44 protein-coding genes and 1 tRNA gene (1 of these 45 running past the window's edge) are annotated in these 57,671 nt (G+C 47.6%); 34 read left to right on the forward strand and 11 right to left on the reverse strand.

Features of this window, described 5'->3' with window-relative positions:
• The 12 genes from PHG53_04005 to PHG53_04060 all read left to right on the forward strand — a co-directional run.
• Positions 1-321: hypothetical protein (locus tag PHG53_04005; GenBank protein ID MDD5380789.1), on the forward strand; the 321-nt coding region annotated here is incomplete at its 5' end.
• On the forward strand, positions 251-1,546 hold the full coding sequence (xseA, locus tag PHG53_04010) for an exodeoxyribonuclease VII large subunit (GenBank protein ID MDD5380790.1): 1,296 nt from the start codon (positions 251-253) through the stop codon (positions 1,544-1,546). The genes PHG53_04005 and xseA, both read left to right, overlap by 71 nt.
• 14 nt (positions 1,547-1,560) lie before the next feature.
• Positions 1,561-1,785 carry an exodeoxyribonuclease VII small subunit gene (xseB, locus tag PHG53_04015; protein ID MDD5380791.1) on the forward strand — a complete coding sequence of 75 codons (225 nt, stop codon included), beginning with the start codon at positions 1,561-1,563 and terminating at the stop codon, positions 1,783-1,785.
• Between the two features lie 4 nt (positions 1,786-1,789).
• A tRNA-Leu gene (locus PHG53_04020) sits at positions 1,790-1,872 on the forward strand.
• Positions 1,873-1,961: 89 nt separating this feature from the next.
• Positions 1,962-3,161: a nucleotide sugar dehydrogenase gene (locus PHG53_04025; GenBank protein ID MDD5380792.1), complete on the forward strand. Its 1,200-nt coding sequence runs from the start codon at positions 1,962-1,964 to the stop codon at positions 3,159-3,161.
• Between the two features lies 1 nt (position 3,162).
• The gene (locus PHG53_04030; GenBank protein ID MDD5380793.1) at positions 3,163-4,182 is read left to right on the forward strand and encodes an NAD(P)-dependent oxidoreductase; all 1,020 of its coding nucleotides are present in this window, start codon (positions 3,163-3,165) and stop codon (positions 4,180-4,182) included.
• A 14-nt stretch (positions 4,183-4,196) separates the two neighbouring features.
• The gene (locus tag PHG53_04035) at positions 4,197-5,387 is read left to right on the forward strand and encodes a hypothetical protein (protein MDD5380794.1); all 1,191 of its coding nucleotides are present in this window, start codon (positions 4,197-4,199) and stop codon (positions 5,385-5,387) included.
• Positions 5,388-5,512: 125 nt separating this feature from the next.
• Positions 5,513-6,226 carry a glycosyltransferase gene (locus PHG53_04040; GenBank protein ID MDD5380795.1) on the forward strand — a complete coding sequence of 238 codons (714 nt, stop codon included), beginning with the start codon at positions 5,513-5,515 and terminating at the stop codon, positions 6,224-6,226.
• Between the two features lie 22 nt (positions 6,227-6,248).
• Positions 6,249-7,559, forward strand: a complete 1,311-nt coding sequence (locus PHG53_04045; GenBank protein MDD5380796.1) for a hypothetical protein — start codon at positions 6,249-6,251, stop codon at positions 7,557-7,559.
• A 13-nt stretch (positions 7,560-7,572) separates the two neighbouring features.
• Positions 7,573-9,549, forward strand: a complete 1,977-nt coding sequence (locus PHG53_04050; protein MDD5380797.1) for a hypothetical protein — start codon at positions 7,573-7,575, stop codon at positions 9,547-9,549.
• Between the two features lie 110 nt (positions 9,550-9,659).
• Entirely contained in the window at positions 9,660-10,988 is a 1,329-nt protein-coding gene (locus tag PHG53_04055) for an NCS2 family permease (protein ID MDD5380798.1), read from the forward strand.
• Between the two features lie 192 nt (positions 10,989-11,180).
• On the forward strand, positions 11,181-12,620 hold the full coding sequence (locus tag PHG53_04060; GenBank protein ID MDD5380799.1) for a YbhB/YbcL family Raf kinase inhibitor-like protein: 1,440 nt from the start codon (positions 11,181-11,183) through the stop codon (positions 12,618-12,620).
• 44 nt (positions 12,621-12,664) lie between these two features.
• On the opposite strand, the gene PHG53_04065 is transcribed toward PHG53_04060, so the two are convergent.
• Positions 12,665-13,624 carry an FHA domain-containing protein gene (locus PHG53_04065; GenBank protein MDD5380800.1) on the reverse strand — a complete coding sequence of 320 codons (960 nt, stop codon included), beginning with the start codon at positions 13,622-13,624 and terminating at the stop codon, positions 12,665-12,667.
• 113 nt (positions 13,625-13,737) lie between these two features.
• Between PHG53_04065 and PHG53_04070 the strand changes: the two genes are divergently transcribed.
• From PHG53_04070 to PHG53_04080, 3 genes are all read left to right on the forward strand, one after another.
• A complete protein-coding gene (locus PHG53_04070) occupies positions 13,738-14,475 on the forward strand; it encodes a cytochrome c biogenesis protein ResB (GenBank protein MDD5380801.1) in 738 nt (245 codons plus the stop codon).
• Positions 14,465-15,253, forward strand: coding sequence for a cytochrome c biogenesis protein CcsA (ccsA, locus tag PHG53_04075; protein ID MDD5380802.1), 789 nt, complete (start codon positions 14,465-14,467; stop codon positions 15,251-15,253). Before PHG53_04070 ends, ccsA begins: the two co-directional genes overlap by 11 nt.
• Positions 15,254-16,204: 951 nt before the next feature.
• Positions 16,205-16,672 (forward strand): DUF5615 family PIN-like protein, encoded by a 468-nt coding sequence (locus tag PHG53_04080; GenBank protein MDD5380803.1) that lies wholly within the window; start codon positions 16,205-16,207, stop codon positions 16,670-16,672.
• 21 nt (positions 16,673-16,693) lie between these two features.
• On the opposite strand, the gene PHG53_04085 is transcribed toward PHG53_04080, so the two are convergent.
• Together PHG53_04085 and PHG53_04090 are read right to left on the reverse strand one after the other, a co-directional pair.
• Complete coding sequence (locus PHG53_04085; GenBank protein ID MDD5380804.1) at positions 16,694-16,975, reverse strand: hypothetical protein; 282 nt, start codon at positions 16,973-16,975, stop codon at positions 16,694-16,696.
• 294 nt (positions 16,976-17,269) lie between these two features.
• Positions 17,270-17,818, reverse strand: coding sequence for a hypothetical protein (locus PHG53_04090; protein ID MDD5380805.1), 549 nt, complete (start codon positions 17,816-17,818; stop codon positions 17,270-17,272).
• Positions 17,819-18,244: 426 nt separating this feature from the next.
• Between PHG53_04090 and PHG53_04095 the strand changes: the two genes are divergently transcribed.
• From PHG53_04095 to PHG53_04145, 11 genes are all read left to right on the forward strand, one after another.
• On the forward strand, positions 18,245-19,594 hold the full coding sequence (locus PHG53_04095) for an NADP-dependent malic enzyme (GenBank protein ID MDD5380806.1): 1,350 nt from the start codon (positions 18,245-18,247) through the stop codon (positions 19,592-19,594).
• Between the two features lie 109 nt (positions 19,595-19,703).
• On the forward strand, positions 19,704-20,009 hold the full coding sequence (locus PHG53_04100) for a hypothetical protein (GenBank protein ID MDD5380807.1): 306 nt from the start codon (positions 19,704-19,706) through the stop codon (positions 20,007-20,009).
• Positions 20,010-20,011: 2 nt separating this feature from the next.
• Positions 20,012-21,997, forward strand: coding sequence for a V-type ATP synthase subunit I (locus PHG53_04105; protein MDD5380808.1), 1,986 nt, complete (start codon positions 20,012-20,014; stop codon positions 21,995-21,997).
• A 34-nt stretch (positions 21,998-22,031) separates the two neighbouring features.
• Positions 22,032-22,541, forward strand: a complete 510-nt coding sequence (locus tag PHG53_04110) for a V-type ATP synthase subunit K (GenBank protein ID MDD5380809.1) — start codon at positions 22,032-22,034, stop codon at positions 22,539-22,541.
• Between the two features lie 27 nt (positions 22,542-22,568).
• Complete coding sequence (locus PHG53_04115) at positions 22,569-23,150, forward strand: V-type ATP synthase subunit E (GenBank protein ID MDD5380810.1); 582 nt, start codon at positions 22,569-22,571, stop codon at positions 23,148-23,150.
• A 6-nt stretch (positions 23,151-23,156) separates the two neighbouring features.
• Positions 23,157-24,191: a V-type ATPase subunit gene (locus PHG53_04120; GenBank protein MDD5380811.1), complete on the forward strand. Its 1,035-nt coding sequence runs from the start codon at positions 23,157-23,159 to the stop codon at positions 24,189-24,191.
• Between the two features lie 16 nt (positions 24,192-24,207).
• A complete protein-coding gene (locus tag PHG53_04125) occupies positions 24,208-24,531 on the forward strand; it encodes a V-type ATP synthase subunit F (GenBank protein MDD5380812.1) in 324 nt (107 codons plus the stop codon).
• Positions 24,532-24,546: 15 nt separating this feature from the next.
• Positions 24,547-26,331 carry a V-type ATP synthase subunit A gene (locus tag PHG53_04130; protein MDD5380813.1) on the forward strand — a complete coding sequence of 595 codons (1,785 nt, stop codon included), beginning with the start codon at positions 24,547-24,549 and terminating at the stop codon, positions 26,329-26,331.
• 1 nt (position 26,332) lies between these two features.
• Positions 26,333-27,730, forward strand: coding sequence for a V-type ATP synthase subunit B (locus PHG53_04135; GenBank protein ID MDD5380814.1), 1,398 nt, complete (start codon positions 26,333-26,335; stop codon positions 27,728-27,730).
• A gap of 37 nt (positions 27,731-27,767) precedes the next feature.
• Positions 27,768-28,130, forward strand: coding sequence for a four helix bundle protein (locus tag PHG53_04140; protein MDD5380815.1), 363 nt, complete (start codon positions 27,768-27,770; stop codon positions 28,128-28,130).
• Positions 28,131-28,187: 57 nt separating this feature from the next.
• Positions 28,188-28,805, forward strand: coding sequence for a V-type ATP synthase subunit D (locus PHG53_04145; GenBank protein MDD5380816.1), 618 nt, complete (start codon positions 28,188-28,190; stop codon positions 28,803-28,805).
• 68 nt (positions 28,806-28,873) lie between these two features.
• Here the strand turns inward: PHG53_04145 and PHG53_04150 are convergent, their stop codons facing one another.
• Both PHG53_04150 and PHG53_04155 read right to left on the reverse strand, forming a co-directional pair.
• Positions 28,874-29,122 (reverse strand): RNA-binding protein, encoded by a 249-nt coding sequence (locus PHG53_04150; protein ID MDD5380817.1) that lies wholly within the window; start codon positions 29,120-29,122, stop codon positions 28,874-28,876.
• 231 nt (positions 29,123-29,353) lie between these two features.
• Positions 29,354-29,650 (reverse strand): hypothetical protein, encoded by a 297-nt coding sequence (locus tag PHG53_04155; GenBank protein MDD5380818.1) that lies wholly within the window; start codon positions 29,648-29,650, stop codon positions 29,354-29,356.
• Between the two features lie 39 nt (positions 29,651-29,689).
• Between PHG53_04155 and PHG53_04160 the strand changes: the two genes are divergently transcribed.
• From PHG53_04160 to PHG53_04170, 3 genes are read left to right on the forward strand one after another with little or no spacing between them, the layout of a single operon-like run.
• Complete coding sequence (locus PHG53_04160; protein ID MDD5380819.1) at positions 29,690-30,601, forward strand: DNA adenine methylase; 912 nt, start codon at positions 29,690-29,692, stop codon at positions 30,599-30,601.
• 12 nt (positions 30,602-30,613) lie between these two features.
• Complete coding sequence (locus PHG53_04165; protein MDD5380820.1) at positions 30,614-31,534, forward strand: type II restriction endonuclease; 921 nt, start codon at positions 30,614-30,616, stop codon at positions 31,532-31,534.
• A complete protein-coding gene (locus PHG53_04170; protein MDD5380821.1) occupies positions 31,531-32,328 on the forward strand; it encodes a DNA methyltransferase in 798 nt (265 codons plus the stop codon). Before PHG53_04165 ends, PHG53_04170 begins: the two co-directional genes overlap by 4 nt.
• A 228-nt stretch (positions 32,329-32,556) precedes the next feature.
• Here PHG53_04170 and tsaB read toward each other — a convergent pair whose 3' ends face one another.
• Positions 32,557-33,285: a tRNA (adenosine(37)-N6)-threonylcarbamoyltransferase complex dimerization subunit type 1 TsaB gene (gene tsaB, locus PHG53_04175; protein MDD5380822.1), complete on the reverse strand. Its 729-nt coding sequence runs from the start codon at positions 33,283-33,285 to the stop codon at positions 32,557-32,559.
• A 338-nt stretch (positions 33,286-33,623) separates the two neighbouring features.
• On the opposite strand from tsaB, the gene PHG53_04180 reads away from it, so the two are divergent.
• Entirely contained in the window at positions 33,624-36,719 is a 3,096-nt protein-coding gene (locus PHG53_04180; protein MDD5380823.1) for a hypothetical protein, read from the forward strand.
• A gap of 318 nt (positions 36,720-37,037) precedes the next feature.
• Complete coding sequence (locus PHG53_04185) at positions 37,038-48,545, forward strand: S8 family serine peptidase (GenBank protein ID MDD5380824.1); 11,508 nt, start codon at positions 37,038-37,040, stop codon at positions 48,543-48,545.
• 25 nt (positions 48,546-48,570) lie between these two features.
• On the opposite strand, the gene PHG53_04190 is transcribed toward PHG53_04185, so the two are convergent.
• The 5 genes from PHG53_04190 to PHG53_04210 all read right to left on the reverse strand — a co-directional run bounded on the left by PHG53_04190 (position 48,571) and on the right by PHG53_04210 (position 55,155).
• Complete coding sequence (locus PHG53_04190; protein MDD5380825.1) at positions 48,571-49,902, reverse strand: chorismate synthase; 1,332 nt, start codon at positions 49,900-49,902, stop codon at positions 48,571-48,573.
• Between the two features lie 89 nt (positions 49,903-49,991).
• On the reverse strand, positions 49,992-51,251 hold the full coding sequence (aroA, locus tag PHG53_04195) for a 3-phosphoshikimate 1-carboxyvinyltransferase (protein MDD5380826.1): 1,260 nt from the start codon (positions 51,249-51,251) through the stop codon (positions 49,992-49,994).
• Positions 51,252-51,364: 113 nt separating this feature from the next.
• On the reverse strand, positions 51,365-51,862 hold the full coding sequence (locus tag PHG53_04200) for a hypothetical protein (GenBank protein ID MDD5380827.1): 498 nt from the start codon (positions 51,860-51,862) through the stop codon (positions 51,365-51,367).
• 36 nt (positions 51,863-51,898) lie between these two features.
• Positions 51,899-53,104: a hypothetical protein gene (locus PHG53_04205; protein ID MDD5380828.1), complete on the reverse strand. Its 1,206-nt coding sequence runs from the start codon at positions 53,102-53,104 to the stop codon at positions 51,899-51,901.
• A gap of 323 nt (positions 53,105-53,427) precedes the next feature.
• Positions 53,428-55,155: a S8 family serine peptidase gene (locus tag PHG53_04210; protein ID MDD5380829.1), complete on the reverse strand. Its 1,728-nt coding sequence runs from the start codon at positions 55,153-55,155 to the stop codon at positions 53,428-53,430.
• Positions 55,156-55,411: 256 nt separating this feature from the next.
• Here PHG53_04210 and pyrR point away from each other — a divergent pair, with 256 nt between their 5' ends.
• The 3 genes in view from pyrR to PHG53_04225 are tightly spaced (at most 15 nt apart) and all read left to right on the forward strand, a layout consistent with a single transcriptional unit that may run on beyond the window.
• Positions 55,412-55,939, forward strand: coding sequence for a bifunctional pyr operon transcriptional regulator/uracil phosphoribosyltransferase PyrR (gene pyrR, locus PHG53_04215; GenBank protein MDD5380830.1), 528 nt, complete (start codon positions 55,412-55,414; stop codon positions 55,937-55,939).
• A gap of 3 nt (positions 55,940-55,942) precedes the next feature.
• The gene (locus PHG53_04220) at positions 55,943-56,902 is read left to right on the forward strand and encodes an aspartate carbamoyltransferase catalytic subunit (protein MDD5380831.1); all 960 of its coding nucleotides are present in this window, start codon (positions 55,943-55,945) and stop codon (positions 56,900-56,902) included.
• A gap of 15 nt (positions 56,903-56,917) precedes the next feature.
• On the forward strand, positions 56,918-57,671 hold the 5' portion of the coding sequence (locus PHG53_04225; protein MDD5380832.1) for a dihydroorotase. Its footprint extends 527 nt past the window's final position; 754 of the gene's 1,281 nt are visible here — the first part of the coding sequence; it begins with the start codon at positions 56,918-56,920; its stop codon lies beyond the right edge, outside the window.

The following is a 57,671-nucleotide window of genomic DNA, read 5'->3' on the forward strand; positions in this document are numbered from 1 at the left end:
AGCCCGTACAATCGCTTCCATAATTCGCCTTCCATAACATCTCCTTTCAAAGGAATTCTATTCAGGAGTATTATGAAGGCGAATTTCTTAGGGCGCAAGGACTTATATCACTTGGCGCAAAAAGTTGGAAACTGGGGGCTAAATATTTTTGAGATTGCCGCGGCCTTCGGCCTCGCAATGACACCCACCAGTTTTGATATTCGGATAGATAAATTGAAGAGCGGGGGTTTTGGGCTTATAATGGGGGCAGATGAAAAACGGGACGAAGATATATACGGTCAGCCAGATAAATACGCTAATCAAGGGGATTCTGGAAAATAATCTGCCCGGAAGGCTGACAATCACAGGCGAGATAACGGACTGGAAGCTGCACCACAGCGGGCATTGCTACTTTTTGCTGAAAGACGAAGAAGCGGTGCTGCCGTGCGTAATGTGGAAGAGCAGTTTCAGCAAGTTAAAATTCAGGCCTGAGAACGGTATGGCGGTTTTCGGCACGGGGTTTATAGATGTCTATGAGCCGCAAGGGAAATTCCAGTTTTATGTCGAAAGGATAGAGCCGGCAGGGGTGGGGGCGCTGCAGTTGGCTTTCGAGCAGATGGTGAGGAAGCTTGCGGCGGAGGGGCTTTTCGAAGAGGAACACAAAAAACCGATTCCGCCTTACCCGGAAAGGATTGGGATATTGACCAGCGAGTCAGGCGCGGCGATAGAGGACATTAAAGACAGTATCTGGAACCGCTGGCCCTGCGTGAAATTGTTTTTATACCCTGTGCAGGTACAGGGTGAAGGGGCGGCGGCGGAGATAGCGGCGGCCATCAGAGATGTAAACAGACGCAATAAAAAACTTAAACTCGATATTCTGATTGTCGGCAGGGGCGGCGGGTCGATGGAGGATTTGTGGGCGTTCAATGAGGAGGTTCTGGCGAGGGCGATTTTCGATTCGAAAATACCTGTTATAAGCGCGGTCGGTCACGAGGTTGACACCACAATCGCGGATTTGGTCGCCGACAGAAGGGCCTCGACGCCGACAAAAGCGGGCGTTGTGGCGGTTCCCGATATGCGGCAGGTGCTGGAGGATTTAGAAAATAAAAAAGAAAGTTTGAACAGAAACATAATTTTGTGCGTGCAGGACAGGGGACAGCTATTGGATGATGCATTCACGGGGTTGGCAGGTGTGCTAAAAGAATTAATGGCGGAGGGGAAGGACAAATTACACAGCTTTTATGAGCAGGTTATTAAGATTGAGCCGCACCGGCTTTTGGGCAGAAAAACAGTTGAGCTGAATGACTGGAAAAACCGGGCAGGTGCATCGGTGAAGGCGATTATGAATAAATGCGGGATGCAATTTGAAACGCAGAAGAGCCGGTTGACAGGTTTAAATCCCAAATCGGTTTTACAGCGAGGATACAGCATTACAACCAATAAAAGGACTGGCCTTTTGGTGAAGAATTTGGCGGATATACAGATTGAAGACTGCATAATTACCGAGCTTGCCGGCGAGAATTTGATTGAAAGTAAAGTGACAAACAAGCAAAATAGAAACAAATAAATCGGGGTCTGATTATGGCAAAAGACGAGAAGAAAAATGATGTCGGGAAAATGAGCTTCGAAGAGGCAATCAAGGAGCTGACCGATATTGTCGGCAAAATAGAGCAGGGCAAAATACCGCTTCAGGATAGTCTCGAACAATATGAAAAGGGGATGGCCCTGATTAAGCACTGCAAGGGCATACTTGAAAAAGCTGAGAAGCGGATTGAGAAGATAAGCAAAGAAGAGAATTCAGAATAGGATCGCGAGCGTGGCGGAACTGGCAGACGCGCAAGGTTTAGGTCCTTGTGTCCTATGGACGTGTAGGTTCGACTCCTATCGCTCGCAGTTGCAGGAGCAGCAAAGACTTATGGCAATATTGACCGAAATATTGTAATCTAATATAAGACAGAGTTAATCTTTGCAGGAAAATAGTTATGGGAAAATTTTCTTATGACGTATGCGTGGTCGGCGGGCTGGGGCATATTGGCCTGCCTTTGGGGATATCGTTTGCCAAGGTGGGGAAAAAAGTAATACTTTACGATATAAACAAAGATTCAATCGATACGGTATCGAAAGGCAAGATGCCTTTTTCAGAGGTCGGTGCGGAAAAGCCGCTGCAGGAAACAATCAATAAAACCCTGTTTATCAGCTCTGACAGGAATGTAATATCTCAAAGCCATTTCGTTATACTGACAATCGGCACGCCTATAGACGAGCATCTCAACCCGCAATTTACCCTTTTTAAAAAGTTTTTTGACGAGATAATCTTCCTGCTGAACGACCAGCAGCACATAATTATAAGAAGCACCGTTTATCCGGGGACAACAGAAAAGATAACAGAGCTGCTGCGGCAAAACGGCAAGAAGACGCGTGTTTCTTTCTGCCCGGAGAGGATAGCCGAGGGCAAGGCAATAGAGGAGGTTAGAAGCCTTCCGCAAATAATCGCCGCTTTCGACGACGACTCAATCCGCGAAGCAAGCGAACTGTTCCTGAATCTGACGACCCAGACAATACCGCTCAAACCCATCGAAGCCGAGCTGGCGAAACTTTACACGAATGTATGGAGATACCTGCAATTTGCGATTTCCAACCAGTTCTACCAGATTGCGGTCCAGAACAACCTGGATTTTTATAAAATATTCGACGCTGTAACCAACAATTATCCGCGCACGAAGGGGTTCGCCAAGGCGGGTTTTGCGGCAGGGCCGTGCCTGTTTAAGGACACTATGCAGCTTGCGGCGTTCGCGAACAACAGCTTTTTCCTCGGCCACGCGGCGATGCTGATAAACGAAGGGCTGCCGAATTTCATTGTTCAGAAACTGAAAGAAAAGCACAATCTCAAAACAAAGGTTGTCGGCATACTGGGGATGGCCTTCAAGGGTGACAGCGACGACAGCCGGGAGTCACTCTCGTACAAATTGAAAAAAGTCCTGACTATCGAAGCCGCACAGGTTCTTTGTTCAGACTCGCACGTAAAAGATGCCACACTTGTGCCGGTGGAGACGCTGATAAAAAAATCGGACATTATTATTATCGGGGCGACGCATTCGGAATACAAAAAACTCAAACTCGATTTCTCATCGAAGACGGTTGTCGATATGTGGAACTTTTTCGGTCTTGGAGGAATATTTTAAAATGAAAATTCTTGTTACAGGCTCAGCGGGTTTCATTGGAGGATACCTTGTAGAGGAGCTGCTCGAACGCGGGCACGAGATTGTCGGAATTGATAATTACTCGAAGTACGGCGAAGTCGTGAAAAGTTACGACAAACATCCCCACTATACCTTCGTGCGGGGCGACGCTAAAGACGTCGAGCTGATGAAACGTTTGGCAGCGGACTGCGACCAGATTGTCGGGCTGGCAGCAATCATCGGCGGAATAACGCTGTTCCACGAACTCGCATACGACCTTCTTGCCGAGAACGAAAGAATAATGGCCTCCACCTTCGATGCGGCGATATGGGCCTTCAAAACCAAAAAGCTAAAGAAAGTAAACATAGTGTCCTCTTCGATGGTTTTCGAGAGCACGGAAATCTTTCCCACTCCCGAAGGAGAACAGCTGAAATGCCCGCCTCCATTGTCAACGTATGGTTTCCAGAAATTGGCCTGCGAGTATTTCGCCAAGGGCGCCTTCGAGCAATACAAACTGCCTTACACCATAATAAGGCCTTTCAACGCGATAGGCACGGGAGAGAAAAAAGCGATGATGGAACGGGAGATATTTTCCGGCAATATTAAGCTTGCGATGAGCCATGTTGTCCCCGACCTGGTACAGAAGGTATTAAAGGGCCAGGACCCTCTTCATATTCTCGGCAAGGGTAACCAGATTCGCCATTATACCTATGCGGGCGACCTGGCAAGCGGTATGCGTATCTGCATCGAAAGTGAAAAGGCGGTTAACGACGATTTTAATATTTCCACGCCCGTCTCTACCACCGTGATGGAGCTGGCGGAGACAATTTGGAAAAAAGTAAACGGCGATAAGCCCTTCAGGTACGTATGCGACAACCCATTCGAATATGACGTGCAGAAACGCGTTCCTTCCACGGAAAAATCCGAGAGAATTCTTAATATCGAATGCAAAACCACTTTGGACGAGGCACTCGACGAGATTATTCCCTGGATAAAACAGCAGATTGAATTAGGAGGCTTTTAAAATCGGACTATTAAATGTCTAAACAACAATTACTAACTCCGAGTGTCGTAATTATAGCAGGTTGCATATTACTTATTTTTATGGGAGTGCTGCCTGTCCTGTTCTCGTTTGCTCCGGCGCCAAGTCTCAAGTTGTTTTTGGAATCACCTGTGTTAAAATTCACAGGAAAAGCTCTGGTATTGCTGTTTTTGCTCGGCATAATTTTCCTGATTGCCAAACTGGATTCTATGCCAATGCCGATGAAATTCATTCTTTACGCCAGTTTTTTGCTTTTGTCCTTTTTTTTAACTGATTTGCATTATTACACGGTAGACACCAAAAGATTACAGTGGCAGGTAAATCAGTACGTCAATATACTTGCAGGGCAGGAGTGTGTACCTCATCAATATCGTTTTCTGCCACAGGGTATCCTCTGGTGGATGGTTTTGTTCAGCGGAGATTTTCTTTTTGCGTACTACATATACCGTTTGTTTTTTACGTTTGCGGTATGTCTTTCGCTTTACAAGTTAAGCAGGATGTACAACCCACATAAGGATTCGCTCATAGTCGTTCTTCTATATGCGATTTTCTATCCGCTTTCAATTCGTTATTACTATGGCAATCTGCTGGACCCTATGTTTCATTCCATTTTTATTCTGGCGCTGATGTACTGTCAAAAAAGAAAAATTCGGGAGGTCTTTTTTCTCGTAACTATGGGAATGTTCGTAAAGGAAACAGTTATTCTGGCGGTGCCGTGTTACTATTTGTTGAATATGGAATTGCTGCATTCCGTGCGAAAAAAAGTGATTTTGAAGCTGGGCTTGCTGGTTGGTTGGTGTTTATTGTTATTCTTGGCGTGCAGAATTCCCTTTGGTTTCCGTTATAACATTAAGACTATCAATGGGGTGGAGCAACTTATGATTCTGAGGAATTTTGGGCGTTCAGTGGGGCTGGCAGGATACCTGCATCCGATATTGTTTATCTTCATGTGGATTCCAATTTTGATTTTCTATAGAAAGTATCTTTCTCGTTCTCTGTTCTATACTAGTATATACTTGGCTGTATCTTTTTACCTGACGAATCTGTGCTTTGGATGGAATACCGAGTCGCGAAACTTTGTTCCTGCTCTTTGCATGCTTCTTATCTCAACGGTGAGCATCTTCAATCAGATTAAAGTTAAAGCTGTTGAAAAGAGCCGGATTAGTAAGAGCTGTTCCTCGCCCTGATTAAAGTAAAGGTGTAATGAAAAAGAATTAAGGAAGAACCCACCGGTCGTGGACGGCCCACATTAGGCCAGGCACTTGACGAATTCCGTGGATAAAATAGCAGATTGAATTAGGAGGTTTCGAAATTGGAACTGGGGATAATAATTCCTGTTTACAACGAACAGACAAATATAGAAGCTACATTTCTTGCCATCGAGCAGAAAGTTCATACGCCTCATAAGATTTATATTGTTTACGACTTCGACGAGGACAATACCCTGCCGGTTGTCAAAAAGATGCAGCAGAAGGGCCTGCCTGTGGAACTATTGAAAAATCCCACACCCGGTGTTGCACATGCAATCAGAACAGGGCTGCGAAATTCTCACGGAGACTGTTTGCTTGTTACAATGGCCGACCTTTCCGACGATTACGCCGTGGTAGACCAGATGTGCCAGCTGATGTCACAGGGTTATGATGTTGTCTGCGGTTCCAGATATATGAAAGGCGGAAAACAGATTGGCGGCCCGTTTATCAAAAAACAGATTTCCCGCGCAGCGGGAGTATCTCTTAAGTATCTTGCAGGGATACCCACTCACGATGTCACGAACAGTTTTAAGCTTTATAGAAAAACTATGCTGGACAATATTGAAATCCAAAGCGAAAACGGTTTTGAAATCGGGATGGAAATAGTCGTCAAGGCCTATTTTTCAGGATACAAAATTACAGAACTACCCTGCACATGGACTGACCGGCAGGCCGGTAGCTCCAGGTTCAGAATATTCAAATGGCTGCCGAAGTACCTAAGGTGGTACTTTTATGCGTTAAAAAAAACTTTGCGCAAGATGTTTCGGCCTTGCTGAATTAAGTTGGGATTAAATTTGTATGCTACCAGCACTTGGAAGAAAGCCGCTTATCGTTATGGCTATGATCCTGCCAGCCGTGCTCGTTTTTCATTACATACGCAAGTTCGGCCTAACAATACCTTATTATGACCAATGGGAACTTGTTCCCTTGCTCGAAAAAATGCATAATCACACCCTTACTCTGTCTGACCTCTGGAGACAGCACAACGAACACCGGATAATATTTCCCAAAATTTTGATGCTGGTTCTTGCTCACTTTTCAAACTGGAATATTTTTCTCGAACTGTGCGCGAACATGGTAATAGCGACTTTTATCTTCCTGTTTCTCCTATCCATACTTCGCAGCACCTCGGACATAACTTCTTTTTGGATGAAGATATTTTTTTCTTTGATGGTATTTTCCATGTTCCAGTATGAAAACTGGTCGTGGGGTTGGCAGATGCAGATTTTTCTTTCCGTCCTTGGCTCTGTTGTCGCAATATGGGCTGCAAATAAATGGAAGGGCAGAGGCATCGGCCTTGCAGTCGCAGTATCGGGTGCAGTATTATCCAGTTACTCTTTCAATACTGGGCTGGTGACATGGCCTGCCGTGCTTGTTGTTATGCTGCTGCGGAAAGAATGGAAACGAAAGCATATTGTAATACTGCTGCTGGCCTGTATCGCGACCATCCTGCTCTACTATTATAATTTTGCAAAATGTCGTTCTCACTCATTCCTGTTCTTTTTCCTAAAACATCCCTACCTTTACGCCAGATTTGTATTAACATATTTAGGCGCCTCTCTTGGCTTGAAGTATTATTTCGCCCCTATAGTAGCACTGATTATCCTGGCTTTAATCTCATTGGCAATTATCAATATTTGGCGATTTGACAGACAGAAACTGCGCGAGTTGGCGCCCTGGCTGGCGCTGGCGTTATACGCAATTATAGCTGCCTGTATAACAGGAGTGGGAAGGACAGTCAACGGATGGGAACAGGCTTTCGCCAGCAGATATACTACTATTTCCTTTTTCCTGCCGTTATCTACTGCAGTTCTGCTCTGGCACTCGATAAAGCTGAATCCTGCAAGGAACAAGAAAAAGCGTTTGAGAAAATTATTATTCACAGTCACAATTACAGCTATGTTTATCCTATTATATATCAGCACCTGTTTTACAGGAGTGCAGGAAATGGGGATACGAGCGAGGCGTATCAACAGGGCGGCTTTCTGTCTGACCTATCCCCAAATTGCTGACGATTGGTCTCTCAAAATATTATATCCTGAACCTAAAGTCATTAGGCCGAGAATTAAAGCACTGTCTGACATGGGTATAAAATTTTCAGACCGTTGAATAAATTAAACAAATGTCTAAAGATAAATTATCAAAGCGAAGCAGAGCACAAAGAAAGTGGATAGGAAAGAATAGTTTGTCCCCTGTCGGTAAACCGCCCCCTATAGATTACCAAAAGCTTCGCAGAAACCTTGTAATTACAATAATATTCTGGACAATAGGGTTTCTGACCATTCCGGATTTGCTGTTATGGCCTAAAATGGGGCTCGATAACTCCTGGAGGGTCGGATTAAACATGGCAAGAGTTTCCGGACTCCAGTTCGGCAAGGATATTGTGTTTACCTTTGGTCCTTTGGGGTTTATGTATGATCCTGTTTTCTGCGAATCCGGTGCGTGGCTCATCTCGGTTATTTTCAACTTATTTGTGCATTTCCTGCTCATACAGACAATAGTTGTCGTAATGAAAAAGCTTTCTGCCGGTTTATGGGATTATGTGCTGATGGGCATAACATTAATGTTCGCATTACCGGTAACGTGCGTGGAATATAAATTGCTGTTCGCCCTGACGGTACTATTGTATTTTTCAATCGTTAGCCAATCCCCCACGAAACGTTTGTTAATGCTGTGTGTATTTGTGTCTTTTCTGATGGCGGTGGCGAGCCTTGTTAAATTCACCGCGATGCTGATAAGCGCCGGCGTATTGATATTTATGGTCATTTTCTACATTTACAAAAAACAGATACTTCTTTTGTGCTGTATGTTATTGAGTTATATAGTTTCTCTCCTGGCATTACTTTTCGCGGCGGGACAAAAAATTTCCAGCTTTCCGGCATACGTGCTTAACAGCGCAGAAATATCCTCGGGATACAATTCAGCCATGTATTATGAAGGCCCATGGAGGGATGTTTTTGTCGGTTTTTTTGCAGTAGGGCTGTTAATCTTTCTGATGGTGAGCTCAATATTAAAGAATAAACCCGGTTTGATATCTTTTATCCTTATCAACATTGGTTTTTTGTTTGTTAGCTTTAAGCACGGTTTTATCCGTCATGATGCACACATAAATGTTTTTTTTGCTAATACGCTTCTGGTATTCTGCATTATATGGATAGCAAACAAAAAACAATTTACCCTGCTGCAGCGTTGTTTGTCCCTGGCCCTGATATTAGTTTTCATCGGCTTAATTTTCAAAGGTAACCAGAAGCTGATAATCCCGGATTTGGGGGGAAAATTTAAAATAGTCAGATCGGCGGCAACTTTAGCGACCATGGACGCGACCAGCAAAGCCCGGCTCCTGGAAGGTATCAAGCAAAGAGTAAAAGCGACCTATTCGTTGAATAACGAAACTCTTAGGTATGTAGATAACAAGACTGTAGATATAATGCCGTGGGAAATTTCAATGGCCTTTGCCTACGGTATGAAGTGGACACCCCGGCCTGTTTTTCAGTGTTACAGCGCATACACAGACAAACTCGATATGCTTAATTCCAAATATTTCGAAAGCGCAGATGCGCCGGAAATATTGCTGTACACCTTCTCGTTTTTCATGGACAAAAGATACCCGCTGTTCGATTCGCCGGCGACTTTCAGAACTATTTTGAGAAAATATAAACCTGTATTTATAGACAACCAGTATATCGTCCTGCGGAAAGCGGATATTGATACTCCGCCTGCCTCAAAAATAATATCGGTTCTCGATACGGAAATAGGCAGGCCGATACCGGTGCCAAGAATCAGGGACGGATATTTATTCGCGAATATCGATATGGATTATAATTTAATCGGGAAAATAGCAGAGCTGTTTTATAAAGTTCCGGGTGTTAAAATTAGAATGACCGGTAATAGAGGTACGTCTGAATACAAATTTATTTTTTCGCCGGCGGGAAACGGTATATTCCTGTCACAGTTTGTTGGCGACTCAGGAGAATTATTTAACGTCTGGCAGGGGAAAATGGATGACAGATATGATCTGGACTCGATAACCATAATTGCCGACAGTCCGTATTTTTACGGCAAAAATATACGGGTGGAATTTTTCGAAGTTCCACTATGAATTAATATCAAGTTGCTTGCCTAAAGCTTGGCTTGACCTATGATATTAAATCGATGTCTGCATTTAATTAAACAACATTAAAGGAAAATACTGTTCAGAGAGGTAATGATATGGTCGATTCTCTTTTTCATCTCAAAGAAAAACAAACCAGCGTAAGGGTTGAGATTGTAGCCGGGCTGACAACATTTCTTACGATGGCCTACATTATATTCTCGCAGCCGAATATTCTCGGCCCCACAGGAATGGACAAGGATGCTCTTATCGCGGTGACCTGCATCGTATCAGCGATTGCCACGATAATAACGGGTATTTTTGCCAATGCTCCGATAGCTATGGCGCCGGGTATGGGGCTAAACGCAATCTTTGCATATCTTGTTATTTCGGGCAAGATGGATTGGCAAACGGCTTTGGGGGTTGTGTTTTTGTCGGGTTTGTTTTTTATGGTTTTGACTTTGCTGGGATTGAGAAAAAAGATTGTCGAGGCGATACCGGCATCGCTTATTTCGGCTATCGCAGTCGGGATTGGACTTTTTATTACATTTATGGGGCTGGCAGATTTGGGTATTGTTGTTTCCAATCCGATTACTATTGTTTCGGCAGGGCCAATAACCTCGACGGTCTTAATAGGATTTGCCGGGTTGCTTGTGATGATTTATCTGGAGGCGAAGAAAATAAAAGGGTCGCTGCTTGTTGGTATTTTGGTCGCCACGGTTTTAGCGGCTGTCTTCGGGAAGATTGAGATTCCGGAGCGGTTTATCTCCCTTGATATAGATATCAGCCCTATTGCGCTGAAACTTGATATTATCGGCGCTCTTAAATGGAGCTTTTTCGGCAGCATATTCACGTTGATGTTTGTAGATATGTTCGACAGTATCGGCACACTTGTTGCCTGCTGCGGCCAGGCCGGCATGGTCGATAAAGATAATAAAATCAAAGGGCTGGACAGGCTTTTGAGTATCGATGCGGCAGCGACTATGGTCGGGGCATTGTTCGGAACCTCAACTACCACTTCTTACGCCGAGTCGGCAGCAGGTATCGAGCAGGGCGGGCGAACCGGTTTGACGTCGATTGTTACGGGGCTGCTGTTTCTGTTGGCTTTGTTATTTATACCTGTTGTCCGAATAGTCCCCCAGTATGCGACTGCACCGGCGCTTATTATGGTCGGGTTATTTATGATGAAAGAGGTAAAAAGAATTAACTTCGCGAATATCGAAGAGGCGTTTCCGGCCTTTATCATTATGGTAATGATAGCCCTTAGCTACAGCATCAGCGCGGGATTGGCGTTCGGCTTTATATCATTTGTAGTCATAAAGACTGTCTGCGGTAAAATCCGCGAGGTCAAACCCACTATGTGGATGATTGCATTACTTTCTATAGGCTTTTTAACACAGGACAGGCTCGGTGAGCTAATCAGCCGGTTAATAAACACTGCAGGATAAGAAAGGGAAAATTTTTATATGGTTATGTGTTTAAGAAAATATTCGCCTTATTTTTTAATCTTACTAACTATTGCTAACTCATTTATTTGTTCTGCTTGTGCAGGCGAAATCTTTATTACTTACCAGAAAAATCAGACGCCGGCGGAAATAGGAGAGCGCTTGGTAAAAAATCTGCTTAGCCGCAAAGATTTTATGCTTTATGGAAAGGAAGGTCTCCATTACGCCGAGGCCTGTACCGGCTATAGTGCATATCGTTTTGCGGCCCTGACCGGTGATAAAGAACTACTTGCCGAACTGGACAAACGCTATGGCAGCGTGTTCGACACAAACGGGCTTATTTCGACAAAGCCGCACGTCGACCAGGCAGTTATAGGAATTCTGCCGCTGGAAATGTATATGCGAACGCATGATAAAAAATTTCTTGAGATGGGTTTATCTTTTGCGGACAGACAGTGGCAGGGGCCGCAGGAAGATGGCTTAACGAGCCAGACCCGCTGGTGGATTGATGATATGTATATGGTCGGTATGCTGCAGATGCAGGCATACAGGGCGACAGGCGAAATCAAGTATGCAGACAGGGCGGCATTGCAAATCGCCGCATATCTCAAAAAGCTGCAACAGCCGTCCGGCCTGTTTTACCACGGCCCCGAACATCCTTTCTATTGGGGACGCGGGAATGGCTGGGTGGCTTCAGCCCTGACCGAGGTTCTCAAATCTTTGCCGCAGGACCACCCCAAAAGAGGCCGGATTATGGATGGTTATCTCAAAATGATGGCGACCCTTCTGAAATATCAGTCTAAAAATGGGATGTGGCGCCAGTTGATTGACTACAAGCCCGCGTGGGATGAAGGTTCGTGTACCGCGATGTTCACCTATGCGATGATTACGGGAGTTAAAAACGACTGGCTCAAAGGCGACGAATATCGTCTCGCAGCGCAAAAGGGCTGGGACGCACTTTGCTCGCACCTTGACGGGCAGGCAAACCTCGGCGATATATGTGCCGGCACGGGCCAGGGGGACAATATCGAATACTATCTTAACAGGCCAAAATCGTCTGGAGACCTGCATGGGCAGGCGCCCTTGCTGTGGTGTGTCTGTGAATTGCTCGATGCGAATCCGACAATTCAGGCTACTGAACAAATGCAGCAGGATAAAAAAGGAGGCAATGTTATGGAAATAAAAATTACAAGTTCTGCTTTTGCCGAGGGTGGGATGATTCCGCCGAAGTACACCTGCGACGGCCAGAGTATTTCGCCGCCTTTGGAATGGGGCGCGGTGCCCGAAGACACCAAGAGTATCGCTCTTATATCAGACGACCCGGACGCAGTTGTGGGAACGTGGGTGCACTGGGTTTTGTTTAACCTGCCGGCCGATGCCGGTAAGCTTGAAGAAAACATTCCCCTGGATAAGACTTTGCCGAACGGCGCCAGGCAGGGCGTTAATGACTCACGCAGGGTTGGCTATGGCAGCCCCTGTCCGCCGAGCGGAACACACAGGTATTTCTTTAAGATTTACGCGCTCGATACGAAGCTCGATTTGCCCGCCGGTGCTAACAAAGGCGAATTGCTCAAGGCGATGGAAGGACACATCCTCGGGCAGGGACAGCTAATCGGCAAATACAAAAGGAAATAAACGTCCGGCTTGTTGGTTGTAATTCGGCGGCGTGATTAGGGAATTTAGAGCTTTTGCGCCGCAGAGGCTATGTGCATTCCAAGCATCATAAGATAGTCCAAATCGGGGAGGCTGTAGTGGTCGTCGCGGAAAGTGTTATTGGCATATAACACGCCAAAACAGCCCGCCGGGCCTACTATAGGCGCTATCACCACGGAGCGAATCTGGCCTTTTTCATCCTTGGTCATATCTTTCGAGAAGATAAAAAGCAGAAAGTGGCTTTTCTCAATTGCCTCGTTGATTTTTTCATTGAGTTTTATATTGCTCAGCTCCAGCGTTTTACCATCCCTGGTTCTGCCGGCGTGATGTGTCATCGGGCCTGCAGGCTCACTTCTCAGTGCACACCAGCTATGATATGTCCCGAGCTGTTTTGATATGAGATCCAGTAAGGTCAGCAGCAGCTCATCTGCGTTGCCTGCTTTGTTGATTGCCTCAATGGACCGCAGCAAATCCATTCCTCTTTGGGGCGGTAGTCTTATAGGCGGAGCATCCGTCGTATCTAATTTTCTTTCTATAACTTGTGGTACGCCGACTGATACGCCGGGTGTTCCGGGTGGTGCGGATGCAGCAGGTGCAGCGGCAGGTTCGGATGCGGCAGGCGCAGGTGCAGCGGCTGGTGCAGGAGGTGTTGCGGTTGCGGCGAGTGTATCATCCAAATGAATTTGTTTTTCAGCTTCTTCACCATCTTTGAGATTGATTTCGATAATGTGGTCGGTTATGCGAAGACAATCGCCGGTTTTAATCTCAACCTTGTGAATTGCCAGGTCGTTCAGATATGTCTTATTTGCCGAGTCGAGGTCTTCGACCATCCATTTTCCATCCTGGGTGCTGAAGATTACCGCGTGCTGTCTTGAGACCGCCGCGTCGTGCAGGAAAACCTGGCTGGATTCCTGCCTGCCTATATAAATAGGTCCCTTGGCGAACCGAAATTCGTTGACAGTTCGACCGTTTTGTTTTACAACCAAAAGCACCGAGTGTCCTCCCTATGTTTGGATTATAAAACTCGTACACTCTGTATATTATGCACAATTTGACGTAATTTGTCAAGTAAAACAATTGCAATTACCGGATTGCTCTGATGGGTATAGAGGCAACCTCTAAGAAAAAGTTAAGACGTGCCGTGATGCGGGTTGTGCCGGCAATGGTGGCATTATTGATTTTCCTGTCTATTTACGGCGCGTTTCTCGGTCCATGCCGGGCAAAACCCTTTTTTAACTCACCGGCGTTATCCGTCTATTGGTTAGCTTTAATGGCTCTTTTGGTAACGGCTTTTGCGGCTTTTTGCAGGCCGATTCGCCTTCCCGGCCTATTTCTGATGCACGGCGGCTGCATTCTCGTTCTCGCCGGCGCGCTCTGGGGCTCAGGTGCCAGCCTTAAAATCCAAAATCAGCTTTTTGGGACTGATAAAATCCAGGCAGGTCGAATGATAATTTTTAAAGGAAATGCTGAAAAGCGCATCTGGCTGGAAGACAGCGGCCGTATTAAGGAATTGCCCTTCCATATAAAACTTAATGACTTCCGGATTGAATATTATAAGCCCGAATCCGTCCGGGATTACATAAGTGACATCCAGGTCGTCAAAGATGGAAGCGTTATCGCGGAAAAAAGCATCGAGGTAAATCACCCGCTCCACTTTGGCGGGTACCATTTTCACCAGAACTCTTTTGACCCCGAGGCGCACAAATATACTGTTCTTTCTGTTATTTCCGATACGGGTTTAAACCTTGTTTACGCCGGCTATCTGTCGCTCGGCATCGGCGTCTTCTGGCATTTCTGGTTAAGACACATTTTTACAAAGCAAGTAAATGGAAATTAAATACACAATTCAAGGCCTGCTGATTTACGCTGCTATCGCTGCGTACCTGCTTGCGTTTCTGGCTGTGCTGCTGCGTCACCCGAAAGTCGGCCACGTCTTATACGTATTTGGTTTTGTGGCCGCAGTTTTGGCTTTCGGGTATCGATGGTATCACGCAGGCCATATACCTTTTCAAAACCTTTTCGAGGTGTTCCTGAGTTTGGGTATGATGATTTATCCGGTCTCATTATTTTGCCGGCGTATCCTGCGCGTAGGCGGGTTCTCAGCCGATATGCTCATAGGGGCGATGGTTCTTTTTCCTGCCGGCTTTGTCTTTAGCGCCGAGCCGCAGCAGTTACCGCCGGCCCTGCAAAGCTGGCTTTTTGTGCCGCATGTCGCCGTCTATATGCTCTCATATATTTTTATGGCCAAAGCTGCCTGCCAGGCCGTTTGTCAGCTTCGCGGTCAGCAGGGGGACGAACACCTTCTATCCTCTGAAGATGCGACCTATCGTATGATTTGCGCCGGCTTTCCATTATTGACGCTCGGCCTAATCCTCGGAAGCGTCTGGGGCAAACTCGCCTGGGGCGATTACTGGAACTGGGACCCGAAAGAACTCTGGTCTTTGGCGTCCTGGCTGGTTTACGTTGGATATTTCCATTTCCGCTATATGTTTCGCAAGACACATTCCCGCTGGAACAGCATTTGGGCAATTGCCGGTATGGCGGTCATTGTTATAACTTTGCTTTGGGTGAATCTCTCTAAAATCTTCCTTGGTCTGCACACATACGCAACCTGATATTATTGTGCTATAGTGCAAATCAGCCATAGTTAAAACTTTCCCTGCCTTTTGAATATGCCTGAGGCGGTAAGTGTTTTTAATAGGCCTTTCGACTACGCTCAAGGCAATTTTACCCACCATATAGGCTGGTAAAATTGGCTTTGTTTGGCTTTGTTTTTGCAACATCGAAAGCTCCGAATTTTTGCTGTAACTGGTTGTCATAGAATTAGTTATATTCATTTTTGGCGTTTTGGAAATTGGCTTTGTTTGGCATATTTTATGTTCAAAATGATTGAAATCTCCGGTCAAGACAGACGAAAATCGGAGATAAATCCGACATTTTTTAAACGGATAATCCAAATAAAATAAACGAAATTTCATAATTCAATTAACCTTAGCCGGAAGGCATTTTTAAGCTCCGCTTAGTTTTAAGTTTTTAGTTTTGAGTTTTTAGTTAATTTGCGGAGCGATCCCGCCAAAAGACGGCGAGGTCTTCGCTACGCTACGATATTTGAATTGGGCCTATCCGCCAAACGAATGGCGAGATAAACTGGACCTGAAACCTTGCCCACCGGGGCGATATGCGTTCACCTTCTGGCAAACTGGCGGGTATTATACCAAATTTTGGGCAAAAGTCAAGAAATTAGCCGCGAAAAGGCACAAAAAACGCAAGAAAAAATTAACCACGAATGGACACGAACAAACACAATTGTTTTACCGCGGAGAGCGCAGAGAACGCAGGCTTAAAGAGTAAGTTAGGAAAAGGCAGGATACACGGGAAATTTTTGGACCCGCTTGGGGATGGCTTACGCCATTGTAAAATGAACGCGGTTTGGGTAGAATTAGGGGGCAATTCAAAATCTAAAAATAAAAGGTAAAATAGGTGGCTGAGCCGAGATTCACTTGAGTAATGTAAAGGACTCATCAGAGCACGAATGGCACGAATTTGATTGGGGGCAGGCTCCTCGAATGCCGATTGGCCCACATAATAAATTGAAACTATATGCTGATGCCTGTATACCTCGCTGTATAATTGAAGAATTGAGAGCAGTGGGGCTACCTGTTGAGGCTGCAACGGAAATTGGTAATGCAACTCAGCCAGACGAAAACATACTCCAGCAGGCCAAAAAGCTACACAAAATCCTTCTGACTATGGATAGAGATTTCTGGGACGACCGTAAACATCTACTGCAAAAGGGACCTGGTGTTATTTTTGTGGATATTCCACCTGATCAGGCAACAAAAGCCATTGACGGTCTTGCGAGATTTTACACGCTATTCGCAAAGCACTATCCACTTGATTGGTGGGAAAGCATGAAAGCTCGAGTCACCGAGTCCGGATTTGTCCTAAAGTTTCATGCTTGGGAAGGAAAAATAAAAGAAGAGGAGTTTCGTCTAACGGACAATGGGAAACTTATAACTCGTGCAATCAAATAGACCGAAGTTGGTTACATTTCCTTATCTATTGCCTCGAGCACGTTCAGCCATCGCTCGAAAATAACGACTCCCTGATCTCATATTGTATTGCTCCATCTTTTCAGCCGTTCTGTCAAGCATAGCAGCCGCTTTTTCATTGGGATAAAAAACTTCAGATCCCTCTTGCAGTACTATCGGGGCATTTGAGAGAATCTTAGCATCTTCTTCGTTCTCACACTTAATCCAAATGCCTCTGTCATTCTTTACTTCCCATGTACCGTCATCAGATTGCCTTAACGGCAAGGGTTCTACTTTCTTGGTCATGTTTACCTCCTTATCAAGTATCTTTCTCCGAACTGACATTTTTTGATCCTTTGATTGAATATATAGCACCGGCTGTCAGGACAAATACAATAATCCACTGGATTGTCAAATGAGCTAAGGCAAGATCTGGTGGGTCCGTAGATAGCAAAAAATCATAAGAAACGTCTCCAAAACGAGAAGAAGAATTAGGGGGAAATAAACCCATTAGGACAAAAATACTTATCCCGACCCACATAATTATTTTCTGTTTTTTATTCATGTTTTCCTCTGATGGGTTCTTCAATATAAATACGACTACCAGAAGATTTGGTTATGGAGTTGACGATGCCATTCAGCACTAGTTCTCATTAGATTTTTCCGCCGATTGTCCAGTGGGTTATTATTCTTGTGGTGAACATGGTACCCTTTAACATATTTTAATCCTTTGACTAACCGGTGCATTGAAACCCTTTCGCTCCAGCAATCTTTCGTAATAGCATAGCCATTCTTATCTTTGTACCAACTATATTGGTTAATTTGATCGTAATCTCTGTTTTCTACAATTGCGTAACCACCATTCTCTAATGGGATGTAGCGTGGTTCAAAAGGATTTCGCTGGATATCTCTTTGTCTCTCCCAAAATACTTTGAGTTCTTTGGCATGACAGCTTTCACAGATACGTCTTGTGTAGTGCCCAAAATCAGTTACAAAAACCCATTTTTCGTATCCACACTTAGGACATTTTGATGGTGCTTGTTGCTGTCTTATTAAGTTGCCCGTTTTATTCTCTTTTATATCGTAGGCTATTTTGAATGCGAGAATATACGAAAGAATTATGGTCGCAATTATTATTAGTGGCATCATTTAATTATCCTTTTAATAGGAACACATTTTCCTTTTTGGCCACTTAATCAGATGTCTATTCAAAATAAAAACCTACAAATCTACGTTGACTAAAAATAAAAGTAAAATTCGTCACATAACTTATTAAAATGTGGATTTCCCGCAATGGTTATATCGTCTGGAAACAAAGACTGCTTAAGAAGCCAAAGGCCGATAAATTGAAAAATAGGTTTGTCGGGGCAGGACAGTCGCCGTGGCGGCGACTGCTAAACAAGATTCAGCGTAAAGTTAATAGACCCACCGGATAAACCGGTGGGCTTTAGGATTAAGTGGATAGGTCCGCACCCTACTTTTTACTGGCAGGGGGGCGGGAACTGCATATAATAGTCGAATTATCTAACCCGCCTCGCCGCGGGCGAGTCGTGGCGGGCAGGAGAATTTGGGATTATGAAATACGACGAAAAAGACCTCTTAGCCAAAGCAGCAAAACCTCAGGAAATAGCTTCGGAGCTTCATTCATATTACAGGGGCAAAATAGCTGTAACGGCCAAGTGCCGCATGAGAGACATGCATGATTTCGATATATGGTACACGCCTGGTGTCGCATCTCCATGCAGGGATATTGTCAGCAATCCTGAAAAAGTTTACGAGCTAACTAATAAATGGAACACCGTCGCCGTTGTCAGTGACGGCACGCGCGTGCTGGGCCTCGGAGATATAGGGCCTGCGGCGGCTCTTCCTGTTATGGAAGGAAAAGCCCTGATTTACAAGTATCTCGGCGGCGTCGATGCGTTTCCGATATGCCTTGATACGAAAGACCCTGATAAATTTATAGAGATTGTCTTGGCACTGCATCCTTCCTTCGGAGGGATTAATCTCGAAGACATAGCGCAGCCCAAATGTTTTTACATACTAGACAGATTGAGGAAAGAAAGCCCGATACCGGTATGGCACGACGACCAGCAGGGGACAGCGACGGTTACACTCGCCGGTCTTATCAATGCTTTGAAGGTAGTCGGCAAGAATATCAAGGATGTAAAAATCGTTTTTATGGGCGCTGGCGCAGCGAATATAAGGATTGCAGACCTTATTTTTCAGTTCGGCGCCGATGCGAAAAAATGCATTATGTATGACAGCAAAGGCCCGCTTTGCAAAAGCCGGACAGACATAATGGATGACCCTTCTCTGAAGGAGAAAGCAAATATCTGCCGGATTACCAACGAGTCCGGCTTCGAAGGCCCAATCGCCGAAGCGTTGAAAGGGGCGGACGTGCTGATTTCGCTTTCAAAGCCCGGCCCTAAAACCATTCAAAAAAAATGGATATCAAAAATGGCAAAGGATTCAGTTGTCTTTACGTGCGCCAATCCGGTACCTGAGATTTGGCCCTGGGAGGCAAAAGAGGCCGGCGCAAGGATAGTCGCGACCGGCCGCAGCGATTTTCCGAATCAGGTGAATAACTCGCTCGGTTTTCCGGGAATCTTCAGGGGAGCTCTTGACGTAAGGGCCAAAACAATAACCGATGAAATGTGCATCGAGGCGGCAAGAGAATTGGCAAAAACCGCTGAGGATAAAGGACTAAGTGAAGATTATATAATTCCCTCTATGGATGAATGGGAAGTGTTTCCTCGCGAGGCCGCTGCCGTCGCAGCGAAGGCAATTGAGCAGGGAATAGCTCAAATAGTTTTACCGCGGACAGAATTGTATAAACAAGCTGAAGCAATCATAAAGACAGCAAGAGAGCAAACCCGACTGCTGATGAAAGAAGGATTCATAGCAAAGCCGGATAAAGAATTTTAGCTCTTTTCCCACCAAAATTTTGATACTCGATGTTTGTTGAATTTTAGCCGGCAATTTCGTATTATGAGCCGCTTATTGTTGAAACTGCGTTTGAATTGCAGGGGCTTAAATGGAACTGATAAGGAAGATAAAAGAAGCTGAAGCAGAATCGCAGCGGATAATAGAGCGTGCTAAAGCAGGCGCGGTCGAGTCAGCTCAAAAGGCCAAACAAGCCGGGCAGCAGGCTCTTGAACAGGCCGAGCGAGACAGGAAAAAGGCGATAGAATCCGCCGTCGCCGCCGGACAAAAACAAGGTCAGGCCGAAGCTGCGGAGCTTAAAGTCAAAGGACAGCAGCAGCGGAAACAGTTGCGGGCCAAAGCAAAAACGCGAATGGACGCCGCGGTCAAATCGGTAATGGAATATCTCGAGAAGTAGCGATGGCTATAGTTCAAATGGCCAAATTTATGATTGTAAGCCACCGCGGCGAAGCGGGCCGGCTGCTGGAAGCACTTCAGCAGGCGGGGATTTGCCAGATACTCAATGCCGATGCCGCCGCTATCAGCAAAGAGATGAAAGACCTCGAGCGGGGCGGGGAAAAACCAAGAGATATAGAAGAAACACTTGGTCAGCTTGCCAGAGGCGTCGATTTTTTGAAGCCATACAGCAAACCGGCGAGAGGGCTGTCTGCGATATTAGCACCCAGGACGGTCGTGGACAAACGCACTTACGAGCAGGTAACGACCGATGAGGCGATTCTGCAAGTTGCCGAACAATGCAGCCGGACTAAATCGGCGATTGAGAAGCTTAAATCAGAAATTGATAATCTTAACTCGCATCTGGCGGAGCTTAGACCATGGGAGGGACTGGACGTCATAATCGGGGAACTCGGTCAGCTCAAACGGACCAGATGCTGGCTGGGTTTTGTTCCCGTCCAGCGTTTCGAGCAGCTTAAACAGGATTTGGTACAAGCCGGTGCGATAATTCAATCCGTTGGCCGGGCGGGGACTAAGAAAATCTGTGTGGTTGTTGCGCTCAAAGACGCAGAAGAGCAGACAGGCAAGTTGTTGCGCTCGGCTGAATTCGACCAGGCCGAACTCAATGGCGTAACAGGGACCGTAGCCGAGGCAATGAGTGAAACCACAGGCAGGCTCAAAAAGGCCGAAGAGGCCCTTGCTGGTCACCGGATACAAGCCGAATCGCTTACTAAACATCTTTTGAAGCTTGAGATTCTTTATGACTACTATTCGAACCTGCTGAACAGGGAACAGACCGAAAAGTCGGCCCCGGCGACTAAACAAACGATTATTTTGGAGGGTTGGGTCAGGCGGAAAGACTTCTCCCTGCTCGAAAAAATCGTCGGCCGTTTCTCGGCATCGAGCTTACATAAAATTGCCCCGGCCGAAGATGAGCAAATACCAGTCGAGATAGAAAATACCAATGTCATAAGGCCCTTCGAGGCGATAACCCGGCTGTATGGGATGCCGCAGCATTTCAATATCGACCCGACCGTCTTTTTGGCGCCGTTTTTTATTGTGTTTTTCGCGATGTGCCTGGCCGACACCGGATATGGGCTTTTAATGGTGGCAATTGTGGGTTGGATTATAGTGAAAATGCAGGGCGACAAAAAACTGCTTTGGATGCTGGGCATTTGTGGTATTTCCACGATGATATTCGGGGCGATGACGGGCGGATGGTTCGGGGACGCGATTCCGCAGTTCATACCGGCCCTAAAACCTTTAAGAGAAAAATTAATGCTTTTCGACCCGTTGTCGAACCCCGTTCCCTTTTTAGTGCTTTCCATCGGGTTTGGCTACTTCCAGATAAACTTCGGTATAGTGATAGCGATGGTGCATGATTTGAAACGCAGGGATTTTGTAGCCGCGGCATGCGACCGGCTGACGTGGCTGGTGATGCTCAACTCGCTGGTATTATTCGGGGCCGGCAAATTCAGCCTGATTGACAGCCATATCGGCGGGATATTCGGCTGGATAGCGATTGTGCCCGCAGTTGCAATCCTGCTTTTCAGCCATCGCCAGGGCGGCTGGGGCGAGCGCCTCGGAATGGGTTTTTACAACGTCTTCAGCTCCGTGTTTTACCTTGGCGATGTTCTCAGTTACCTGCGGCTGATGGCGCTTGGTATGACTGGTGCTGGCTTGGCAATGGCGGTAAACATTATCGCCAAGCTCGTGATGCATATACCTTACGGCATAGGGATAATACTGATGATACTGATATTGGTGGGCGGGCATTTGTTCAACCTGGGTATGTCGGCGCTGGGTGCGTTTGTTCACACGCTGCGGTTGCAGTATGTGGAATTTTTCCCGAAATTTATCATCGGCGGCGGCAGAAGTTTCGAGCCGCTGAACAAACAATATAAACATATTTATATAGCAGGTGACGAAAAAGCGATTTTGAAAGATTAGAGACAAAGGTTTTTGAGAAAGAGAGGTCTGTCAGATGGATTACGGAATGGCATTAGCGTTACTGGGTGCGGGGCTGGCGGCGGCGCTGGCCGGCATCGGCTCAGCAATAGGCATAGGAATATCGGGTCGAAGCGCAGCCGGCGTGCTCACTGAAAAACCGGAAAGATACGGACTGCTGTTCGTTATGGTTGTCCTGCCGGGAACGCAGGGTTTTTACGGGTTTTTGGGCGCGTTTATGGTGATGATAAAATTGAATATCTTCGGCGGCGGGCTTAGCACGCAACTCGGAACACAGCTTGGTCTGGCGATTCTTGCTTCGTGTCTGCCGGTAGGTTTGGCTGGCATGCTGAGTGCTATTCATCAGGGCAAGGTTTGTGCGGCCGGTATCTTAATGGCTGCCAAAAGACCGGATATGGCGTTCAAGGCAGGCGTCGTTTACGCTGTTATGGTCGAGGTATACGCGATTCTCGGGCTGCTTGTAACGCTGTTTCTGCTGCTGTTTGCGATTAAATGGCCGGCGATGGCGGCAGCGGCTGGTGCTTAATAAACAAATTATTCGGCGGGTAAAAATATGGATGGTGATCAGGTAATAGAAAAAATATTGTCGGACGCGAAAACCGAGGCGGACAAAATAAAAAAAGACGCCGAGGCAAAACTATCGCAGCAAAAGGCGGAAACTGACAAGCGTCTCGACGAATACCGCAAACAAACCGATGCCCTTGCCCAAAAGGCCGGCGAAGATGCCAGACAGCGGGTGTTGTCCGCCGCTCGGATGGAGCTGGCAAAGGAAAATCTCGCCGACAAGGCAAAGCTGCTCGATGAGGTCTTCACTGTGGCGCAGCAGCAGTTAAAGAAATTGGCCGATGACAAATACCAAAAGCTGATGGCCAATCTGATGGCAGGCGCCGTTGAGACCGGCGACGAAGAAGTGGTAATCGATAACAGCGAGAAACGCATCGACCAGTCGCTGGTAGACAAAGTGAATAGTCAGAAAAAATCGAGCCTTAAACTCGCAGAGCATAAAGAAAATATCGGCGGCGGCTTTATCCTTAAGCGCGGCAAGATTAAAAACAACCTCTCGATCGGTGTCCTTCTGGGGCAGGCGAGGGAGCAGATGGAGATAGAGCTGGCAGAGGAACTTTTTGCCGAGTGATAAAAAATGGACGTTTTGGAACAACAAACAGAAATAGATTTCGGCCGGTACCCGCCTGTAGGCGATGAAGACTGGCAGTATGCTTTTGAGACGGCTGAGGTGCGTGCGCTTGAGACGGTGATGCTGCCGAGGTCGGTCCTCGTAGATATGGCTAACGCGGCCGGTTTCGAACAGGCTGCAGGTTTGTTGGCAGGCGGCGAATATGCCTCGCCGCACGGCGGCAGACACTTTACCGATGTTGAGAAAACGCTGCTTCTTAGGAGGTCTGCTGTTAGAGAATTGTTTGGGCAGTTAATGATTGATAAGTCGGTTGTAGAGCTGTTCAGGGCTCGTGACGATTTTGCAAACCTGCGGTTGGCCCTGCGGAGAATGTTGACAGAAAAACCGCTGGGCACTGATTACAGCAGCGAAGGCAGCGTTTCGCCTCAAATTTTCGGGCAGGCCTTTGAAGAAGAAAACTACCAGCTTTTTCCCGATTATATGGCTGAAGCCGCAGAGCAGGCCGCTTTGGACTATTACCAGAATAAAGATATACGCCGGATTGATTACACAATCGACCGGCTCCAGGCGGAATACAATTTGAATAAAGCTCGCCCGCTGAAGAACGTTTTTCTGTCAGGGCTTATCAAAATGCAGATTGACTTGACCAATATTCGCACTCTTCTTCGCCTGAAATTCACCGAATCGCTGCAGCGTGACGTTTTTCTAAAAGGCGGCTTTGTTGAGCCGGAGCGATTCATACAGGGACTCGAGCTTGGCTACGAAGGGTTGGGGACGCTGTTTTTTGCGACATCTTACTATGAGGTTGTTGAATCGGGCGTTAGTTATCTCAAGTCGAATAAATCATTCCTGGGACTCGAACGGCGTTGTGAAGAACATCTGCTTGGCTTTTTGGAATCCACGCGGCAGATTACCGCCGGCCCTCAGCCGGTTATTGCCTATCTGCTGATGAAAGAAAATGAAATCCGCAATGTACGGCTGATATTAACAGCTAAAAAGAATTTCCTGGATACGAAACTGATTTTAGACCGTATCTCGTAATACGAGTGATGAAATTATGAAAGGTAATGTTGCAGTTTTAGGTGATGCAGATTTTGTGATGCCGTTCTCGGCGCTTGGGGTAGATACGTACCCTGTTGGCCAGACTGCCGAGCAAATGCGTGAAAGCGCCGACAAAATAGTTAGTGATAAATATGCTCTTGTTGTGGTTGCTGAAAATATAGCGCCGAAGGTCGAAGAAATCTTTGCAGCTTATCAGGGTGCCCCGACGCCCTGCATTGTTGTGGTACCGTTCACGACCGAACCGGCCGGCGTCGCAACGAGAACCCTTGGGAAAGCGATTAAAATGGCTGCGGGGATAAACATTTTACAGAACGATTAGGAAAAGGTTTTCATAATGGCTGAAGAAAAAACCGGCAGAATAGTCAAAGTTGCAGGGCCTGTCGTTGTCGCCGAAGGTATGAACGGCGCGCGGATGTATGATGTCGTTCGCGTGGGACAGCTTGCCCTTATAGGTGAAATCGTGGAGTTGGACGGAGATTCAGCTTCAATCCAGGTCTATGAGGAAACCACGGGTGTAGGTCCCGGCGAACCCGTCGTCAATACGGTAGCGCCGTTGTCGGTCGAATTAGGCCCAGGCCTGATTGAGAGCATTTACGATGGTATCCAAAGACCGCTGGACTTGCTCCTAAAGGCCGAAGGCGAATTCATGAGCCGAGGTGTTATCCTGCCGGCTTTGAACAGAGAAAAAAAATGGCACTTCAAACCAACCGTAAAAAATGGCGAAGTCGTCGGCCCCGGTGACATCATAGGCGAGGTTCAGGAAACCTCGCAATTCGTGCATAAGATTATGGCCCCTTCCGCAGTAACCGGGACTATCCAAAAAATAACTGAAGGTGATTACACAGTCGAGCAGACAATCGCTGTCTGTGTCGCCGAAGGCGGCGCCGAAACCGAGCTGAAGCTGATGCAGAAATGCCCCGTCAGAAGCGCCAGAGATGTAGTAAAACGTCTTGCTCCGAACCAAATCCTTGTTACCGGCCAAAGGGTTATCGATACCTTCTTTCCCGTTGCCAAGGGCGGGACCGCTTGTGTGCCGGGACCTTTCGGCTCAGGCAAAACGGTCGTCCAGCACCAGTTGGCGAAATGGGTCGATGCGGATATTGTTGTTTATGTCGGCTGCGGAGAACGCGGCAACGAAATGACCGATGTTCTGATGGAATTCCCTGAATTGAAAGACCCGCGAAGCGGAGAACCATTGATGAAACGCTCCGTCCTTATTGCTAACACGTCGAATATGCCCGTGGCCGCAAGAGAAGCGTCGGTTTATACCGGCATTACCATAGCTGAGTATTTCCGCGATATGGGTTATACCGTGGCCCTGATGGCCGACAGCACCAGCAGATGGGCCGAGGCGATGCGCGAAATATCGACGCGTCTCGAAGAGATGCCAGCCGAAGAAGGTTATCCTGCTTATCTGTCCGCCCGGATTGCTGCGTTCTATGAAAGGGCCGGCAGAGTTCAATGCCAGGGCCGTCCTCAGCGCGAGGGAGCTTTATCGGTAATTGGTGCAGTAAGCCCGCCGGGCGGTGACCTCTCTGATTCGGTCGTCCGGGCGACGCTTCACGTCGTCAAGGTCTTCTGGTCGCTCGTCGGAGAGCTTGCCTACCAGAGACACTTCCCCGCCATTGATTGGCTGACAAGCTATTCGTTTTACAAACAATACTTGAAAGAGTGTTTCGAGGATAAGGACCAGGGCCTCGAAATGGAACAAATGACGGTCGAGGCGATGGGTTTGCTGGAGCAGGAGTCCGAGCTGCTTGAGATAGTTCGTCTCGTCGGTGCAGAGTCCCTGTCGCCGGCCGACAGACTGGCGATTGAAACAGCACGCTCAATTCGTGAAGATTTCCTGCATCAAAACGCATTCCACGATGTTGATACCTACTCATCTGTGGTCAAACAATACGAGATGTTAAAAACTATTATGCATTTCCACAAGCAGGCGCTTGCATCCATTGAAGCCGGAGTTGAAACCGCTCCGATTTTCAAATTGGCCGTCCGGGAACAAATCGCAAGAGCGAAGTATGTCCCCCAAAGCCAGATATCCAAAATCGCTGAAATTCGCGACACGATTGACGAACAGCTCAAACAATTAGCGGTCAAAAACGAAACAGGAGTTTGAAATGTTGTCCATAAAAGAATATCAAACGGTTGCCAGTATTGCCGGCCCATTGATGATAGTCGAGATGGTTGACCAGGCCAAATACGGCCACATCGTCGATATCGAGCTCGCGGATGGTTCGATTCGTCACGGCCAGATTCTGCAGGTCGAAAGAGACAAAGTCCTCATCCAGGTTTTCGAGGGGACACGCGGCATTGACGTAGATAAAAGCACAATTCGTTTTTTGGCAAGGCCCCTCGAATTGGCCGTCTCCCCCGACATGCTCGGCAGGGTCTTCACCGGCCTCGGAGAGCCGAAAGACGGCGGCCCTGCAATCATCCCGGTAAAACGCCTCGATATTAACGGCCGGCCGATTAATCCAGATGCGCGTGATTACCCCAACGAATTCATCCAGACCGGCATATCGGCAATCGATGGCCTCAATCCCCTCATCAGGGGCCAGAAGCTCCCCGTTTTTTCAGGCGCGGGACTGCCGCACGACCAGATAACCGCCCAGTTGGCACGTCAGGCGACCGTTCTCGGCAAAGGTGAAGCATTCGCTGTTGTCTTCGCCGCTATGGGAATCACCTTTGAAGCCGCACAGTTCTTCATCGACGACCTGCAGGAAACAGGCGCCATCGAGCGTGCTGTTATGTTTATCAATCTCGCGAACGACCCTGCAATCGAAAGGATTGCTACCCCTCGCTTTGCGCTCACCGCCGCCGAGTATCTCGCCTTCGAGCTGGATATGCACGTCCTCGTAATCTTAAACGATATGACCAATTATTGCGAGGCCCTGCGGGAAATCAGCGCTGCCCGAAAGGAGGTCCCCGGCCGAAGAGGTTACCCCGGATACCTCTACACCGACCTCGCGACCGTTTATGAAAGGGCAGGCAGAATCAAAGGCAAAAAAGGCTCCATCACTATGGTGCCAGTCCTGACTATGCCCGACGACGACAAAACCCATCCGGTCCCCGACCTGACAGGCTATATTACCGAAGGCCAGATTATTCTCTCGCGCTCCCTGCACAGAAAGGCCGTCTCACCGCCTATTGATGTTCTGCCGAGCCTGTCTCGCTTGAAAGATAAAGGCATCGGCGAAGGAAAAACACGCGAAGACCACGCCGACCTTTACAACCAGCTTTACGCCGCTTATGCCCGCGGCAAAGAGGTCCAGGAACTGGCCACCATTATGGGTAAAGACGCCCTGTCCGAAGAGGACAAAAAATATATGGACTTCGCGAACAAATTCGAGGCCCGCTATGTCTCTCAGGGCTATTATGAAAACCGTCCCATCGAAACCACCCTTGACCTCGGCTGGGAGCTGCTGAGTATGTTCGAGAACGCTGAGCTGAAACGAATGGATACCAAACTCATCGAAAAGTATATGCCGCGATTTAGAAAGATTAAAAGTGGATGAGTAGATGAGTAGATGAGTGGATGAGAGGAATAGTTTTGTGAAGACACATAAAGATTTAGATATTTGGAAGCGTGGTATCAGGTTTGTTGAGCAAATTTACAAAGGCACCAGTAAATTTCCAAAAGAGGAGATTTATGGTTTAATGTCGCAAATAAGAAGGGCATCGGTATCCTACCCGAGCAATATTGCTGAAGGAGCTGCCAGATTTTCCAAAAAAGAGTTTATTCACTTTATGTATATTTCGTTAGGTTCGCTGTCTGAGGTAGAAACACAATTGATAATCGCTGAAAAGCTAAAATTTCTAAACGCGGGTGATCTTCTTGAGGAAGTCGAGGCCTTAAGAAGGATGACTCTAAACTTTATTAAATATTTGAAATCCAAGGAGCGGATAGGTGAGTAAGTTACGTATAAACGCATATATTTATAACTCATTTACTCATCTGCGCATATACGCATTATGTTAGCAAACATCAACGCAACACGGATGGAACTGCTGCATCTGCGAAAGCGGGTGGCCTTGGCTGCCCGCGGTCATCGCCTGCTCAGCGAAAAACGCGATGAGATTTCCCGCCAACTGATTCAAATCGCTAAGCAAATTAAACCCTTGCGGGAAAAAGTCGAAAAGGAACTGTTGGAAACCTGCCGGCGTTTTATGCTGGCACGGGCATCGATGGAGCCGGAAGATGTAAAAGCTGCCCTCGCAGTCCCCGCGAAAAAGTTCACGCTTGCTCTCGAATTCGCTCACATTATGAATGTCAAAGTCCCGCATTTAATTAAAGAAATGACAGGCGAAATCATCTGTTATGGCTTTGCAACCACCTCAGGCGAGATGGACGTCGCATTGCTGGCTTTGGAGCGCGCCTTCGACGGCTTGATTGAGCTTGCTGAAAAAGAAAAGCAGGCGCACCTGCTTGCCGTTGAGCTGCGAAAGACCCGCCGAAGGGTCAATGTCCTCGAGCACGTTGTTATCCCCGAGCTGCACGAAACCATCAGGTTTATTTGTGACAAGCTCGCCGAAGCTGAACGTGACAACACCTCGCGCCTTATGAAAATCACCGACATCATCCGCGCTTAATCGTCCCCCTCGCGGATTTGCCGTTCCTGCTTGTTGGCCGTAGCTTGAGGTATGGATAGACGATGGACCTACTTGCCTTTAGCTTCGCTGACCTTGACCGTGAAACCGCCGCAGTCTTTTCCATTCAGGGCTTTTATCGCCGCCTGGGCATCGTCGTCGCTGCTCATCACGACAAAACCGAAACCCTTGCTTTTGCCTGTCTCGCGGTCAGGAATTATATAAGCTTTTTCAACCGTTCCGAACATTGAAAACAATGCTTTTAAGCTTGCTTCATCTGCGTCAGGACTTATATTTCCGACATATAACTTTTTACCCATTACTGTTCTCCATTTGGGCTTCTCTATACTAAAGGCGGCATTATACACTAAATCTCTGAAAACCAAAGAAGATATTTAGGACAGGTTGGCTTTGCTCGCCATAAATTGGGTTCGTTTGGGTTCGTTTTGAGTAGTTCATAGTTCGTGGTTCGTAGTTGTTAGTTATTGTTACCACTAAAGTTATATTCATTTTGGGGGTTTTGGAAATTGGGTTCGTTTTGCATAATTTATTCATTTTGATTGATTTTTTCCTTCAGCGCAGACAATCATCGTTTCCGCCATCGCTGGAACTAAGGCGGACAAGACACACCGCCCTCCGTAATTGAATGAACCTGCGCGATTGATGCGAAAATTGTAATCGTCGCTTGTCGCTCGGCCCTCGTAACTCGATGCGGGAAAAGGAGTAAAAAAATTATGAAAAAATGGATTTTTGCTTTTAACCTGCTGCGGTTTTGATTGATTTTTCCAACACCCTCCGGAAGTACAACGCAAGTCGCTATTTATGGCTGTTTCCAGCTGTTCTTGCAAAAACATTGACCTATTTTCTGTTTTCTTTATAATGTTCTTATGTCTGTTACTGCAGAAAAATCAACTTTGGCAAAGCCCTTCTTAAAGTGGGCGGGGGGGAAATCCCAGCTTCTTGATGAAATAGAGCAACGATTACCACATGGCTTGAACTCTGGGAAAATTAACACTTATGTCGAGCCTTTTGTCGGCGGCGGAGCTGTCTTCTTTTACATATCGCAAAACTATCCTTCTATAAAGCACTTTTACCTCTTTGATATAAATCAGGATTTAGTCAACTGCTACAATGCTATCAAGACCGATGTCGAATCGACAATCGACGATCTAAAAGCTCTGGAAAGTGAGTTTCTTGCGAAGAGGAACTCATCACGCAAAGACTTCTATTATCATATCCGTGCGGAATTCAATGCCGACCGTTCCCCTGCGAAACTTATTTTCCTTAATAAGACCTGTTACAACGGTCTCTATCGCGTGAACGGAAAAGACGGATTTAATGTCCCCTTCGGAGATTACAAAAACCCAACAATATGCGATGAGGACAATCTGCGAAATGTGTCAGGCCTTCTGCAAAATTCGGAAATAATTTGTGGTGACTTTACGGATAGTGAAAAGTACATAGACAACCGCACCTTCGTATATTTTGACCCTCCATATCGTCCTTTGAACGCTACCGCCGGTTTTACCTCCTATTCAAAGGATGGCTTCTTGGAACAGGACCAAATTAAACTTGCGGAATTCTGTAGTCAAATACACAGCAGAGGAGCAAAATTCCTTTTGAGTAACTCCGACCCGAAAAACGAAGATCCAGCCGACCGCTTTTTTGAGAAACGCTACAAAGGATTCAACATCGATATAGTTAAAGCAGCCAGAGTTATCAATTGTCAAGCCTCAGGCAGGGGACAAATCAACGAACTCTTGATAACCAATTATGTTAATAAAACAATCTCTGATTAATGAGGGAGAGGCATGAAATACAGCGATATATTCAAAGATAAAATCAATTGCACTAATTCTGACGAAGTATTTGAATACTTACTAAATACTCTTAAAGACACAGTTACTAGATGGGATTATTTTGTTAATTGGGCAAAGGTGTTTGATAACCTTGTAGATGTTGAAGTCGATTTAAATATTCTTAACTATTTGATTGGTAAGGATAATATTGAAGAAGAATTTGGTTTATTATTAGATAAACATCCATCTATAAGTCGTCTTATTCCAATCCTAATTGCCTGTCGAGAGAGCAAATTTAGTATTCTTACCAGTTATGACAAAAATTCATTCAAATATGAAACCTATAATTTCGGAAAATTAGGTTCCATAGAAAAATCCAAAATTATTGAATTCGCAAAATGCACTGGCTTCCTCGATTTGCTTGAAACCAAACGGATCAAGAACATAGTTGATTATGTTATTGGGGTTGAGGTTGGGTTAGACTCAAATGGAAGGAAAAATCGTGGCGGAACATCAATGGAAACCATTGTTGAATTCTTTGTGAAAGATATTTGCTACAGAAAAAACCTTCAATACATAAAAGAAGCAACGTCAAAAAACATCCAAGAGAAATGGGGATTGAAATTGAGGGTGGATAAATCTTCCCGGCGAGTAGATTTTGCAATCAACAATAGTAAAAAATTAGTTCTCATAGAAACAAATTTTTATAGTGGGGGCGGTTCTAAGCTTAAATCAACTGCTGGCGAATACAAAAGCATTTTCGATTTTTGGAAAAGCGATGGCCATGAGTTTATCTGGATAACAGATGGTTATGGCTGGCGATCAACGCACCTGCCTTTGCGGGAAACCTTTAATCATACTGATTATCTATTAAACCTCGATATGGTTGCAAAAGGTTTACTTGAAGACATCGTAACAATGACTCACAAATGACAAGAAATCAAGATTTAACATTCGATTACAACCCAGAATTTACTACTGTTTGGTCATTCCCCAACCGTGGAAGTTGGGCAACACATAATTCACAATATCGTGGCAATTTCGCTCCGCAGGTGCCAAGAAATCTGATAGAGATGTATTCTGAGGAAGGGGATTCCGTTCTCGATCCGATGGTTGGTGCAGGGACAACACTGGTTGAAGCGAAATTGTTGGCCAGACATGCTTTGGGCATTGATATCAATCCCGACGCCGTGAAACTTGCCGAAGAAGCACTGGCATTCAATCATCAGCCGCCGACAAAGCAAAAGGTTATTGTCGGCGATGCGAGAAACCTATCTCTTCTTAAAGACAATTCGTTTGACCTGATAATCACTCATCCACCTTATATGAACATCATCAAATATTCTGACGGCGAAATACCTGCTGACCTCTCTAACATCAGCAGCTTGCCAAAATTCTGTGATGAAATCGAAAAAATTGCCAAAGAGCTACTTCGCGTTCTAAAACCAGACAAGTTCTGCACAATCCTGATTGGTGACACTCGCAAAGGAAAACATTTCGTTCCACTTGCTTTCAATGTAATGCAGCGGTTCCTAAAAGCTGGTTTCGTGTTAAAGGAGGATATTATCAAAGTTCAACACAACTGCACTACAACCGAGCGATGGCGAGCCAAAGCCAAGCAAGACAAGTTTTATCTGATAATGCACGAACACTTATTTGTCTTTCGAAAACCCAAAAATGCCGAAGACATAACAAAGATTAAATACAGCACTAACTTGTCCACCTAAAGCCACCGTAGCGAAAAAAACCTCCGTTAACTTAGGCAACTTTTATTTTTTATTCTGTCTTCTGCGCTCCGCGCGATCATTCGCGCAGGGGGGTAAAAAATTCACCAACATTTTCAACCATTTTCAGCGCATTTTGTCTCACTTTTGCGCGCGTTTTTAGCAGCTTTTAGCAATTTCTACCACTTTTTAACACGGTTTTTCTTGCCCAGATTACGCAAACTCCCCATTTTACCTGAAGGATAATCCTGATTTTTCTTTAATATCCGGCTTGCGAAGGTAGGTCGGCTGAAGTGTTAATGGGTCAGCGAATTGCCCTGCTAAAGCCTTTTCCCAGCCGAGGTTATAAACATTTCCCGCCCGCGGGTTCCAATACTTTTCATCCAGAAATCGAATGCCCTCAGCTTTGAATTTATCCTTATAGAAAACCAGTCCTTCGCCTAACAGCCATACCGGCTTAGACTTACCGCTGAATTTCCCGACGAATTCTTCCGCCGTCATCAAACAATCCGGCATTGTCTTTTTCCAGTGTCCCTGCTCGTATTCATAAGCCGCGATGAAGAACTGGCTGCGTTTAGCATCGAGAATCGCGGCGATTGTGTTTAAATCTTTGGTGCTTTCCTTCTTTATATAGTCAGTTGCGTTAGCTGCGATGACATCCAGCGTATCGACCGCGACGATTTTTGCCGCGTTTGCGAGATTCGTTGCTTTGGCCAAAGCTGCCGCTATACGCAGTCCGGTGAAGCTGCCGGGGCCGACCGATATATAGATGTGTTCGATGTCTTTAGGTTTTCTGCTGAAACGCACCAGCAGCTCGTTAATAGCAGGGAAAATTTCAGCGCTGTGTCTCATCGGGGCGGAGAAGTTGGTTTCACCGAGCATTTTTTCTCCGAGCGCGATTGCGACCGAGCCAGTTCTGCCGGATGTTTCGATGGCTAATATCAATGGCGTTGGTTTCATATATATGTGGTTTATACTGGAAAGCGAATATTTTTTAAAGTTTTTAAGGGTTTGGTTACCTCAAAAAAAGACTATTTTTCAACCATTATTTTACCCATTTTAACATAGCATTTTTTGCATTTTTTTTATTTTAATGTTGATATTATAGGGCTAAGGCATATAGTTGGAGTTTTTTCTTGCAAAGAAGCGCGTTTTTGGGTAAAATACCTAATGTAAGTCAAACCATAAAAAGGTGGTTGTAGTTACAAACATTGTGTGATGAAAAAGTCCGCCGCGGGCGGGAAAATTGTGAAAAAGTTTAACCAAGGAGGGTGTTTTTGGTTTGGAGGAGGTTAATTTTGTACAAGACAAGATTTCTAACTGAATCTTCTGGTCGAAAGCCTCTGTTAGTCATTTTAGTGTCTCTTTTGCTTCTGACAACGTCAGTTCTGTCAGCCGCGGCTGCATCTGAGCCAAGCGATGCTGATAAGGGGAAAGTAGTTCGTCAGGTGGCTCAAAAGTGGATTGAGGTTGGCGCAGAGCAATACAAGAGAGGTTACTTCAAAGCTGCGAAGCAATCGTTTCTTCTGGCACAGGACTACCATGAATATTTAACAGCTGCTGAGCGAGAGAAACTTACTGCGTTATTAGAGAAGACACACAAAGGTATACTTGCGAGAGAGTATATCCTTGAGGCAATTCGTGCGGCTGATGAATTAGTTAAGCAAGGCGAACCAATCAAGGCCCAAGCGCGCCTTGAAGAGATTAAAGATAATGAGTATTTGACTGAAGCTGAGCGCGAACTAATCGCCAAAGGGCTTAAGAAATTAAGCGAACAGTCAGATGAGCAGAGCAGAGAAATAGCCGAACTTTATAACAGCAGCGTGGAGCTTTACAACGCCGGTCAGCTCGAAAAAGCCCGGGAAGGTTTTGTTAAAGTTGCGGCAAGTAAATTAGTTGACGCACCAAAGGGGGAATCAGCGGAGGATTACCTGATAAAGATAGATGGTGTTTTGGTGCAAAAAGCCAAACCTTCGGCGCCGGCCGAAATACAACCGGAAGATGAGCTTAGCGCCACCATTGCAGCAATTACAAAAGAATTAGTTAATGGCAAGGCCGAGCCCACCAGTAAGGTCGCCGAACAGCCGGCGGTCGAGGAGCCGGCCGAGCCCGCGGTTGCTGCTGTTCCTGAAGAACAAGCGCCTGAGGCGGAGGCACCCGAAGATACCTATATCGACGTGGTTAACCGCAAAAGAACTATCCGGCAAAGCCATACAAGAGCGGTTGTTAACGATGCTGTGGCTAAAGTGCAGGATTGCATAAGCCGGGACGAATTCGATAAAGCAAAGGAAGAGGTAGAGAGAGCTGAACGGATTGTGAATGAATATCAGCAGGACCTCGGAGACGAGCTTTATAAGCAGAACAGCGGCGAATTGAAACAGCTGGCTGAGAGAATAGTCCAGGCACAGGATGCAAGGGTCCAGCAGCTGCAGGAGCAAAAGCGCTTAGAAGCGATAGAAGCACAACGCAGGGATAGAGAGCAGATGGAGGCCGACAGAAACAAGAGAGTAGCCGAACTGATGGAAAATGCGGTTACTTTCCAGAGCCAGCAGCGTTACGATGAAGCTCTTGGCCAATTAGAAAGCCTGCTTATCCTCGAGCCGTCAAACAACCAGGCTCTGTTATTGAAGCAGACGCTGGAAGATATGGTTAGCTTCCGCGAACAATTGGATACGCAGAGAGAATCGGATAAGGAACGTACCGATAGTTTGGTCGAAAGTGATAAAGCCTCGATACCATACGCCGAAGAGCTTAGGCATCCCAAGGAATGGCGGGAAATTATCGCCAGTCCATTTAGGAAAGAGGAACCTCCTTTCGGGTGGAGCGAGGCTGATGTGGCTACCGATAAACAATTGGATGAAATCGTGGACCTTTCAGAACTGACGCCGGAAACGCCTTTTGGGGAGGCGGTAGAGATGTTAAAGCATTCTGTTAACCCGCCGTTGCAGACATTCGTCAAGTGGCGGGATTTATACGACAACGCCGATATTGACCAGACTACGCCGATAAATATGGACCCGATATCAGCCATTCCGCTAAGAAAGGCGCTGGGGCTTTTGTTAGAGGCGGTTTCGGGAGGATTTGCAAATATCAATTACATTGTCGAGAGCGGAGTAGTTACGATAGCAACAGCGGAATCACTTCCACCCGTAATGGAATCACGGGTTTATGATGTTACCGACCTGATTGGCCGGCCCGCCGATTTCTATGCGACGCTTGGTAGTACTATTACCGCACCCACAGAGGGTGAAGCAGGAACGGAGCAGTTGGGCGAGCAAGAGGATATAGGCAGAGAACAGCTTGTCGCGGAGGCAATCGCCCGGGCTAATAATCTGGCCCAGCTTATCCAGCAGACCGTCCAGCCGATGAGCTGGGTTGAGACTGGTGGAGAGGGCTCTATAACAGTTTATGAGAACAAAAAGCTTATTATATATCAGACCCGCGAAGTTCATAATCGAATCGAGGAAATGTTCGCGGAGCTGCGCAAGTCGCTTGGAAATCAGGTTTCTATCGAAGCCAGATTCTTGGTGGTAGGCGAGAATTTTCTTGAAGATGTCGGCCTGGGCGTAAATTTCAGGGCAAGATTTGCCAATCCTGGGAGCGGGACCTGGGGTATATGGGATTTCACACAGGGTTCTTCAGATATGACTGATCCCACTGATACGGGGGTTACCGGCAGCTGGAGCAGTGTTGCAAGCAGTGCACTGACCGCCACGGGAGGTTATGGCAGTTTACTTCTTGGCGATCTTGAGGTTAGCGTACTTCTTAGAGCGACTCAGGCCCACAGGGACGCCAAGTCTTTGACCGCTCCGAAAGTTACTGTTTTAAGCGGTGAGGCCGCTACATTCCAGGTAGGAAGATTTAGACGTTACCCGGCTGACGTTACTTTTGATGTTACAACGATTGGCACTGGGGCGGATCAGTCTTTTTATTGGACAGTAAATTACGAGGAGCGTAGTGTAACTTCTGGTCCGCTTCTTGGTATCACCCCGATTATTACGCCGGACAAGAAGAATGTGCTGTTGAATATTGAGGTTCAAATGTCGGAATACCTTGGTATGCCGATCTATGATATTCAGCTGCCCGCAATTGGTAATAATCCCGAACAAGTTTACAAAATACCCCTTCCTGAGACGGAAACATCGATAGTTCGGACGCGTGTAAGCGTACCCGATAGGGCGACATTATTGTTAGGCGGACAAAGAATTTCCGTTGAGGTCGAAAAGGAAGCAGGGGTGCCGGTATTGAGTAAAATGCCGTTTTTTGGACGATTGTTTAGTAACCGCAGCAAAGTAAAAGACAATCTGATTTTGTTAATCTTAGTGAAACCGTCTATTATTCTGCGGGAAGAAGCTGAAAGTAAAGCGATTGCCGCAATGGAAGGCAGTAACTAAAACTTGTGGCTGGTTATAGGGTTTTTGTACAAATTATTCCTGCATTCTGCTACAGGGTGGCTTAATTTACAGCTTTTTTAGGCCGTTAAGGTGCGATAATTTCGCTTATTTTCATAAAATTCTGAAAAAAAGTGTAACATAATCGCATTTTCAGGGTACTTAATAGTGTATAATGGCGGTACTTTATAAGGGATGGTGGTGATGCACTGTTAAGTCAACATTCCGTTATGACGATAGTTTAGGGGATATTTCTATGTGGAATATCCCGCTTATTACCGCCTCAATTCCATAAGCAAAGAAGAATAAGGGAGTATAAAGATGAAGAGGCAGATCCTGGTCGGCTCGTTAATCCTGCTGTTCGCAGCGGCTTTGGCAATAGCAGACGATTCTTATAAGCCCGGCGCATTACTTGTGCGTTTTGCAAACCCCAAAGCTACTACACAAGCGAAGAATGCCGTTTTGAGCGCAATTTCCGGCAATCCTTCTACCAATGTAGTTAAAGAATACCGCATTGTCCCGGGGCTTGCACTTGTACAGCTTCCCACTGGTATGACAGTGAAGCAAATGCGTGTTTTTGCGGCCCTGTCTCCGGATATTCTTTATGCAGAGCCGGTCTACAAATGCAGAAAATCTGCTGTTCCTAATGATGCGCGGTTCTCCGACTTGTGGGGGCTGCATAACACGGGGCAGGAAGGCGGCACCGCCGACGCAGATATCGATGCGCCTGAGGCCTGGGATTTGGATACAGGAGACGGCAGTGTTGTTGTAGCGGTTATCGATTCTGGTGTTGATTATACACACTCAGACCTCGCAGCCAATATGTGGCACAACCCCGGCGAAATCCCCGGCAACGGTATTGATGATGACGGTTCTGGATTTATAGATGATTATTACGGCTGCGACACTGGTTCTAATGATGCTAATCCAATGGATGACTCGGCAGATCCCGGCCACGGTACTCATGTTTCAGGTATTATTGGTGCGGTCGGCAACAATGGGATTGGGGTTACCGGCGTCTGCTGGAACGTCAAGATTATGGCCGTAAAAATCGCTGCCGATGATGGTACTCTCTATTACAATGCAGCTATCGATGGTATCGAGTATGCCGTAAGCAAAGGCGCCAAGGTTATAAATGCCTCCTGGTACCTCGACCCTTCCAGCGGGTTCCCGCAAGCCCTTTACGATGCGATTGAGGCAGCAGAGAACGCCGGCGTTCTCTTTGTTACCGGCGCAGCAAATGACGATAGAAGCATTGACGCAATGCCTTATTACCCTGCAAGTTATACTCTGGATAATGTCATCTCGGTAATGGCAACTTCAAATATCGATGAAAAGGCATATTATTCCAATTTTGGTCTTATATCTGTAGACCTTGCCGCACCAGGCGGGGAGCAATACGATGATGGTGACCCAAGGGGTATTCTGAGTACAATACCGGGTAACCAGTACGAATATTATCAAGGCACGTCAATGGCTGCTCCGTACGTTGCAGGAGCTTGTGCGTTACTTTGGACCGCTGACCCCAATCTGACCTACACTGATGTCAAGGGATTCCTGATGGATTATAGCGATCCGCTTGCGTCTCTAACGGGTCTTTGTGCTACCGGCGGGCGATTGAATTTATATAATTCGCTGCATGAGGTTCTGTTTGATTCTACTTCGCCGTTGCCCGACCCTGCTGAATGGGAGTTCGTGCCCCAGGCGACTGGTTTGCATACAATCATTATGCAGGCCAAAGAGGCAACCGACCACTCCGGAGTTGAGTACTATTTTGTGTGTACAGATGTTGATTCGGGAGGTCCAAACCCTGCTTTCGACAGCGGCTGGCAGGATAGTACGTTGTATACTCGCAGCGATTTTACTGAGAACACAACATATACTTTCACGGTAAAATATCGTGATAAATCTGATAATCATAACGAAACTGCACCGTCGATAGCGAGATCTGCCGCAACTGCTAATGGTACAGATAATCTCCCTCCGTTTTCAAATCCGAGCCGATGGAAGATACGGCCTAAGGTGCAAAGGATTCGGCCGACTCCTCGCGTTGGTATGGAAGCCATGGCCTCTACCGATGAAAACGGCCCGATAAGCTATTTTTTCACATGTGTGGATGTAGATGGTACAGGTCCTAACCCCGCTTTAGACAGCGGTTGGATTACAGCTATATATACAATATCATCAGGGCTTAATGTAGGCAGCAGCTATACCTTCACGGTCAAAGCCAGAGATTTCTTGCTTAACGAGACCGCCGAGTCTGACCAGGCGACTGTAACGATAAGCAGCGAGGGTGGGAATTTACTTACTGTCCCGAGACCTTACACCACAATTCAGGATGCCGTTAACGCCGCAGTTGATGGGGATACTGTCGAGGTCAGGCCCGGCACATATACCGGTACCGGCAACCATGCCATAGACTTTGGAGGCCACAACATTATTGTACGAAGTATGGACCCCAACGACCCGGCTACGGTTGCAGCTACGGTTATTGACTGTGGCTTTGAGAACAGGGCCTTTTATTTCCACCACGGTGAGGACCATAACTCGGTTGTTACCGGTTTTACAATCGTAAATGGCTTAGGTATGGATGATTCTGGCAATCCGTCCGATAACGGTTATGGCGGAGCCATAGCCTGTTTTAACGACAGTGAGCCTACAATTACAAAGTGCGTTATTATGAGTTGTTTTGCCGCGGGCAATAGCGGCAGCAACGGCGATCCCGGTGCCGATGGAGGGCCTGGTGCAAATGGTGATGATTACGATGCAACCAACGGCACCCCAGCAACCGACGGCGACGACGGCGGCGACGGCGGCGATGGCGGCGACGGCGACGATGGCGGTAGTGGTTTTGGCGGAGCGTTTTACTTCGATAGTGGAAGTCCGGAAATTCGACAGTGCAAAATTATCGCCTGTGGAGCCCTTGGCGGCAATGGCGGAACGGGCGGCGACGGCGGCAATGGCGGCGACGGCGGCACCGGCGGCAATGGAGGCAATAGCGCAGTCGGTGCCGGCGGCGGCGACGGCGGCGACGGCGGCAGAGGCGGCAGAGGCGGCGGCGGCGGTATTGCTTTAGGCGGTGCGATGCACTTCGGCACTGCTTGCAGGCCCACAATTGTTGAGTGTGAAATTACAGGCTGCGGTGTCATAAATGGGGGAGGTGCTGCTGCCGGAAATGGCGGCGACGGCGGAGATGGCGGCAACGGCGGAAATGGCACTACAGGCGGCCCCGGCGGCACCGGCGGCAACGGCGAAAACGGCGGATTTGCCGGGACAGATGGGCTGTCAGCAAGGGGTGGGGCTTTATACTATGCACAAGGCTGCGTTGTTACTATTGCGGACACCATAATCAGAGATAATACGCTTTTTATTAATGATAGTGGTACTCACAGTGGCGGCGATGGCGGCAATGGCGGTAACGGCGGCAATGGCGGCGATGGCGACACTGGTGCTGGCCAATGCGGTTCCGGCGGCGATGGCGGCTACGGTAGGATAGGCGGCGATGGCGGTGAAGTTGGTTCTGGTAGTGGTTCATGCAGCGGTGGTTTGGACAGACCGGATAATTCGGCTTATAACCAACTGAATTCGACGGATGTTCGGGGAGGCGGTAATTATTATGGACCTGATTGTATAGTTGGTATTACCGCTTGCACGATAAGTGGTAATGATGCCGGCGGCCAGAATTCCTTCGGCATAGTTGGTTGGGGAGGCGGCGAGTTTTATGAACGCAACTGCAATTCTGTATTTAATAATTGCAAAATAGAAGATAATAATGCGAGCGTTGACGGGGGCGGGATTGATTTCAATTCCGTCAATGCCAGCGGCTCAGCGACGCTTAATTTCTGTGATATAACTGGAAACAGCGCCAGCGCGGGCGGCGGCATCTTCGGCGGAAGTGTCTATGGGACTTTTACCATAAATATATCCGACAGTAATTTCCGCGAAAATGATGCGCTGTTCGGCGGCGGGATATATCTGGAAAGAACAAACCTGACGATTGAGGATTCCATCTTAAGCGGCAACACAGCTTTTGAAGGCGCCGGAATGTGGAATTATGACTGTACAACGACGGTTAAAGGATGCTCCGTAAAGGAAAACGAGGCATCATTCGGCGGAGGATTTTCTTTAATCGAGTCCCGCGTTAGTATCGAAAACACTAATTTAACCGGCAATCAAGCCTCTTCTTCTTTTTATGGCACCGGCGGCGCGTTGTTTTTCGAAGGCTGGTCCGACGACCCGCATCAGATTACTAACTGTCTTATAACTGACAACAATGCATATGCATATGGCGGAGGCGTGTCGATCAATCGCGGCTCATGGGTTCAAATTAACAACTGCACCCTTGTGGGAAATGATGTCATCGGCCCCGATGGCGTCGGCGGCGCCGTAAGCAATGCGGAATTTTGGGCCTGGGCCGAGATAGATAATAGTATTTTGTGGGGTAACCGGGCGGAAGCCGGCGGTTCTCAAATCGCAGTAGGAAACCCCTTTGGTTCATATCCGTCTGGAGATGGTCGTTATGCAGATGTCTATGTCAGCAATTCCGATGTTCAGTACGGCGAAGGAGACGTCTGGCTGGAAGATGAAACCCAAACATATACCGCTTTGTGGTGGCTGGGGGGTAATATTGATGAAGAGCCGTTGTTCGCCAGCACCAGGGCCGACGAGCAGACTTACTTTTTAAGCCAGATTGTTGCGGGACAGTTAAGCGATAGTAACTGTGTCGATGCCGGAGACGGCACCGCCAGTGCCCTTGACGCTATTATAGGGATACCGCTGACGACTCGAACCGACCTTGTTGCTGATGCCAACACTAATGATATTGTTGATATGGGTTATCACTACCCGGCAAGTTCTGTTGTGCCGCAATACGAGTTTACAGTTGAGGTAGTGAACCAGGGGTATGGCACTTTCGGTACGGTTGATGTAAATTTGCCGCCTTTGATATTGGTGTCAGATGCTAATACATACGATGTCAACCAGGGCAGGGTAATAGAGCTTCGCGCAGAGCCGAACGATGGCTGGGAAGTTTATCAATGGACAGGGGCTGATTATCTCCCTGTGCATCCGACGGACCAGAATTACAATACGGTAACGATGAATTCTGATAAGACGGTGACCATCGAATTCGGGCCTAAAAACGCGTATAAGTTGGTTACTCATGTCATTGGCGACGGCACGATATCGCCGTCGGGTCTCAATACCTATTCTCCTGGCACTGTGGTAACTTTGAAAGCTACTCCTGCAAATCCTTCTCAGGTTGTTATATGGACAGGTACCGACGACGACCTCTTAGACACGCAGTACAATACGGTAACTATGGATGCGCATAAGGAGGTTTTCGCTGAGTTTTATTCGCCGAGAACACTTTATGTCCCTGGTCAGTACCCGTCGATTCAGGCGGCCATCGATGATGCTGACGATAGGGATATAATCGAACTTAGTGCGGCGCCAGAGCCTTATTACACCCAGTTTGGTTTTGAAATCTACGATAAGGCTATTACAATAACCAGCACCAATCCTGATGACCCGTGCTGTGTTGCTAATACGATTATTCAGATGGATGCCGGCGTGGGCGAAAATCGCGACACTATTTTCCGTTTTTATGGCGTAGAGCATAATACAATTCTGAATGGTCTTACAATTAGAGGATTTATTGGCGGGGGCTTTACCGCGGTTGCTGGCAGAGCATGCGATGATGTCAACGGTCCTGGATCTAACGGTGGAATGAATGCCGGAGGTGGGATATCTTGTTATGTAGCTTCACCGACCATTAAAAACTGCGTGATTTCCGATTGCACTATGATAGGCGACAATGGCGGCAATGGTTTCAACGGTTGCCAGGATTATCCCGATGGTTTTCCGGGTGGTTGGCCGGGAAGAGCCTACGGCGGCGGCGCGGCCCTTTTCTACAACAGCAGCCCAATCTTTATAAATTGCGTCTTTAGAAATAACAACGCTATTGGCGGCAATGGCGGTGATGGTGGAAGTGGCAATAGTGCAATCCCTGGGCCATGGGGACGTGGCGGCCCAGGCGGCGGCTGGTATTACGGGGAAGGCAGCTACTGGTATAATCACGACTGGCCGAATGGTGAGTATTGTGATGGGGGTGGGTGTTGGTTTGACCTGTACACTGAATACACCGGCCGCGGCGGTGCGGTATATGTCGGCCCGAGCTGCTCTCCGGAATTTATAGGTTGCACTTTTACCAATAATAAGAGCTTCAGCGGCACCAATGGGATTTGCGGTCAGGGCGGTAATCCGTATAGCGGTCGGGATGAACCGGCCAGCCGCTATAGGATAGATAACTCCGGCGGTGCGGTATATGTCGCCGGAGCCAGCACAGCGCAATTTATAGACTGTGTGTTCAATAACAACGCGGCCGATATCAATAACCTCCCGGATAGCAGCGACATGTTCGTTAGTTATGGCGGTGCAATTGCTTTTGAAGACGAGGCAGACCTTACCTTCGAAGGATGTACTTTCAATAACAATTTGGCAACAATTGGCGGCGGTATATATTCGAGCAATTCCAGCCCGCTGATTGGGGATTGTAACTTCCTGGCTAATTCAGCTTTCCACGGCGGCGGTGCGCTTTTAGTTAGCGGGACGGTCAATATTGACGGAACCAGTTTCAACGAAAACGAGGCAACAGTTACGGCCGGCCAGGGCGGCGGGTTATGTCTACTTGGCACAAATGCCGGAATTGTTGACTGCAATTTCGCTAATAACAGCACACGCGGCTCCGGCGGCGGAATCTATTTCTCCAATAAGAATGTCTTCGGTGAGGATATATCAGGAGACAATCAACTGCTTGTTAAAAACTGCCTGATAACAGGTAACTCTGCCAGCAGGGACGGCGGAGGTATTTCGTCAAATTGGTACTCGGAGCCTAATATCGTCAATTGTACCATTGCTGACAACGTAGTTACAGGAGTCGGCTTTGAAGGCGGGTTTGGCGGTGGAGTATACTGTTCGTATAGCAGTTACGTTAATATCATTAACAGCATCCTATGGGGCAACTCGGGCAATATCGGTGTTCAAGGCTCACAGCTTGCCATTGCCACCGGTGTTCCGTACGACCCGAGGCTGTCAACAGTAAATGTCGCATATAGTGATATTCAGGATGCCAATGACCCGTGCGCGTTTGGCAGGACAGTAGAGGCGCTTGACCTTGTCTTCTGCATAGATACGACCGGCAGTATGGCTGATGATATCGATGCTGTTAAAGCTGCTGTAAATCAAATAACCAGCGCTATAGTAACTGAAGTTAATGATTACAGAATCGCCGTGATGGACTATAGAGATTTTAATGAGACTCCATATGGTAGTGATGAGACTGATTACCCATACAGGGATGTTTTGGGTTTCACAACAGATACAAGTTTAGTAGCAAATGCGATTAATTCATTAACCGCTGCTGGTGGCGGTGATACACCTGAATCGGTCTATGCGGCCCTGATGGATTGTATCAACCATAACTCGCTGGCGGCGGCGCTTGGCGGCCAGTTGCACGGGGCCAGCCCCGCATCAACTGGACCGGGAGCCTGGCGGACAGGCGCAGGGGTGATGAGAGTAATTCTTCTTATGGGTGACGCTGAGCCTCATGACCCAGAGCCTTTTACGAATTATACGGTTGAAGATATTATCGCAGCGTCCAGCGGCAGTGATCCCGTACGCATCGTCTCGCTGATGGTTGGCGCAGATGTTAATGCGACCAATTATTTCGAAAGGTTGGCCGGCGAAACAGGTGGAACATTCATGCAGGCCGATAGCGCTGCAGATGTAGTTGATGCGATGCTGAATGCGATTAACATGGTTTCACAGACCCCAGACCCCATCTTTGTTGATGTTAATTGCGTTCTTAACTGGACCGACGTCAATCACAGATGGGACGCCAACAGTCATAATATCAATGCAGACCCCTGCTTTATTGCGGGTTATTATCTAAGTCAGGTCGCTGCCGGGCAGGATATAAACAGCCCGTGCATTAACGCAGGAAATGTTGATGCGAATGACCCGAATATCGGCCTTGATACCTACACGACCAGAACCGACAGTTTCCCTGACGTCAACGACCCCAACTACCCTGACCCGAACAGCGCCATTGTAGATATGGGTTATCACTACAGGTTGTTCATAGCGCCGCGATACGAGTTACTCGTTACAGCCGATGAAGTTCCTGACCTTGACTCGGGGCAGCAGCCTGTGGTTGATCCTAACGGAGGGTCCTACTATCAGTACACTGTAGTGCATCTGAACGTCAGTCCAAATCCGCCGCCGTCTGGCTACCAGGTTTTGTGGACCGGTACGGACAATGATGGGCTTACCGGCACCGAGAACACGGTGCTGATGGATAGGAACAGGACGGGGACAGACAAGGTTACCGTGACGTTCGTGAGGAACGTCTGCGATTTGACGACCGGCGTAATTGGCTACGGCGGAACTATTATGCCCGCAGATGGTAATTATCCGCGCGGCGCAGTCGTAGTTCTTACTGCCTCTCCGAATGCAGGTTACAGAGTCAAACGGTGGATTGGGACGGATAATGACAATTCTACCTCCACAAATAACACCATTACTATGAATGGTGACAAAACAGTTTCGGTTGAGTTCGAACAGCCCGTGACTATCACTGTTCCCGGCGACTTCTCATCACTTCAGCAGGCGCTGGACGCGGCCGAAGAGGGCGATACGGTCTTGATTGCTCCGGGCACTTACACTACTTCCACAGGTTACTATATTCACGATTCGAACATTATTATAAGCAGTATTGTTCCTGAGGACCCATGCGTTGTTGCCGCGACAACAATCGAAATGCAAATCGGAGATGAGGGCTACATCAGCACGAGCGCTTTCGCAATTTATAATGTAGGTCCTGAAACAGTTCTTAACGGTATTACTATCAGAGGGTTTGTCCACCAGGCTTATAGTGGACTTCCTGGTGATGAATTGGGCGAGGATGGGTATAATGGTGCACACGCCTTCGGCGGTGGTATCATTTGCTATATGGCGTCTCCGACCATTAAAAACTGTAGATTTGTTGATTGCAGTGTTATTGGCGGAAACGGCGGCAACGGCTATAACGGTAGCGGCAGCAACCCGGATGACCCCAATATTAACGGCACCGATGGCGGTTGGCCGGGCAGGGCTTACGGCGGTGGATTGGCCTGTCTCGTCGATAGCAGTCCATCCGTTATTAATTGCACTTTTGAAAATTGCACTGCAACGGGAGGTAATGGCGGCGATGGCGGCAACGGCGGTACTACCGAAGATTCCTACGGACAAGGCGGACGCGGCGGCGGTTGGTATTACGGCGAGAGTAACCGAGAGTGGTATCGCCGCCCATGGGTCAACTCCAGTCAAGGTTATGAAAGATTTGGGCCTGCCATGAATAGCTTCTATGACTTTTACAACGAGTATTCAGGCCGAGGCGGTGCGGTGTTCATCGGTGAACAGTGCGCCCCGACATTTACTCATTGCACTTTTATCAATAACCGAACCGAAGGCGGTACCTGCGGAATTACAGGCTTGGATGGCTGGCCGCCGCAGGATAGAGAGGAGCCCAGCATACACTGGGAAATTGAGAACTTCGGCGGTGCGGTATTTTGTGAAGCAAACAGCACGCCGGTATTTACCGACTGCAACTTTGCGGGTAATACGGCTGACACCACCTATCTGGCCGACAACGACGACCCATTTGTAAGCTATGGCGGCGCTTTGGCTTGGGAAAAAGGTGCAGGTGTTGTCCTTGAGAGCTGTAAATTCAGCGACAATTTGGCAGCTATCGGCGGCGCAATGTATGGTTCCGATGCCGATGCCGAAATTACCGACTGCAACATCTCCGGCAACTTGGCATACCAGGGCGGTGGATTCTTCGGTGCCTCCGGCTCAGCGACAATACAAAAATGCATTGTCCATAACAACTTCGCCGGGATGGCAGAAAACAATGCAGGCGGACAAGGCGGTGGAATCTACAGCGCCTCTATGGCAGTTGAAATCTCCGATTCTAATATTTCTTACAATGAGGCCAACACCTCCGGCGGAGGCTTATTCTTAACAGGTGTCACGGGCTCACAAACTGTTATGAACTGCTTGATTACAGGTAATTTTGCTGGCAGAGACGGCGGCGGTATTTCGTCAAATTGGCATTCAGAGCCTAACATCGTCAATTGTACGATTGCAAACAACGTTGCTACTGGAATCGGCTTTGGCGCTGCATATGGCGGCGGAGTGTACTGTTCCTATGGAAATTACACCAATATAGTTAACAGTATTCTTTGGGGCAACTTAAGTCAAAATGGCCCACAGCTTGCTATCGGAACCGGCTTCGAATACGACCCGAGGCCTTCCACGGCGAGTGTTTCCTATAGTGATATTGAAGGTGGACAGTCAGGTATCTTTATTGACAGTGGTTGCACGCTCAACTGGTGGGGAGTCACAAACCTCCAGGCAGACCCATATTTCGTAACCGGGCCGCTGGGCAGCTACTATCTCAGTCAAATAGACACCAACGACCCCAATCAGACCGCTGACAGCCCCTGCGTTGAAGCCGGAAATGACCTGGCAAGCGATATCGGCTTGTCATACCCATATACCACACGTACCGATGAAGTATTTGATACGAATGTGGTAGATCTGGGCTATCATTACCTGCTTGCTCATCCGATAGAGTTCTGCAGTTTCTGTGACTTGTCCAACGACGGAGACGTTGATCTTGTTGACTTTGCGATATTCGCACTGTCCTGGCTTGACGATGGTTGCTCAAAGGACAACAACTGGTGCGACGGAGCCGACTTTACGTTTGATTCGTACGTTAACTTCGAAGACTTGAACTTATTCTACGAATGCTGGATTTCAGAAGATAATGAGGCTCCGCTTCCAAATCCGAGCAAGTGGAAGGTAGCGCCCCACTCGACTACTACAACGCCTCCTTATGAAATCAGCATGACAGCCGAACCTGCCTTTGACGCCTGGGGCGGACTTGTCGAGTATTACTTCGAATGCGTCACCGGTAATGCCGACAGTAACGGTTGGGTCTCCAATACGACATACGTTATCACCGACCTCGACCCGAATACCACATATGGCTTCAGAGTAAAGGCTCGTGATGAAAGAGGCCACGAAACCCAGTGGTCGGCAATCGGTTATGCATCAACCGGCCAGGCGCCGGTAGAGGTAGACACCACTCCGCCTGAACCTCCTACTATGACCTGGGCTTCGCCGCCGGCGGCAGTGCCAGGAAGCTCAACTGCGATTACAATGACGGCAACGACCGCTACTGACAGCAGCAATCCTGTAATGTATTATTTCGAATGTACCAGCAACGGCACCTTCACCAGTGCTTGGCAGATAAACACGACCTATTTGGCTACTGGTCTTGCTCCGAGTACTTTGTATACATTTACGGTTAAGGCTCGAGATAACGCTGGTCCCCCTAACGAAAACCTCCCGTCAGCCCCAGCTTCTGCGACCACTAATGCGGAAGAAGGACCGGTGGATAACCAAGCGCCGGGACCTGTGGCATGGCTAGTGGAGCCTTACGAAACCGGCAGCGGGTTCGATGCCAGGGTCTGGATGACAGCAGTAACAGCCACAGATGCGGGAGGTAACGGCGTGTGGTATCAATTCGAGTGTACCGATGTTTCAGGTCTCTATAGCGGTGATTGCGGAAATCTTACGGATGGCTACAGCAGTGACTGGATAGCTGCACCGGAATGGAACAATATATGTATACATCTTGCTAATCAAGGCCACACCTTCCGCTTCAGGGTTCGTGATAACCTTTGGAATGTAAGTGCTTGGTCGTCTACTCTGCCGGCTTTATAGTATCAGCGAAATTTTGCTTTGGCTTTTAGCCCGCAAAATTGGCCTTGAGCGTCTGATAGCCGTAGTGTGCCAGCAGATGGTCGAGTATTACTATAGCTGTATAGTTCTCGGCGACAGGCCATATCCTCGCCACAATCGTGGGGTCACGCCTGGTAATAGCCGCCAGTCCTTTGTTTTCGAGTGTATATTTGTCGATTGTCTTCTGTGGTTTGTCGATTGTCGGCGTCGGCTTGACCGCAAGTCTGACGACGATTGGTTGGCCTGTTGAAAGCCCGCCCGTAATCCCGCCGGCATTATTTGACTCGAAAGTAACCTTCCCCTTTTTCGCCTGCATCTGGTCGTTGGATTGGATGCCCGTCATATCTTTCACCGCAAAACCTGCGCCGACCTCTACGCCTTTAACGGCCCCGATACCTAACATCTTGCCTAATTCAGCATCGAGTTTATAGAAGACCGGCTCACCCAGACCTGTCGGCACGCCGGTCGCGACTATTTCAACTACGCCGCCGGATGAATCTCCTGTCTTGGTTATCTTGTTGCACGCTTTGACCATTTCCTCGGCAGCTTCGATATCCGGGCAGTTGACGACATAGTGCACGCCGTATTTCTCTTTGACCTTGCTGTCGCTCATCTTTGGTGCTTTGCTGCGAATAGCGTCGATTTCATTCTCGATTTGGGCAAATACAGCCGCCTTTTCCAAAAACCGCATATCCATATTTACCCTGCCTTTGACGTAGATTTCCTGGTAGAACGGGTCAAGGTCGTGCCGCATTTTTTTATACTGCTCGGTATAGGCAAAGGCCTTGTCGTGTGGGACATCGGGACAGCTGACACTTGCGAGTTCTTTCACGTATGAGAAGATTTCAATGCCGCATTTTTTCAGGATTTTTTTGGCTACATATCCGGCTGCGACAATAGTCGATGTATATCGTCCGCTGAATATGCCTGCACCGATTGCGTCGTCATCAGGGCCGTACTTAATAAATGATGCGTATGATGCGTGCCCCGGCCTCGGCGTGCGGTTTGTGTCCTGATATTGCTCTATATGGACGAAATGCCGGTCGAGGTTTGGAATCAGTATTGTCAGCGGCGTCCCGTTGGTGTGGTTTTTGTTTTTGGCTCCCGCAATAGTATCGGCGGCGTTCAGCCCGTTGTAAATAACCGGCAGGTCAGGCTCTTTTCGCGGGCTGCTCAATTCGTCGGCTCCCGGCTTTCTAAGCAGCAAATCGCCGTAAATCTCCTGCTCAGTTAGTATCATCCCCGGCGGAACGCCCTGTATAACAGAAGTTAAACCTTCCTGGTAAGACCCGCCTGCCACCGTTACCTGAAACATCCGTCCTAAAGAGCAGCCAATCATTTTTCAAGCTCTCCTTAAAGTTACTAATAATTTGTCATTCCTGCGCAAGCAGGAATCCAGAGTTAGAATCGAACTGAGGCAGTATAACCCTATTTATAGAAAACTTCAAACTTTTCCCAGAAGTCTGGGAATGATTTCGCTACGCACATCTCGTTTTCAATTGCTTGGTCGCCTGTCGCCAGTCCCGCAACAGCAAAACTCATCGCAATCCTGTGGTCGTTATGCGGGTCTATCTGTGCGCCGTGTATCTTTCCGCCGCCCTTTATAATAAGCGAATTTTCATCGCACGCCGCCTCTGCGCCCATTTTCCCAAGCTCCGAAGCCATTACCGCCAGTCTGTCGCATTCCTTATTTCTCAAATGCCCTATATTCGTGAGCCTGCTTTCCCCCTTCGCAAATGCGCACGCTATAGCTACTGGCGGAACCAAGTCCGGCAGGTCGCTCATGTCCTGCTCAATTGCGGTTAGTTTCCGCCCCGTGATGCAAATCCCATCATTTGTTTCTGATACCTCGCATCCCATCTGCTCCATCAGCGGGAGAAACGCCTTGTCCCCCTGTTTTGTGTCAGGCCGCAACCCCTTTACAGTAACTTTCGCTTTACAAATCGCCCCTGCCAGGAAGAAAAATGATGCGCTGCTGTAATCGCCTTCTATTGTTATCTCTCTCGCCGAATACCTTCCCTTCGGAATTTCTATCTGCTTGTAATTACTGTTTTTCGCCTTTATGCCGAACTCAGCCATCATTTGCAGACTGATGTCGAAATATGGCTTTTCCGTCATTTCATCGACGCATTTCAGCGTTACTTTCTTTTCCGCGTAAGGCGACGATATGACAATCGAGCTGAAATATTGTGAACATTCCCCGCCTCTTATCTGTGCTTGGCCGCCTTTAATCCCGCCGCCGTAAACTTTGATAGGCGGAAAACCTTCTTTGTCGAGATAATCTATCCTGCATCCTAATTGCCGCAGTCCCTCCACCACTTCTCCGATAGGCCTTTCGGTAATCCTTTTGCTCCCCGTGATAACTATCGGCTTGTCAGATAGATTGGCCGCCGAAGTTAGAAAATTCATCCCTACTCCGGATTCGCCTACGTTTAATTCGTCTTTTACCGGCGTGTATTTTCCGCCTGTGCCTGTTACGGTTAGCTTATCACTTCCGGCTTCGATTTTTATGCCAAGCCGTTTCAGACACTCAATCACATTTCGCTGGTCTTCGCCGAACAGAGGGTTGTAAATCGTGCATTCACCGGCACTTAGAGAGCTGATAATTAAGGCACGCAAGGTGTGTGCTTTGGATGGCGGAGCATCCACAGTAACATCAGTATTACGGATTTTATTTACGATTTTCATAATCAGAATTGTATTTCTACCAGAAATTGAGAGGAATTAAAAGAAGTTTTTGATTTTGACAGTCCTGGGGATGTTTAGCTTACTTCGGGTATAAAGTTGGTCGTATGGTGTTTTTAATAATCTTTGAGGGAGTTATAAATACTTTTGCAGGCGGGCAATATCAAAGGTGTGATTTTGCAGTCTTTGCAGGCCCAGTGGAATAAAATCTTCTGGTCCTCGGAATTAAGATTGTTCTTGGCGTAGGGATGTCGGATATATTCGTCCACACAGCAGGGCGGAAAACCAAATAAAAAACCCTCGAAACGTATAGTCTGCGCAGATTTATCTATCGGCGTGCCGGCAAATCGTTTTTCGTAGAGTTGAATGTAACCGGCCGATGTGCCGAAAATATTTTCTAAAACCTCCTTGCCGGTCTTGACCGTTCGCCGGATTTGTTTCGTAAGCAGGCCTATTTGTTGTAACAATCCGAACCCGTGGCCGTCTAAAGGTTTTTCCCATCTGCTTAATGGCTTTAGTCCCTCACAGGTAAGCAGGGCAAGATATGCCAGTTCAAAGTCGATTTCCTTAAGGGCCTTGATATGCTGTTTGAGTTCCTGCGAGTCAAAATCCAAATCTGCTTCCCTTCAACCGTCTCGCTGTTTAGCGTCCTAATCTTGTCCCGGCTCGGTGCTCTCCAGCCATTTGTCGGCGAATTCAGCAAAGTCGGCAAAGTCCTCTTTGCAGTCTTCATTTAAATCACCGGGCAAATGCAGCGCCCCTAAATCGCCGCAATGCCGCGGTATTTCAAGCGCCCTTGCCAAGTCCGCCACGTTAAGCCTGCCATCGACCTGTTCAACACCAGGATAATGGCCGTCGTAGCTGAACGAGCCATGCTCCATATAATGCAAAGCCATCTTAAAAGGAAAACTCACCGTTATGCCTAACTGTGGATTTGTTACCCCTCCCGGCCCCATAGGCATAGTTGCTCCGCAAATATCACATATGTGCGCCCCGTATTGCGGCCCCCACCATTTATATGTTTCACCCGGTAGGGCATCCTCTTCCCACGGCAATTCCTCGATAGCAGCAGCGCACTGTTTTGCCAGTTCAATTCCGTCGGGGATAAGGTCTTTGTCTTGGTCAGCGTCGTGTAGATTGTAACCCGCTGCAAGTTCCTCGCTGTCAGCTAAAAGGTCCCCATCGAGGTCGTTGGCGTCGGGGGCTAACTGGTTCGAGTCGACAACATAATTCAACGGCAACTGGTGCGCGTTGGGTTCATAAGGGTATCGCCGTTCAAGCGCCCTCATTAAAAGCGCTACATTAAGTCTTCCCTCGACAGGTTCAACGTAGTAACCGTCGTAGCTGAACGAGCCATGCTCCATATAATGCAGTGCCAGCTTAAAATCAAAACTCACCGTTATGCCTAACTTTGGATTTGTTACCCCTCCCGGCCCCATAACCACAGTTGCTCCGCAAATATCACATGTGTGCAGACCCATTTGCGGACTCCACCATTTATATGTTTCGTTCGGACCAGCTTCATTTTCCCACGGTAGGTTGTTGATATCAGTTGCGCAAAGTTTTGCTAATTCGACGCCGTCAGGTATTCCGTTGCGGTTCTCGTCAGCCTTGAATGCACGGTAGCCAATCGCAAGTTCTTCTTTATTGGCGAGCAAATCCGCGTCTGCATCCTGGCTGACAGGCAGTTCGTGCGGGTCAGGCGTATATGCAGCGAGGGCTTTATTTACCCCTGCAACTGACCCTAAAGCAATTACAGCGGCGGTGCCGGCTGCAAGAGCGCGTTTCTTGAACCTTTCTTCCCGCTTAGATTGTTCTCTAATATGTCTTTGATGTGCCCTTCTTAACTTCCTCATTTTTGTAACCTCCTAAAATAGCTTAACCCTTAAATTACCCCTTATCACAATACCCCCCAAAAGTCAAGAGAAAACCAGTATTAATTTAGTTTCCCCTGTCCCCATTTTTTTACTCATCCACTCATCCACTCATTCACGCATCCCCTCATCTACTCATTTACTTTCTGTCTTTTTTTCACAACTTTACATACATTCTTCACACTTTTATGTACATTTTTCGCAATTTCGTGCGCATTTTTACCAATTCTTACGCAAATTGAACGTATTTTAACCGCTTAAAGATTGCCTATTTTATCTATTTAACGTGAATTATTTTGACTTGTTTATTTTGTTGTGTACCAGTCGGCTATGTCGTCTTTGTGCTTGAGTATGATTTCGAAATCTTCCTTATCTATTGTGCCGTCAGCATTTATATCGCCGAGCAGGTAATTTTTGGGTGATTTTGCACTGGTCAGCAAGTTATCAATAAGAATAGTAAGGTCCAAATTATTGACAATGCCATCAGCATTTAGGTCATACAACAGTATGTTGTCATTATCTTGTTTAGTGACATTCCACGCCAAGCCGTAACGCTGGTTTGTTTGTATCTCATCGGTATCACTGGAGGTGACGACAAGCTCGTAATTTGTGATATTTGCATCGGCCTTGCAATAAATATGCTCGACGTTATCGACTTTGCTGTCGCTGTAATCGAGCAGATAGGTATTGTTGGGTTCATCTGTATCAACAGCCCAGAGTTCAAGCCGAAGGTCAGCATCTTCATCCGGCATCGGGTCAAAAGGATAAACGTCGCTGAAATGCTTGTTCCATACGACCGTGGCGGTAATAAAGTTTTCGTTCGGTTCCGGGAGGGTGATTTTGTAGATGTTTTCCGGGGTCTTACTTTCAAGCTGGTTATTGTCCCATCCGAGGGTGGGGACAGCAGACAGGCCGGGCTTGGTCTGGCCTGCGATTAGATTTCTATATGCGCCAACGGCGTTTAACATTCCGGCACCCTGGAGAAAATCCAACGGCGCCTCGTGGTCATCGTCTTTTTCAAGTTTGCCTTTATGCCAGTAGGGCAGTTTCTTTGCCGAATTCAGCAGGATAGCTTTCATTACGCAGTTTCCGCCTTCTTTTGCGACAGCGGGGCTTAAATCCATGTCTCCTTTGGCCTTTTGAACGAGCAGGCCGATTGCTCCTGCGACGATGGGCGTTGAGAAGCTTGACCAGTTGCCGGTCGGTTCGTAGCGGCCTGGGTCATTTGCATCGGCTGCCAGGCAGTTGCCGGGAGCGACGATATCGGGTTTGCATCGTCCCTCTGCGGTCGGCCCTAGGCTCGAATTCTCCGGGTAAGCGAGCGAGAAGTGCGATAATTTATCTGCGAGATTTTCGGCGTTTACGGAGTTAATGACTCCGACACCAATAGCATTGGAGCCGGCGCCTGGGTAAAGCAGGGGGTCGAAAGCGTCTGAGCCGTTTCCTATGCCGGCCACGACAATAATGCCGTCCTGCTCAGCCATTGCTTCCATTCCTCTTGTCCACCAGTCTTCAAACTGAGTGCCGAAGCTGGCGGTTACAATGTCCGCATCAGGCGGCGAGTGAGGAAAGATATTATTAGTTAAAAAATACCAAAATTCATAGTTATCAGCCTGGGCCTGTGGTGCAGCCCCCTGATAGTGGAATTGCCCCAGCTGTGGATTATAGGCATTGAGGTCTTCGCCGAGCAGTATGGAGCAGATAGCTGTTGAGTGGGGCGATATGTCGGCTGCAGGTTCGGCCTGGTCTATGAAATTTAGCTGTTTGTCTTTGAAGCAGCTATGCTCGATGCTTGGCTGGTAGTCATTTTGGGGTTCGCCGTCAATATAAGTATTACTTCGACAGATGACGGCGAATTTGACGCCGGCGCCTGTCAGGTTGGGGTCTAATTGCCTTAGCGTATAAATCCCGCTGAAATCTAATCCCTGCGGCTGCAGTACTTCGTCTGCAGCGACAGCGCTACCGGCCGCCAGCGAAACTACAATGCCGGCGAACAGACAAAGGCCAAATCTTTTTTCAACACCACAACCCATTCCGCTCCCCCGGAAATATTGGTTAGAATCGGAAAGGCAGAAAGCAGCTTCTCATCACGTTGCGGATAGTAAGTCTGCCCCCGAAATATGTCATTATGATACCATAAATGGGTTTCCTTTTCAAGTAAAATACCTGCAAAATATGGCGATTTCAGTATTGAAAATGCGGTTTTTGAAAAGTTAGTGCAGAAATCTTGCCTTTATAGGGCGTAGTTGTTATACTCTATGCGATTTTGGCCAAGGGATTGCCGTAAATATGAAAGTAATTTTGAATTCCGAACAAATCGAGCAGATTCTCAAGGATTTGACAAGCCGTATTATTTCCGAAACCCCGCCCGAATTGGCTCTTGCCGTAATTGGTATTCGCAGCAGAGGAGAGGTTCTCGCCCAGAGGCTGTCGGGCCGATTGTCGGAGGAGCTTGGCAGGGATGTTCCATGCGGGGTCCTCGACATCACACTTTACCGGGACGATTTAAATTCACCGCGCAGCGATGCTCAGCCACAGGTGCGAACTACTGAAATCGGTTTCGATATAGACGAAAAAATAGTTATTTTAGTCGATGATGTTTTATATACGGGGCGCTCGACGCGCGCGGCGATGGATGCCCTTATAGATTTGGGCAGACCGAAGGCGATTAAATTGGCGGTGCTTGTTGACAGGGCGGGAAGGGAATTTCCGATACAGGCGGATTACGCCGGTTACAGAGCAGATGTTGAACCGGGCGAATCGGTGCAGGTTTTTCTTTCTGAATCGGACGGCAAGGAAGAAGTCGTTATCGGGTAGATTATGGCGTTAATAAGAAAAAGTAAACAATTCCAGTGGCAGCACAAGCATTTACTTGGCTTACGAGATTTGAGCGCGGAGGAAATTACATATATTCTCGACACGGCCAAAGGTTTCGAGGTGATAAGCACGCGGTCGGTGAAAAAGGCGCCGCCTCTGCGTGGTAAGGTTGTCTGTAATCTGTTTTTTGAAGACAGCACGCGGACGCGAAACAGCTTTACCCTGGCGGCGAGCCGATTAAGCGCCGATGTTATAGAGTTTACCGAGAAGGTTAGCTCTGTCAGTAAGGGCGAGACGCTTTTAGATACGGCCAGGAACCTGGAGGCGATGGGGATTGATATTGTTGTGATTCGGCATAATGCCGGCGGAGCGTCGAAATTCCTGAGCAGGAATATTAACGCTTGCGTAATAAACGCCGGCGACGGTTACTGCGAGCACCCCACACAGGGTCTTTTGGATGTTTATACCATTCGCAAACATAAAGGTACTCTCAAAGGTTTGAAGATAGCAATTGTCGGCGATATTGCCCACTCGCGCGTCGCCCGTAGCTGTATGTGGGCGATGACAAAGCTCGGCGCCGAAGTGATATTCGTCGGCCCGCCGACGCTTATGCCGGCGCAGGTCGACAAGCTGCCGGTCAGTGTAAGCTATTCACTCGATGATGTCATCGAAAAGGTTGACGTGATAAATATGCTTCGGATTCAGTTCGAGCGGCTCGGCGGCAATCCTTTTCCTTCGGTGCGGGAATACTCACATTATTTCGGCCTGACGGTGGAGCGTATGAAAAAAGCGAAACCCGATATTCTGGTTATGCACCCTGGGCCGATTAACAGGGGCCTTGAGATGGAAAGCGAGGTGGCCGACGGCTCGAACAGCGTTATCCTCGAACAGGTTACAAATGGTCTGGCTGTGAGAATGGCGGTCTTGTTCCTGGTCAATCAGGCGGCAGCAATACAAGGATGATTATTCGCAATTAATATGGGTGAATTATTAATAAAAAACGGCAGGGTAATAGACCCTGCGAACAGCATCGACAGGCAATGCGATATTCTTATTGTCGGTAACGACATTGCCGAGGTCGGAAAAATCAAAAAAGACGCAGAGGCGGTTGTCGATGCGGCAGGTAAGTTAGTAGTGCCGGGCTTGATTGATATGCACGTTCATTTCCGTGAGCCGGGCGACGAAGAAGAAGAGACGATAGCGAGCGGCTCAGCGGCGGCTGTGGCGGCAGGTTTTACTTCGGTTGTTTGTATGCCGAATACAAAGCCTCCCATCGAAAACGAAACCGATGTCGAGTACGTTCACCGAAAGGCGCGCCAGACGAGGAAGACGCACGTTTATACGATGGGGGCCATTACCAAAGGCCTTAATGGAGTTGAGCTTGCGGAGATGGGGTTTATGGCTGAAGCCGGCGCCGTCGGTTTTACCGATGACGGCAACGGTGTTCAGGACCCGTCGGTTATGCTGCGGGCTTTGAAATACGCCGCTATGTTCGACGTAGTAATAGCACAGCATTGTCAGGACAATAGTTTCGCCGGCAATGGTGTTATGAATTCCGGATACTATTCGACCATACTGGGGCTGCCCGGGATTGACCCTCTGGCTGAAGAGGCGATGCTTTGGCGGGATATTCAGCTTGTTAAAAAAACAGGGGTTCGCTATCACGCTCAGCATATATCCACGGCCGGTTCGGTTAAGCTGATAAGAGCCGCCAAGAAAGATTCTTTGCCGA

Source organism: Phycisphaerae bacterium (assembly GCA_028714855.1).
Taxonomy (GTDB): Bacteria; Planctomycetota; Phycisphaerae; order Sedimentisphaerales; family Anaerobacaceae; genus CAIYOL01.

Excerpts from the sequence above, each read along its gene's own strand:
- PHG53_04060 (MDD5380799.1), top strand. The coding sequence starts at position 11,181 with ATGCTTTATGGAAAGGAAGGTCTCCATTACGCCGAGGCCTGTACCGGC.
- xseA (MDD5380790.1), top strand. The coding sequence starts at position 251 with ATGAAAAACGGGACGAAGATATATACGGTCAGCCAGATAAATACGCTA.
- PHG53_04085 (MDD5380804.1), bottom strand. The coding sequence starts at position 16,975 with ATGACCAAGAAAGTAGAACCCTTGCCGTTAAGGCAATCTGATGACGGT.
- PHG53_04045 (MDD5380796.1), top strand. The coding sequence starts at position 6,249 with ATGCTACCAGCACTTGGAAGAAAGCCGCTTATCGTTATGGCTATGATC.
- PHG53_04170 (MDD5380821.1), top strand. The coding sequence starts at position 31,531 with ATGACAAGAAATCAAGATTTAACATTCGATTACAACCCAGAATTTACT.
- PHG53_04090 (MDD5380805.1), bottom strand. The coding sequence starts at position 17,818 with ATGATGCCACTAATAATAATTGCGACCATAATTCTTTCGTATATTCTC.
- PHG53_04160 (MDD5380819.1), top strand. The coding sequence starts at position 29,690 with ATGTCTGTTACTGCAGAAAAATCAACTTTGGCAAAGCCCTTCTTAAAG.
- PHG53_04190 (MDD5380825.1), bottom strand. The coding sequence starts at position 49,902 with ATGATTGGCTGCTCTTTAGGACGGATGTTTCAGGTAACGGTGGCAGGC.
- tsaB (MDD5380822.1), bottom strand. The coding sequence starts at position 33,285 with ATGAAACCAACGCCATTGATATTAGCCATCGAAACATCCGGCAGAACT.
- PHG53_04130 (MDD5380813.1), top strand. The coding sequence starts at position 24,547 with ATGGCTGAAGAAAAAACCGGCAGAATAGTCAAAGTTGCAGGGCCTGTC.
- PHG53_04050 (MDD5380797.1), top strand. The coding sequence starts at position 7,573 with ATGTCTAAAGATAAATTATCAAAGCGAAGCAGAGCACAAAGAAAGTGG.
- PHG53_04100 (MDD5380807.1), top strand. The coding sequence starts at position 19,704 with ATGGAACTGATAAGGAAGATAAAAGAAGCTGAAGCAGAATCGCAGCGG.
- aroA (MDD5380826.1), bottom strand. The coding sequence starts at position 51,251 with ATGAAAATCGTAAATAAAATCCGTAATACTGATGTTACTGTGGATGCT.
- PHG53_04220 (MDD5380831.1), top strand. The coding sequence starts at position 55,943 with ATGGCGTTAATAAGAAAAAGTAAACAATTCCAGTGGCAGCACAAGCAT.
- PHG53_04115 (MDD5380810.1), top strand. The coding sequence starts at position 22,569 with ATGGATGGTGATCAGGTAATAGAAAAAATATTGTCGGACGCGAAAACC.
- PHG53_04080 (MDD5380803.1), top strand. The coding sequence starts at position 16,205 with ATGCCGATTGGCCCACATAATAAATTGAAACTATATGCTGATGCCTGT.
- pyrR (MDD5380830.1), top strand. The coding sequence starts at position 55,412 with ATGAAAGTAATTTTGAATTCCGAACAAATCGAGCAGATTCTCAAGGAT.
- ccsA (MDD5380802.1), top strand. The coding sequence starts at position 14,465 with ATGGAAATTAAATACACAATTCAAGGCCTGCTGATTTACGCTGCTATC.
- PHG53_04105 (MDD5380808.1), top strand. The coding sequence starts at position 20,012 with ATGGCTATAGTTCAAATGGCCAAATTTATGATTGTAAGCCACCGCGGC.
- PHG53_04095 (MDD5380806.1), top strand. The coding sequence starts at position 18,245 with ATGAAATACGACGAAAAAGACCTCTTAGCCAAAGCAGCAAAACCTCAG.
- PHG53_04030 (MDD5380793.1), top strand. The coding sequence starts at position 3,163 with ATGAAAATTCTTGTTACAGGCTCAGCGGGTTTCATTGGAGGATACCTT.
- PHG53_04125 (MDD5380812.1), top strand. The coding sequence starts at position 24,208 with ATGAAAGGTAATGTTGCAGTTTTAGGTGATGCAGATTTTGTGATGCCG.
- PHG53_04110 (MDD5380809.1), top strand. The coding sequence starts at position 22,032 with ATGGATTACGGAATGGCATTAGCGTTACTGGGTGCGGGGCTGGCGGCG.
- PHG53_04165 (MDD5380820.1), top strand. The coding sequence starts at position 30,614 with ATGAAATACAGCGATATATTCAAAGATAAAATCAATTGCACTAATTCT.
- PHG53_04210 (MDD5380829.1), bottom strand. The coding sequence starts at position 55,155 with ATGGGTTGTGGTGTTGAAAAAAGATTTGGCCTTTGTCTGTTCGCCGGC.
- PHG53_04070 (MDD5380801.1), top strand. The coding sequence starts at position 13,738 with ATGGGTATAGAGGCAACCTCTAAGAAAAAGTTAAGACGTGCCGTGATG.
- PHG53_04150 (MDD5380817.1), bottom strand. The coding sequence starts at position 29,122 with ATGGGTAAAAAGTTATATGTCGGAAATATAAGTCCTGACGCAGATGAA.
- PHG53_04145 (MDD5380816.1), top strand. The coding sequence starts at position 28,188 with ATGTTAGCAAACATCAACGCAACACGGATGGAACTGCTGCATCTGCGA.
- PHG53_04055 (MDD5380798.1), top strand. The coding sequence starts at position 9,660 with ATGGTCGATTCTCTTTTTCATCTCAAAGAAAAACAAACCAGCGTAAGG.
- PHG53_04025 (MDD5380792.1), top strand. The coding sequence starts at position 1,962 with ATGGGAAAATTTTCTTATGACGTATGCGTGGTCGGCGGGCTGGGGCAT.
- PHG53_04035 (MDD5380794.1), top strand. The coding sequence starts at position 4,197 with ATGTCTAAACAACAATTACTAACTCCGAGTGTCGTAATTATAGCAGGT.
- PHG53_04185 (MDD5380824.1), top strand. The coding sequence starts at position 37,038 with ATGAAGAGGCAGATCCTGGTCGGCTCGTTAATCCTGCTGTTCGCAGCG.
- PHG53_04120 (MDD5380811.1), top strand. The coding sequence starts at position 23,157 with ATGGACGTTTTGGAACAACAAACAGAAATAGATTTCGGCCGGTACCCG.
- PHG53_04135 (MDD5380814.1), top strand. The coding sequence starts at position 26,333 with ATGTTGTCCATAAAAGAATATCAAACGGTTGCCAGTATTGCCGGCCCA.
- xseB (MDD5380791.1), top strand. The coding sequence starts at position 1,561 with ATGGCAAAAGACGAGAAGAAAAATGATGTCGGGAAAATGAGCTTCGAA.
- PHG53_04205 (MDD5380828.1), bottom strand. The coding sequence starts at position 53,104 with ATGAGGAAGTTAAGAAGGGCACATCAAAGACATATTAGAGAACAATCT.